This window comes from Planctomycetaceae bacterium (assembly GCA_041398785.1).
GTDB lineage: Bacteria > Planctomycetota > Planctomycetia > Planctomycetales > Planctomycetaceae > JAWKUA01.
Genome location: JAWKUA010000004.1, coordinates 230686 through 288356, shown reverse-complemented (window position 1 = coordinate 288356; position 57671 = coordinate 230686). Strand labels below are relative to the sequence as shown.

The following is a 57671-nucleotide window of genomic DNA, read 5'->3' as shown; positions in this document are numbered from 1 at the left end:
AAGGTCGTCGAAAACAAGGTTCACGTCCACGCACTCCAGGCAGGCCACAATCATGCACTCCGCTGGGCTTCACCACGAACGCTCAACTTCCGGTCGCAGGAAGAGACTACCGCCTCCGACCGACGTCCACGGTCAGGTCGTACAGGACGCTGGCGTAGAATGCCCGCTGCGGCGACCGTGTCCGTCCTGGGTGCGCTGCACCGCGGATGGGCCAGATGAATTTTGTGCCACTGACCGTGCCATTGTTTTCAAACGTGGAGGGCACTGGCACAGCCAGTGGCACACATCAAAATATGGCAGGAATGGCACCAGCGTGAGTTCTTCTCGACCCTCGTTTCCATAAGTACGGACAGGCCATGAAGCGTCGTCGATTTCTGCAGTCGGGAATGGCTGCCTGGATGTGTTCCGGGTGCGGTGTTGCTCGGTTGCTGAGCGAAATTATCGCAGTCGGTTCCTGAAGCTGCGCAGGTGGTGTTAACCGATGCGAAGGAATCAGGGCAGGTCACCAGCAGCAGCGTATGTCGCTCAGAACGAACGAACATTTGCGGGTAAACATCGGCACGGCTCAGTCCGGTGACGCCATGTTTCTTGCTCGATCGATTTCGAAACCCGTCTGCGTGACGGGCGCTGATGACGCTGTTCGACAAGGGCGAATCTTGTGGCTCGGACGACCGGTTGAAGAAGTTCATTCCGGAATTCACCGCGATGGACGCGACGACGTCACGATGCAGCATCTGCTGTCGCACGTTTCGGGGTTGCCGGATCAGCGTCCCGACAATAACGCGCTGCGAGCCCGCCACGCTCCGCTGTCCGACTTCGTCCACGGAGCGATTCGCACGCCGCTGCATTTTGCTCCGGGAACGCAGTACCAGTATTCGAGCATGGGAATTCTGCTGGCGACTCACGTGGCGGAAATCATCACAGGCGAAACAATCCATGAACTCGTCGACCGCACCGTGTTTCGCAAGCTGGACCTGCAACACTCGGCGCAGGGCCTGGGGAAGTTCGAACTCCGCGATATGGTTCCCGTCCAGACGGAACACGCCGCGCCGGAATCCGGAGCCGGCGACCCTTCCGCAAAGAACTGGGACTGGAACAGCGACTACTGGCGAAGGCTGGGCGCGCCATGGGGAACGACGCACATGTCGGCTCCGACATCGGCCGGTTCCTGGACGGCGAATTCCTGCCGCGAGGCCGCGTCGTGAAACCGGAAACAGCGGCGCTGATGACTCGCAATCACAACAAGCCGGATCAGACATCGCGCGGTCTGGGCTTCAACGTCGGTGTGGCAGGCCGGCAGTACGGGCTGTTCCGAATCGCACGTTCGGCCACACCGGTTCGATACCGCATGGCCAATCCTGCCACACAGATAACCTGCGTCGTCCTGACATCGCTCCCCGGCCGAGCCGTCGCCACACCCGAGACAACTCGCCGGCGAACAAGTCGCGGCGGCTGCACAGTAGTGTCTCGTACGCAAGAAGGACTCCCTGATCTACGAATAGCGGAACCCCACGATGCAGATAACCATCGAAAGTCACTGATCCCCGAATTCGATATGGAATATGGGGACTCGCAGGGTGTTGAACGCGTTCCGACGACAAGTTCGACTGGAAGATTCACGGACAAGTCCAACACGATCGGCTATTGGTCGCCAATCATCTGGCTGACATTCCGGCGCGGGATCGAAATGACGATCAAACACGATTCACTGGACGTGCATCCTCCCGGCGGCGAGCCTTTTCAGTCGCCAAAGGAAACAAAGTCGACGGCTGCTATCCTGCGGCTATTTGACACGAACGTCGCCGAAGGACGCCGGCTGCTTTTGACAGCGTCGACGACGAAACACTGTTTCAGCCGTGGGCTTTGCTGAAGCAGGGTGAAACTGATGGAAATGCCGCGGCTTATCGTTGCGAACGTGGGTACTGAACCACACGATTCACCACCGGGCTCATTTGTGTGTTTATCTGCGAGGCAAACGACGTCCCTGTTCCCGGACTCTATGGCCCATCGGCAGACGAACCGGAAGCGGCTGAGCGGGCGTCGCCCTGAACTGTCCTCCGGCCGAAGGCCAGAGGCTGAACGAGCGGAGCAAGTTCTGGGGAGGGAACGCTGTGCAGCGACGGCACTGCCTCGACTTCTGCGCTCGAACCTCCTCTCGCATCGCTCCGCTTTTGCTCGACCTCTCCCGGACGGCTTCGCCTGGGAGGTGCCGGGACGGCGACCGGCACACCCGCCAGGTGGTGCCGCAGCGGTCCGCATATTGAGAATGCCGTGTCTTTCGGCCACCGACTTTCTTCATTCGTTTGAAAGCCGGACTCAGTGCCGATAGCGTGCGCGCGGCACGTGGGCGTCAGATTCCGCTGCCCGACGAAAAACAGGCGAGAACTGTTTTCGACCCGTGATCCGGCCGGATCTCCGGCCTCGCTGACCCGACGGTACCATGCCCGACATTGATTACGAAGACTCGCTTGGATTCATTCCTTCCCGAACCGCCAAAGAACGTGAGAAGTTTCGCGAAGACATCATTCGCTACATCCTGATGAAGCTGATTGCCAACGGGCAACCGGTTCCGGCAGACCGTCTGGCCAGCGAACCGCTCGGCCCGGAACGTCTGCTGGCAACCTATCATCAGCGGCTGAAACGACTCGACGCGGTCCACTGCCCGGCCGATGCAAGAATCGAAGGGTTTCTGCAGAGACATCTGGCGGGAATCGCCGGCGCGGAATCGCTTTCGCTGCCGGATTCCACGTTGGTGCTGGATCGGCACGGGATTGCCCGCGAACTGTCCCTGCCCGTCGGCGGTGACCATTTCAGCAACGATCTGGTCTCGTCGTACCGGGTTCACAATGGTGTGCTGCACAATCCTGTCCACGATCGCAGAACGACGAAGGGCACGTTTCACGTCGCGGAAGGGGGACTGCCGATTCCGCAGGACAAGAAGTCGGTTCCGCGTCAGACGTTTGCGGCGATGTTCCATCACGCCGTCAATCCGCCGGACGCCATGCTGGAACTGCCGTTTACGGCGGCTGAATCCGCGAAGGCTCGCACGTTCGTTTCGCTGCTGCTGCGTCCGCTGTTGTGCCCGGAAGTTCCCGGCTTCTGCAGTGAGCAGACGATGGAAATCCGGTTCTTTGCCCCGGGTTCCCTGGTCAGCAACCTGGACTTTGTGGAATCCATTTTCGGCAACGCGGGAGACCCCTTTCTTCCCGCCAACGACGCCGGCCTGGACGTCGAACACTGGAGCGGTCATACCGGCTGTGTAATCCTGGCTCCGCATCTGACCGGACTCACAAAGAAGGAAGTCGGTCTGCCGCATCACGACGAAGCCACAGACCGCCAGCGCGCGGACGAAATGTGCTGGAAGGATGAAAACGAACTCTACAACGGCGGCACGCCATTCAAACTGACGTGCCGCGATGAAGAAGGCGTTATTGTCACGCTGATCGCTGACAACTACTTCGGATATTGCAAGAAGGAAGTTAAGACGCAGCTTAGCTACGCCGCCAATCTTGCGGGCAACTACGAAGAGGAACACGCCGGCGGAGCAATAGCCTATGCCAGCTATAACATGGGCGATGAGTTCATTGCTGACAGCCGGCGATACAACAATCGTTCATTCGACGATGTGGCTCGCGACTATTCGGATTCCATCGACGTGCATCCGGACGGACACGGTGTCGACCGTCGGTTTCCGGAACTGATCTATGTGCCGGAAAACTGCCGGGCTACCGTTCACGACCAGCGAGTCACCTGGCACCGCGATGGGTCAGACCGATCCATTCCGCTGACACCCGGCAATGTCTACATGACACCGTCCGGCTACAAGTTCCGGCTGGAAAAGCACCCGGCGGCCCCGTCCTGGCGTCTGGTGGGATCGCTTTCCGAAGGCGTATTCTGCCACAAACCATGTACAGTCAGCGGCGGCGGGAAGAGCGAAATCAGCAAGTCCATTGCCGACTACCTTTTGCACGGTCCGATCTTTGTCGCCAATGCGGCAGAAGATCTGCAGAGAGTTCAGGAGATCTTTGATCGCGACTATTCTGATCGGTGGAATCCTGCGGGAAGTGTTAAGCCGGACTACAGCGCCCGGCCCAGCCGTCGACTACTCGACCCAGGTCGTTCGCTGGGCAGCGTGATCAAGCTTCTGACACCCTCCGTCGATTACACGGATGAATACAATCACTGGCTGGAGTCGATCCCCAACTATATCTATGCAATTGTGTTCATTATCAAACGGACACACCGCGTTGACGCCGACAGCGACTGGCGCAGGGACTTCACCGTTGATATTGTCAATGGTCATCCAGGTCACGAACTGAAGTATGGCGACCGAAAGCTGGTCGGCACCTATCTGCGGGTCGGCCTGCTGAATCAAAACGTCTGGCGAACCTATAAACTCCGTCAGGATTTCGCGCCGGCTCAGAAAGTGCAGACGGAAGACGACATCACCGCGTCGGTCGTGGTCCCGGCCGGTTGCCTGGATCATCTCGGACAATACACACAGCAGGCTGTCAGCTACAAGTTTTCGCAGAACTGCGAATACCGGCTGTTCCAGCGTCCGGACGATGCGATCCACCGCGGACTGGACAGGCAGACCGAAGCGGACCTGGCGCGGGACGACAACTTCATCGTGAATTTTGAACCGCTGTCACGCGAACAGGTTCAGGGAATTCGTGAACGGGCTGTGGAGTTCAGTCAGTTCACATCGCCGATGCAGGAACTGCTGACCGAAGCCGATGAAGCACAGCACGGCTACGTCGTGTGCTCGGCAACTCCCCGCATGATTGACGGAGAACCCAGCCGGAATCCCCGCTACCTGCAGACTCGGCCCGACGTCATGTCGCCGTTCAATCGCTACGTCGCGGAGATGGGTACCCGGCTTTTTCGCGGTGTACCACCGGATAAGCCCGTTCGTCAGCCGGTCAACGCGGTGCTGCTGGGACGGCGCAACAACCCCGCCGACAATCAAAACGGCATACGTCCGCTGGCGGTCTACAATCCGATTCACTACCAGGAACTGCCCGAGCTGTTCATGGACTTCGTTAGCGCGCTGACGGGCAAGAGTCCTTCGACAACGGGAGCCGGCAGTGAGGGCGCTCTGACAAAGGGACCGTTCAATGCGTTGCTGCCGGTCACGGATTTGAACGCGGCGCTGGTCAGCTACCTGTTGACCGGACTGCAGGGCTTTTCGACTCCCGCCGGACACATCGGGACCAGCGTTCGTGTGGATCACGACATCAGCCTGCTGATTCCCGAGATCTGGTGCCGGCTGAGTCCTGAAGAACGCGACGCGTCGTTTCTGCTGCAGGAGGGACTGCTGGAGAAACTTGCCGACTTTGAATCGGGGGGCAGGCAGATTCCGGCCAGTCGGCTTGGCTATCGCATCACGTCTCGCTTCATTCGCCGATTTGCGGGCCGCGTGTTCGACAATCCCGGCAAGGTGTTTGACGAAGCCATCCTGCGCCCGGAAACTCAGGATCCAGCGGCGTTCGCGGATGGAATCCTGCATATCGCCGAGGCTCAGGAGCGAGTTGCGAAGAACTATTTCATGGACGGCTGCATCGATCTGGCGTGCCCGCCGCTGCGAGCACTGCTGCACATCATGGTGGAGGGGCAGTACAAGGGAAAGGGCATCAACGATCCGGAGATTCGGCAACTGTTCACGCTGGAATCCATGCTCGATTCCGATTGGTACGTCGAACGGCTGAAGACTCGCCGCCAGAAAGACCAGCACCTGTGGCAGAGACACGTCAGCTACCTGCAAAGCAGCCTGAAACAACCCGAACTGGCGGCCGATGCACAACGCATGAACCTGCCGGCCCGATTGCAGTACGCTCAGTCCCAGTTGGATCGTGTGTCTTCAAGCCGCTATCTCAGGGAACTGCACGGAACTCTGGGAGCGGACCGGCTGAGGTAAACAGGGCATTCGGAACCACCGCTCCGGCGAGATCGTTGAACGCTTATGAACGTCGGCGCAAGCGTGAGACGGCTGACAAGGACGGCTTGATCCCATGACCAGTTGGCAGTTCTGGATTGATGTCGGCGGCACATTCACCGACTGCATCGGCGTGTCGCCGGACGGACGCGTCGTGCCGTTTAAGACGCTGAGTTCCGGCCTGGTGAAGGGGCAGGGCCGCGTCGATGCGGGCGGCACGCGGCTGATTGATGAAGATCGTCGGGCCGATCCGGCAGGTTTCTGGAACGGTTCCCGCATGCGGATAGTCAGCGGCGACGGGCGAGTCGTCAGCGAATCACGGATCACGGAATTCGCCCCGGCGTCTGGATCGTTCAAACTCAGCGAACCGGTCACGGCGGTCGGCGAAATCCGCTACGAGCTGGATTGTGGCCTTCCTGCGCCGGTGCTGGCGGTTCGCTGGCTGCTGAATCTGCGACCGGACGACGATTGTCCTCCCGTCAGCGTGCGATTCGGAACAACTCGCGGAACGAATGCACTGCTGACGCGCACCGGCGCGAAAACAGCGCTAATCACAACGCGCGGGTTCGCCGACGTCCCTCTGATCGGCAATCAGACGCGGCCGGACCTGTTTGATCTCAACATTCGCAAGCCGCGGCCGCTGTTCGCACAGGTGTTCGAAGTGGACGAACGCATCGACGCGAACGGTCAGGTACTGCGATCGCTCGATGAACAAACGGAATCCAATCGACTTCCAGCGGCGGGGTTGTCGAGTCACCGGTTCGATTCCGTCGCCATCTGTCTGATGAACGCGTATCGCAACCCGCTTCATGAGGAACAACTGGAAGCCATCGTTCGTGCGATGGGATTCACCGAAGTCAGCCGCTCGACCGAAGTGTCGCCGCTGATCCGATTCGTTCCGCGGTGCGACACGACAACTCTGGATGCCTATTTGAATCCAGTCCTGCGAACGTATCTGCAACAGATTCAGGGACATTTGCGAGGAAGCCGCATTCAGGTCATGACATCTGCCGGAGGGCTGGTTGACGCGACGGCGTTTCGCGGCCGCGACTGCATTCTGTCGGGTCCGGCCGGAGGCATTGTCGGGTTCGCAAAGGTGGCTCAGGCGGAGGGCTTTGATCGTTCGATCGGATTCGACATGGGAGGCACCAGCACGGATGTCGCTCGGTTCGACGGACAGTTCGAGTACGAACACGAAACCATGAAAGCCGCGGTTCGCATCATGACTCCGGTGCTGGCGATCGAAACGGTTGCGGCAGGCGGCGGCAGCATCTGCGGATTCGACGGCGTGCGGCTGTTTGTCGGGCCGGACAGCGCCGGCGCGAAGCCAGGTCCGGCGTGCTACGGTTCCGGCGGTCCGCTGACCGTCACGGACCTGAACGTGCTGCTGGGGCGAATTCCCGTGCAGCATTTTCCGTTTCCGCTGCATGTTGCCGCGATTGAAGAACGGCTGGAAGAGTTGCTGGCGTCGATGAATCACAGCCGCGCGATGACGGCGATGACTCGCGAAGAACTGGCCGAAGGATTGCTGCGAATCGCCAACGACAACATGGCTCACGCAATTCGAAAAGTCTCGGTCACGAAGGGCTATCACCCGTCCGACTACGTTTTGGTGGCGTTCGGCGGAGCGGGAGGCCAGCACGCGTGCAGTGTGGCTCGCCGACTGGGGATTCGCCGAGTGCTGATTCATTCGTTCGCGGGAATTCTGAGCGCCTGGGGAATGGGCCAGGCGGATGTTCGCCGCATTCGACAGTGCAGCGTCTTGAAGACGCTAAGCGGCGGTCTGCTGAGTGAGCTGCAACCGCTGTTTGAACAGCTTGAAGCTGAAGGTCGCGCCGAAGTTGCCGAGCAGGGCATTGCCGCCGGTCAGATCGTGAAACCTCAGCGACGCTGCAATCTTCGATATTCCGGCACCGATTCAACGCTCACAGTGGCAGTTGAGCACTCGGCCACGGACGCTGATATCCGTGAGGAATTCGAGGGAACACCGGCGGCTATTCGGATATCTCAGGAAGGAACGGTCGATTGAAGTGGCGGCCGTGGAAGTGGAAGTTGTCCGGGAACGGCGCGAAAGGACGACGTCCGGCACACCGCACACATTCCTCAACAACCCGTCATTCCCGCGCAGGCGGGAATCCAGTTCCTCTCGCGAGAAAAGGCGGGAACCCAGTCCGTCATTCCCGCGCAGGCGGGAACCCAGTCCGTCTTGCGAGGAAAGACGGGCACCCGGTATTCGCAACCGGCTTCCCGGCAGCGCGCGCATGACGAAGGGCGATGGAATGTAGTGCGCTCCGTCGCGCCCGCGCATTTTGACGGACGCACTGTCGACGCGGCCATCGTGACTCGCGACGAACTGCAGCCCGGCGACGTGCTCACCGGCCCGGCCATCATCTGCGAAGCGACATCCGCGATTGTTGTGGAGCCGGGATGTTCGGCGGAAATCACTTCGACCGGCGTAATACTGGTCATGGTTGCCGGCGAGCGGATGGACGAAAGTCCGTACGATGGCCCTCCGAGGCCGTCGAAAAGCAGCGGTCGCGATGAAGCGACGGCTTCGGAGGGCCATCGTACGGTGAGCGATCCGATTCTGCTGGAAGTTTTTCAACAACCAGTTCGCTTCGATCGCGGAGCAGATGGGCGAGATGCTGCGGCGAACTTCCGTCTCGACGAATGTTCGTGAACGGCTGGACTGGTTGTGCACATGTTCGATGCCGCGGGGGCAACTGGTCGTGAATGCTCCTCACGTGCCCGTGCATCTGGGAGCAATGGGCGAGACGGTTTGCGCGATCATGGCCGACCATCCCGAGATGAAGCCCGGCGATGTGTTTGTCACCAATGATCCCGTATCGAGGTGGTTCTCATCTGCCCGATGTGACGGTGGTGACGCCGGTGTTCGCGGAGCAGCTTGCCAAGTTGAGCGTCGAAAGACCGGGGCCGGATTTCTTCGTGGCGAATCGTGCTCACCACGCGGAAATCGGCGGAATTGTCCCCGGAAGCATGCCGCCGTTTTCGAAGAATCTCTCCGAAGAAGGTGTCCTGATTCGCAGCCGGAAACTGGTCGACGCCGGACAGTCGCGGGAAGAAGGGATATCCGTGAGCTGCTTGCGTCCGGTCCGTTTCCCAGCCGTGCGGTCAGCGACAATCTGGCGGACACGGCGGCTCCAGGTGGCGGCCAACGCCTGTGGAGTGCGGCTGCTGCAACAGCTTTGCGAGCGACACGAGGTCGACGCCGTCCAAAGCTACATGCCATATTCAGCACGCGGCGACCAGGAAGATGCGGCTGGCAACTCAACCGGCTTGACGACCGAGCGTACACGTTCGCCGATTCGCTGGACGATGGCACTCGAATCGCCGTCACGATCACCGTACGCGGCGATGAAGCGACGGTGGATTTTTCCGGCACGGCAGAAGTTCATCCCGGCAACCTGAATGCCAACCGCGCGATCACAACAGCGGCGGTGCTGTATTCGTTTCGCTGTTTTCTGAACGAAGACGTGCCGCTGAACGCCGGAGTGCTGGAACCGCTGACAATGATTATTCCGGCAGGCTTGCTGAATCCAGCCGCCGGCCCGTGTCCCGATAGTTCGCCCGCGATGGTTGGCGGCAATGTCGAAACTTCGCAGCGAATTGTTGACGTGCTGCTGGGCGCACTCGACCTGGCTGCTGCCAGCCAGGGCACGATGAACAACCTGACGTTCGGTAGCGAGTCGTTCGGGTACTACGAAACCATCTGCGGCGGTGCCGGCGCGACCGGAACCGCCGACGGAGCCGACGCGGTGCATACTCATATGACGAATACGCGGTTGACTGACCCGGAGATTCTGGAACACCGATATCCGGTGCGGCTGCGACAATTCGGCATACGGCAGAACTCCGGCGGAGCAGGGCAGCATCGTGGCGGAAATGGAATTGTCCGCGAGATCGAGTTCCTGAAGTCTCTGCACGTGTCAATGCTGTCGCAGCGACGGGACACCAACCAACCGTATGGGCTGCACGGAGGCGCGGCGGGCGCTGCCGGGGCCAATAGCCTTCAGCGTTGCGGAACGACGCAGTTTCAGAACCTCGGCGGAAGCTTTGCGGTCACCGTCGCCGCCGGTGATGTCCTGCGGATCGAAACACCCGGCGGCGGCGGCTTCGGGAAGTAGCGATTCCCAGCTCCGAAGAACCCCGACCAACTCGCCCACTTCAGGCTGGTCAGTCGCGTGCTCCGGTGTTGAGCAGGATCAACTGGCCGCGTTCGAGCCGCATGGCAAGCTTCCCGCTCGGCGTACAGAACGCCAGCCGAAACACACGGTTCGTTTCGCGGCGTTCAAGGTCGCACAGAAACTCTCCCGTTTCGACGTGCCAGACTTTGACGAAGCCGTCTTGCGATGCGCTCACCAGCGACCGACCGTCCGGACTGAATACCAGATCCTCAATCCAGTCGCTGTGACCCAGCAGTCGCTGCAATTCGGTGCCTGTTTCAGTGTCCCACAGGCGGACAGACCTGTCGTGAGAACCCGTCGCAACAACACGACTGTCCGGCGAAACCGCAGCAATCACCGTCGTGGAGGAATGACCACTGAGCCGGCACAGCTTCTGCCAGGTGGCGCAGTCCCAAACGTCCGCGCCGTCCAGCGAAGTCACTATGAGCCGATGATTGTCCGGCGAAAAAACGGCGCAGTGAGGCTGTTCGGCGGGCAGTTGACGAACGACGGCCCCGGTCTCCGGCGCCACCAGCAGCACGGTGTCGTGCTGAAAATCAACAACAGCCACCAGTCGGCTGTCAGGGGAAAACGCCATGCCGCTACACCGCTGAATGTTCAGCCGCTGCATCGGAGTAAACCGGACGGCATTTGAAGCAACCTGCGACTCGCGGGCGTCCGCACCGGAAGAGCCCGTGCCGGTCGCGTGCGTCGGCCGGCCTGGTCCGGCGGATTCGCTTCTCGACCAGATCTCAACAAATGGCTCCTCCAGCATTTTGGAGGTGGCCACGAAGCGACCGTCCGGCGAAACGGCGATCCGATCGCGGACCCGGCCGTTGGGTTCAGTCCGGCCCATCACGTCACCGGATATCAGATCCCATTCCGTCAGTTCCCCGGTCCCAACGGCAAGGACCCGGTCCCTTCCCGGCAACATGGCGATCCCCGGTGCAGAGACCCTTGGCGCGAGTCCTTCGGACAGCACACGCACACCGGAATCCGGAGCCGGCTGCCAGGCGCGTACCAGATCGTCGCGGCTGCCCGTCAGAACGCTGCCGTCGATGGGTGAAACAGCGACCGCGTTGATGCGGTCGACGTGACCCTGCCAGCCCATGATGCCCTTCGCCGGCACGATGGCCGCCGATTCACGGGCACCCGGATTCGACACAAACACAGCCCCCGTACCGCAACCGGCGTACAGACGGCCCTCGACGGAAAACGCCATACTGCGGACTTCATCGAGCAATTGATACGACGCGACGGACTGAGGGCCGCCGGAATCTTCAACGCTGAGCACATCGATGACGCCACCCTCATCGGACAACGCCAGAAGCCGACCGTCGATCGACCAGGCAGCCGAAGGGCCACCCTTCCGCGGCCACACAAACTGCAGCTCCAACTGCAGTTCTGAGTTCGCATCTGCAGCAATTCGCCCGACATGGACGGCTTTCCAACCGACAAACGCACAGCGGCGCGACGGTGGATGCACGGCGATGTCGATCAGGTCAGACTCGGCCACACTGGTCAGAGGTCGTATGGCTGGAGGCTCAGTCAGTTGGATGACGGCCGGCGTCCGACGGCGACCACTGACCACCAGGTGATGATCATCCAGGAAAGCGGCGCGGCAGGAGTATTCTCCGGCACCAATTTCCACAGTCATCCGCAGTGTGCCCGTCTCGGCAGACCAGACTCTGATCATGGAATCATGACCGGCCGTGGCGAGTGTTTCACCGGAAGGAGCGTAGAGGTCATTTCAAAACCACCTCAAGCATAGAATCATGCAGGCGAGGTGAGCAAATCCTTCGAACAGGTGAGCGTGTCTTTCGTGGCGAACGAGGAGTCGCCGTTGGTACTGCAACCAACTGATGGTACGTTCGATTTTCCATCGATGACGATAACGTCGCAGTGCACGCCCATCCTGCCGACTATCTCTCTTTCGCCCGCTTCGATGCGGTGTGATCTGTTCGATTCCCCGCTTCTGAAGTGTATCACGGAGCCAGTCGGCATCGGCCGCCTTATCGTAGAGGAGACGCCTGGGGCACTTCTTCAGCATTCGCACGTCAACAAGAGTCTCGATAGTATTCACTTCCGCATCCTGTGCCGATGTCGTCATTGCAGACATCGGGACCCCCTGACCGTCGGTCATCAACATCAGCTTGGTTCCCTTTCCCTTCTTGGTCTTGCCGACCTCAAGACCCCCTTTTTTGCGGGCGAAAAGGTGCCGTCGACAACCTGCTTCGGCAACAGTTTCGGACACCGATCCAGAAGCTGTTCAGGTTCCGCCAGCGGCTCCCGACCCAGCGTCAACTGCCATTCACGACGCAACTGAAACGGGTCAACAGCAGACGTGAGATCGAACGCTAAATCCACGAACGTGCGCCTCGTAAAAAGGATCAACGCGGCATCCTCATCTCCTGCCGAACAAAAATCGCTGCCTCGAAGGTCCATTCCTGCACGAGCATGAGTGCGGGCCACGATTTCCGTGCGCGCCATGCCGAACAGATCACAGCCGGTCGTTTCGGCCTGGCCAGCGGCGAGGTGATATGTCCATGTCACCCGCGGTCACCTCGCTGTGAGATCGGGGCGTTCGAGATTCCACCGATTCGCGCGCGTGCTGTGTCGTCTAATCGCACCTTGTTGTCTTCGCCGCCACCGTGGCCCGCCGCCGCCAGCGACAGACGCCAAACGCCGCCGTCGAACACAGCAGCAATCCCCACGTCGACGGTTCCGGGACGGCGGAAATCGTGAACGACTGCGACAGTGGGTTCAGCATCAGAGGAACGTTGTCGTAAACGCCGTTCACTTCACCGAAGGCTTCTGTTGGGAAAGCACTCGCGAAGTCGTCAAATGTGACGTCGTAGGTCCCCGGCGCCAGGCCGACTGTGTTCACAGACAGCGTTCCCAGCGTGACGTTGTCCCCGTCACCGGATCGGCGAAAAACCACCAACGGCCGGCGGAGGCGGGGGTGTGACCATCCAGACAAATCCGGAAGGGTCAAACACGCCGCCGTTGAATTCACCCCAATCCGCCAGCGTCGTATTGAAGCTGAATCGTGAGAAATCCGTTCCCGCAGCCGTCAGCGACGCAGAACTGTTGACGACGCTGAGCTGTATGGAATCGACGAAGTCTGCGACGGTATCTCCGGTGAAACTCGCTGAGACATCGAATACCGAGCTGTCGGCGAAAGCGTCGGGTTGCTGAGTGAAATCGAAATCACGGCAGCGTCGGCAGGCGGCAGTCCCAGTACGGCAACGGCCAGAGCGGTGACGAATATGGTCTTTCGAATCATGATTCTGGGCTTTCCGGAAATTGTGTCCGCCCGGCGTCCATCGGCGTCGTGTGCGCTGGTCGCGGCGGGATGTTGGAGTGGTTGTTACAGCGACAGTCCGATCCGCCGACGAAGCCACAGGTAGTCGCGGCTATTGATGATGCCGTCGCCGTCAAGGTCGAAGGCCAGGTCATAGTTCAACTGACCGAGTCTGCTGCCGTAGTGACTGAACAGCAGATCCCGGTCGGCGTACGTCACGGCCCCGTCGCCGTTGAAGTCTGAATCGAACCGATGGAAGCTCAGGTTCACGAAGCCGTCCGGTGTGGCGTCGTCCTGCAGCAGTCGCGCCGGGTTGCCGGCGAAGTGGATCAAAGTGGTGTCCAGCCGCAGTTCGTATCGGCCGTCGGCCAGCATGGTGCGGGCACTGCCGCCCAACCCGTCCAGTGTCAGATCAACCGTTAGTGTGCGAGCGGCTGCCGTGTACGCGAACCGCGCCCCCGTGAGACTGACGGACGCGCCGGTCGACGTAACCAGCGTGACCGCCTGATCGATCGTTCCGGCCGTGATCAGGTCCGGGATGTTCGTTGCTCCGGTGAAGCGTACGTCGATCGTTTCCAGATTCGACCGCTGTGCCGCTCCGCTGTTGATCGTGACACTGGCAACGGCCAGGTTGTCGTCGTCACGAATCGTTCCGGTCGCGTTCCCCACCACGATGTCAGCGTTGACGGCATTGAACAGCCGCAGCGAGAAGACTTCGTTCGGTTCGATCGTGACGTCGCCGACGACTGACACCGTGATGACCTTCGTCGTTTCGCCGGGATTGAATGTCAGCGTTCCGCTGGCGGCCGTGTAGTCGTTGTCGGCCGTAGTGGCGCTGCCGTCGAGCGTCTCATAGTCAACGGTGACTGTCTGAGTGCTCGGCGACAGCAGCGTCACGGTGAACTGGAAGTTCGTGCTCCCGCTGTCGCCTTCGTCTGCGGTCACACTGTTGACGGACAATCCAATGGAACGCACGGCAAAGATGTCCGGCGTGACGATCGGATCTGAGATTCCGGCCACCAGGTTGTTGCCGTTGCTCACGAAGGAAATCGTTGTTCCGTCTTCGCTGATACTCGGTGAATACGACAGGCGGTTTCCGGTCGAGGTTCCGGTACTGCGACGACTGGCCGTTTCCGTCACGGGACTCGCGGCTCGCCAGTTGCGGACAAAGACGTCGCGATCGCTGTTGCTGTCGCTGACACCTGTCTGCAGATTCGTGGCGTAACTTTCAAAAGCGACGACGGAACCGTCGCGACTGATTTGAGGCAGGTCGCTTGTGTCATTGCCGCCAGCCGTACCGAGGCGATTGACTGAAACCAGCGTCGTAGTCCCGGCAGCCCGGTCGCGAGCGTAGATCTGCGGGGAAAAGTCCGTCGAAAGCGGCGAAAGGTTGGACGCCTGACTTACGAACGCAACAAATCGTCCGTCGCCACTGATACTGGGACGCTGCGAAGACGAGTTCGCTTTCACTTCATTCGAATCGACGCTCACCAGTTCCAACGCTGTACTCGACAGGTCGTGCACAAAGACGTCGGACGCTCCGTTCAAGTCACCCGCGATCAGATTTGTGGCATTGCTGGAAAACGCAACCGTCTGGCCGTTGTCGGACACGTCGAAGAGATCCACTCCCGCATCACCCGTCGTGGCAGTCGCTGACCGGCGTGAAACCGTCTTGTTGGTGCCCGCGGAATAATCAAAGGCGAACAGGTCTTCTGCCGAATTAGTATCCGTGACACCGGTCTCAAGATTCGACGCGGAACTCAGGAAGACTACAGTCGACCCATCGCGGCTGATTCGCGGCGAACGAGAAGCTTCGTTGCCCGTCGTTGTGGCACTGAGTCGGTTGCGGCTCGCCAGTTTCGTGGTTCCGGCAGCGACGTCTCGAACGTAGACATCCTGCACGAAGTAGACGTTGGCATCCGTCAGGCCGGTGACCAGATCGTCGGCGTAGGATTCGAACGCAATTCGGCTGCCGTCAGCACTGATCGACGGGTTGTCGGAATTCCAAACGGCCATAGACCGGTGGCATTGGAAGCACCGTCGGTTCCCGTCGCGTTGATGCTGACCAGCAGCGTTTCGCCCGTCAGGCGGTCCCAGCGGTAAATCTGTGTCGGGAGAGTCGAATTCACCGCTCCGGCGGTGACGTTCAGGTCTGTCGCGTCGCTGTAAAACGCCACGTACCGGCCGTCCGCACTGATGACGCCGTGGTACGACAAGCCGTTGCCGGCCGTTCCAGCCGCCGTGCGACTGACGAGCGTTGTCGTTCCCGTCTGCAGATCCCGCAGAAAGACGTCAAAAGTGCCATTCGTATCGCCAGCCACCAGATTGGACGAGGTGTCACTGAAGACCAGGTAGCGGCCGTCCGCGGACAGGCTCTGCTGGTCGTCGGGGCTTCCGTTCCCTGCGGCCGCTCCTGCGGAATTGACGCTGACCAGCGACGGCAGGCCGACCGTCAGCAGTTTTCGACTTTCGAGTGACTCGATTGCTGCCGCCCGAACTTTTCCGCGGCGGCGCACTTCCCTGGACAGCATTCGACGCAACGACTTCCGCATTTCGACTGGCCCCTGACGATGGAAGGTGACTGAAAGGCAGCCAGGGCGGCTCAGACGGTCGCCCGTCCGCTGGCCCGCCAGCCGCGCTTCGCAACCAGTCGTGAATGCACGGCGGATCGCAACAGCCAGCGCAGACTGCCGGTGCCTGATTGCCAATGCGGGTCAAACCGGACAAAAAGTTCGGCGATTCCGGAAAAGAGAAGGGACCGGCACCCGGTACGACGCGGTCGGCGGTTATGTCGATGCCGGGCTGCGACCGGAATCGTCGGTGAGTTCTTCCTGAATCTCGTCCAGTGCCCGCTGGTGGCGCTTGCGGACGGCGTCGGGGCCGGATTCACCCAGTTCCGCCGCGATGTCGGCCCAACTGAGTCCCTGGTCGCGCCACATCAGGATCTGCCGGTCGCGTTTTGTCAGTCGATGATTGACCAGTTCGACAAGTTCGTTGAAAACCAGGGTTTCGACGGGTTCTGAAACCGTTGCGGCGAGCGATGCGGGCATGTTGCCGTCGATACTGACGTTGCGATTCAGGTCTCGCTTTCGTGTGTGCCAGTATCTGACCAGTTCGGAAACGCGGTTGCGCGCGATCCCCTTCAGCAGACGCAGCACGTCGTCCGGCGAATGCAGCTCGAAATCGCCTTCCTTCAGCCCCAGCAGCAGACGGACGACCACGGATTGGCAGATGTCACTGTCCGATACAATCTGCCGCAATTGGGCGTCCAGCAGAGTAAACCGAACCTCCCGCCGCAGAGCGTCGCCGAAGTCGGCCACCAGTTCTTCGAACGAGGCAGGATCGCCGCCGCGGATTCGTTCTATCAGCTCACGAAAGCGAGTTTCAGAAGTCACTTGGGGCGGCCCGTTCTGGTGCGAAATACCGGCGGCCATCGTATCGCAGACTCAGCCCGAAACAACAGGCTGGTACCCGAAACGCAGCGCTCGGCGGCCGCGCGCCGGTCAGACGCTGGCGATTCGCCTTGCGATTCCGTAGGGTTCCTGAAACCCGACCATTTCACCCGCAGCCCCCCGCAGCGAAACCATGACCAAAAACTTTCAGCCCGAGGTGACAGAAGTCATCAAGGCCATCGACTTCGACGCTAATGATTATCAGATCGAACTGAACACCAGCCACGGCAGAATTCTGCTGGATCTGCTGCCGGACGTGGCGCCGGGACACTGCGGCAATATGATCGGGCTGACCAGCATCGGATTCTACGACGGCCTGATTTTCCATCGCGTGATCAATGGATTCATGATCCAGGGCGGTTGTCCGAACGGCAGCGGGATGGGAGGCCCCGGCTATCAGATCAAACAGGAATTCAACTCCACGCCGCATGTCGCAGGCGTTCTGTCGATGGCGCGGTCCAGCGATCCGAATTCCGCCGGTTCTCAGTTCTTCATCTGCCTGGGAACTCACACGCATCTGGACAACCAGTACACCGCGTTCGGTCGCACGGCCGACGACGACAGTCTGGCCGTGGTGAAAAAGATCGGATCACTTCCCGTCGATGGCAGCGACCGGCCGAAGACCGAGGCGAAGATCCAGTCGGCGAAAGTACTGACGACGGCGAAGGGCTGAGCGGTCGGTGACCGCGATTGGCACTCAGTGCAGCCTCACGTCTGCGATGCGAAGACCCGTTGGAATCAATGATTCGCGGCGTTATCGTGGTATCGCACGCCAGGGACACCTTGCAGCCGGAACACGTTGCGCTGCGGGTTCCGCGGAAGGCGATTATCGTGGCTGGCAGAATCCCGTGTCATTCATTGCCTCTGGCGGCCGCATCAGGAGATTCGAACAATGCCTTCGCCATTTCCCGGTATGGATCCATTTCTGGAAGCTCCGGACGTTTTCCCGGATTTCCATGATGCCTTCATTGCCTATCTGAGAGAAGCGATTCAGCCGACGCTGCCGGTGCCCTACTACGCCGCTTTGGGCCGACGTGCCTGGGTTGAAGTGACGGAACGGTTTATCGGTCCGGATGTACAGGTGCTGTCTGACGCAAGGGAGCCTCGTCGTCCCGGTGGCAGCCAGGCCGCGACTCTGGAAGTGACTCGGCCGGTAATCGTCAAGGTTCCTCACGATGAACGCGTCGAAACACTCGTCGAGATCTACATCGGACGCGGACAGGAAAAGCGGCTGGTGACGGCTATTGAGTTGCTCAGCCCTTCCAACAAGACGCCCGGCGAAAAAGGACGTGATCTCTACCTCAGGAAGCAGGCCGAGCTGCTGGATTCCAGGAGCCATATCGTCGAAATCGATCTGCTGCGCGGCGGGCATCACACGACAGCCGTCCCGGAAAAACGCAAGCAGCGTTTCGTCGCTCCCACGGAGTACCACGTGTGTGCCCATCGATTCGATCAGTTCGAAGACTATCTGATCTACCCGATACCACTCCGCGGACCGCTGCCGACAGTCAACATTCCGCTGCTGCCGGGCGATGACGATGTCTCGATCAGCCTGCAGGATGTGTTTCTTCGAACGTACGCCGCCGGACCCTATCACCGTGAAATCGACTACAGCCAGCCGGTTCCGGAACCGCCTTTACCTGACGACGTTTTGAAGTGGGTGCGCGAGCAACTCCAGGCACGGCGCGAATCCTGACTGCCGGCACTACGTCGATTTTCCGTTATACAGCGACTCGATGACGCTTCCCTGGTTCAGGTGGACCGGGCGGTTCAGTCGGTCACGGACAACGGACTGCGGTTCGATTCCCAGAGCACTGTAGACGGTGGCTCCGACGTCATCCGGGGAATAGAGCGTCGTGGCCGGATACGAACCGGTCTCATCCGATTCCCCGATCACGTGTCCGCCCTGAACGCCGGCTCCCGCAAACAGGCCGAAGAAACACGGACCCCAGTGGTCTCGCCCGGCGTCCTTGTTGATCTTCGGAGTGCGTCCGAATTCACCCAGCATCATCACCATCGTGTCGTGCAGCAACCCGAGTGAATCCAGATCATTCAGCAGCGCGGAAACTCCCTGATCGATCGGCGGCAGCAGACGGTCACGCAGCGTGGAGAAGATGGCGGCGTGATTGTCCCAGTTCTGCACCGGTCCCATGTTTGCCTGAACGATGGGAACTCCCGCCTGCACGAGTCGTCGAGCCAGCAGCAGCGACTGACCGTAGCTGTTTCGTCCGTAGAGGTCTCGAACGCTGTCCGGTTCGCGATTCAGTTCGAACGCCGTCGACAGTTTGCTGGAAGACAGCATCGTGAAGGCGAGTTCCTGATCGTCGCTCATGCTGACGGCGGAAGGCTGCGTTGAGACACGGAGCTGCTGCCCGTCGACCGCTGCCAGCAGATTCCGTCGCTGCTGTAGTCTTCGATCGTCGAGGCCAGCCGACAACGTCAGCGTGTCGACTTTGAATCCGGCGTCCTGAGGATTGCCGACAATCTGCCACGGATCGTATCGAGGCCCCAGAAATCCCGCGTGCTGGCCCGGCCATGTCAGCGGCGACGACATCAGATACGTGGGGAGATTAACGCCGCTGGGAATCCCGTCGCTGCGCGGGCGCAGGAATTCGCAGCCGGCCGCATAGCACGGCCAGTCGTCGCGAGACGCCACCTTGTCGAAGAATCCGCCAGGCTGCAGATGACCGGTCAGAACATGGTGCGTCGACATCAGATGGTTGTTGTCACCATGCGACAGCGTGCGCACCAGAGCATATTTATGAGCCAGCGCTGCCATATTCGGCAGATGTTCACAGATCTGCAGACCAGGCACCGTCGTTGAGATTGGCTTGAATTCTCCCCGAATCTCCGCCGGCGCGTTCGGCTTCATGTCGAACGTGTCGTGATGGCTGACAGCACCGGTCAGAAAAACAATGATCAGCGACTTTGCACGCGGCTCGATCGATGAAGCCTCATTGCCTTCGGCAGCCACCGCTGAGCGTCCCGGTGTATTCGCGCCCGACGTGAGCCCGGCACTCAGTCCCAGCAGACCGGAGTAGCCAACCTGCAGAAAACGTCGACGATCGTGTTCGAGCGATTTTCCGCGCGTGGCGCCTGCCTGTTTCGAAGCTACCCGTCCAGCCATCTCACGCCACCCTTATGTCTGCCCGTTCCTGTTCGCCGGTCATGATCTTACAGCAAGCCAGAAGCAGGAGACACCGTGAATTGTGCTCGGCGACTTCCGAGAGTCAGCGCTGTGATTGCGGCACACTCGTTCCAGGGCTCCAGCCCTGGAACGAGGTGGCGAATCGCCGTGACCAGAATTCCCGCGGCCGTCGCCGATCGTCAGACGAGAATTTGCAAGCGCAGAGCGGCAATCGCTTCACGCTCCCGTGTCAACGGGAGGGTCGCCGATCGAATGCCGTTCAGGCGTTTGATCGCGGGGAGGGTGACGTACGGGAAACTTCCGTTGCGCGGCCGACCTCCCCTCGTTTGATCGTCTGAACGGCGATTAAACTTCGACCCTCCCGTTGAAACGGGAGGGTCTATGCTCATCTGCTGCAGGCCTACGGCAGATTCGTGGATGTGTCCAGCAGCAGGATCTGTCCCCGTTCAAGCCGCACCGCAAGCTTCGCGTCCGGAGGACAGAATGTCAGCCGAAAGGGGCGATTGACAGGGGAGGTGAACAGGTCGCACAGGAACTCACCGGTGGAAACCTGCCAGACTTTGATCGTGCCGTCACGCGACGCACTCACCAGCGATCGACCGTCAGGACTAAAGGCAAGGTCTTCGATCCAGTCTCGATGGCCAAACAGTCTCAGCAATTCGGCTCCCGTGCGCTGAGTCATAGAGCCGGACAGATCGGTCATTGCCTCCGGTGGCAATATGAGTTCCGTCAGGCGAGTAGGCAAGAGTCTTCACCGAGGTTGACGTGTCCCGTTAACTGATGGTGGTCTGCCACGTTCGACAGTCGAATAACCGGGCGCGTCCAGGTCACGGCCAGTTGTGAAGCAAAACCGTGCTGCCCAGGTGACTCGACCGGCAATTCCTGGATGTGTCCCCGTTCACGGTGTTGTCATGAGAATTCGGTCGTTCAAACTGTCCACGGACTGACAATAATTTCGCATCCGGTGAAAAACGTCGGGCTCCCGCACCCCTGCAAACTGCTGCCACTTCAGGACCGATTCTATCGCTGCCGGTGATGTTCCAAAAAGTTGACGCGGGATACGTCACCTTTCTTCGCGAGCCAGCCAGTTCCCCCTCAATGCAAGCGAGATCGTCACGTCACTAATACGTCGGAAGCAAACGTTTCAGCCACAGAAGATTGGCCCATGTTCCAACGTTGAACTCCGGTGTGCGTGGCGGCGAACAATTGCGAGCCATCGTCGGAAACAGCGATGTCAACTGGATACCAGAGATGTCAGGAAGTGGAGTCTGACTGAGATATCGAATGAGACGCTGAAACTTGGTCGCCAGACGCAGGAGGTTGTCACGGCTGAGTGTGACGAGCTCTTTCCCGGATGGCGAAAACGCAACCGCGTTGATCCGGTCTTGGTGAGCCTGCCATTTGGCCGGCAAGTCATCTTGCTGATCAAAATATCCGCGGACGCATTTATGGAACGAACGAAGGCCGATCCAATATTGCTGCAGGCCAACACCTGCGATCCGTCCGGCGAGACATCGAATTCCCGAACGTCGTCAGGAAAGTCGATCCAAAATTCCATTGATTGGGCCGTCCCCGCGCTGTCCGTGGACATATATGCTTCGGCCGCCATCGGAATGCTGCACGTTTGCCATCTTCGAAAGCACCAGCGATTTGCAGTTTGCATTTCTACCGATTGCGCATGGACACCTCTTGCAGCGATTCGGAGTTGAATCGCTGCAAACCAGTTCGGCCCAGAACTGCCAGCAGTTTTCGCGGATGCCATACGGCCACATCTCTCACCTCGTCGACATTGGTCGCTAACTCTGTCTGGCTTGTCGGGTCCGACATGTCAAGGATCATCACTTTGTCGCGACGGCTCCACGCGACAAGTCGCTGGTCATCAATGAAGCTGGCCTTCCAGGAGAATTGCTCCACAGTCATGGTCATGGATTGCAGAAGTAGATTCGTCTTGACGTCCCAGACTGCCACCAGGTCATCGCCAGCCGTCGCCAGCAATTCGGATGACGGCGAAAACGACACCGATTCGACCATGTCATGCGGCGTGGTCCACGACCTGACGATTTCCATCGTGTCTGCGTTCAGCAAAAAGCAGTCGCCTTCGCTGTCGCCAACCGCCAGCCAGCGCTGATCCGGTGAATACTGCAGACAGCGAGGGTTGGAAAACGCCACTTCGTGCAGTGGCTTGCCGATGGAACACTGCTTTCTCAGCCAGTACCACTCCAGACCCCGCAGGTCGCTGTCGTCCGCTGCCGGAAGCTGCCGGTTCAGAAAATCATCGGCGTGGCGCATGTCACCGGCCGCAAGAGCGTCGGCGACCTCCCGAATGTGAGCCGCGTACAGCAATTCGCGGTGGTCGCGGCGAGCGGTCAGAGCTTCGTCGCGGATTTCTTCGGCTTCGACAGCAAGCCTTGTGGCCGCTTTTCTGGAAACTTCCGCTTCGTTGGTCTTGTCCTTCAATGAACCCGTCAATCGAGCCTGCTGCACCGTGTAGTACGTTCCCATTCCGAGCAGCATGACCGACGCCAGCGCCAGCGTGCCGACAATGGCTGCCACGACCGGGTGGCGCTTGATCCGGCGTGCCCACTGAGCGTACTGAGGCAGTGGTCGCGCATTGACGGGCTCACCGCGAAGGTATCGTTCCAGGTCTTCCGCCAGCAGTTCCGCCGTCGCATAGCGGCGCGACGGATCGCGATCCATTGCCGTCAGACAGATCATTTCGAGATCGCGATTGACGGAAGGGTCCACCTGACGAGGAGGCACCAGTCGGCCGTCACAAACTCTGGTCAGTGTGTCGAGCAGCCCTTCGCCGTCGAACGGAGCACGCCCGGTCAGCAGGAAGTACAGAATCGCTCCAAGGCCGTAGACGTCCACGGCAGTCGTCGCAGCGCCGGGCTTGGGGACGGCTCGTTCCGGTGCCATCCAGGCGGCAGTACCGACAAATTCTCCCGTCCGAGTCAACTCATTGGATCCCTGCAGCAACTGCGCCAGCCCGAAGTCCGCGATCAGCGGCTGATTGTTCTCGTCGATCAGAATGTTTGACGGTTTCAGGTCACGATGCAGAACCCCTCGCTGATGAGCATGATGAACGGCTCTGGCCATCGCCGCCGCGAGCGTTGCGATGGTCTTCGGCTGATGTCGAAACTGCTGATGGTTGTCGGCCAGCGATCCGCGTTCGAGCAACCGCGTGGTGAAAAAGGGTGTGCCGTCGCATTCGCCGACTTCGAAGATCGGCAGAATGTTGGAATGATTAAACAGCGCGACTGCCTGAATTTCGTTTTGAAATCGCTGAAACTCCTCGTTGCTGTTCAGGCGATCGAAGGACAGCATCTTGATGGCAACGGTCTGTCCCAGCACGCGATGCTGAGCTCGATAGATGACCCCCATACCACCACGGCCGATGCGTTCGATCAGACGGTACTCACCGAAATCTGTCTGACCGTCCGGCAGATCCGGCGATTCTCGGTCTGCTGCCGATGGCATCGACGGCTGTCGCACTCCGGCAATGGTGTCCGCCATCTCTTCCCGGCCACAACGGTCATCCAGCCACCCGGCAACTTCCAGTTGAGTCAGCAAGTCGTCGGCTACCTGGGGAAACCTTTCCGCCAATTGGTCAGGCCGGACAGTAAACCCAAGCTTCCGCCGGGCTCGAACTTCGCCGTACAGCAGATCAAGCAGCGTGTCATCGTCTTCCGCAAGCTGAGGAAACCGCTGCAGGTATTCTTCCACCCGAGGCCCCGGCTCCGATTGCCACTTCGCGCGCTGGTCTATCAGCACCACATCGAGGATCTCACGAACACTCGCTTCCGGATGCGCCGCCAGAAACGTGCCCGGGTCGGCGAGCAGTGACTCGGAAAGGCAACGCTGCCAATGCCCGGTCAGACTGAGTTGGTTCTGCGGAACGCTGAAATCGCCGTTCGACCCCACAGGCAGCCCCTCTGCAAGTCGCGTTTCCGATCAGTGTATCGTTGGGGGATCAGCGGGCGGCGGAAGGACCTGTGGATGCGGTCAGGCCTGCGGAAGATGTGAATACACCCTCGCGTTACAACGGGAGGGTCAAAGTTTGATCGCCGTTCAGGCAATGAAACGAGGAGGACTTCCGAGCAACGGGGCTCCCTGCGCGCTCTCCCGCGATCGAACGCCTGGACGGCATTCGATCGGCGACCACTCCCGTTCAAACGGGAGGAGTGAAACAGCAGCTCAGCACTGGTAAACTCTCATCTGCCGATCGCCTTGCTCCGGCTCATCCGGGGAATGGGAGTGTTTGCTCGAATGCGGCTCAGGCCCGGCGGGCCGACATCGCGTCGGCCGTGGTGTGAGCCACCGGATTGGCAGCACGTCGTCAGACCAGCCCCGGTGGAGAGACACATCATCATGCAGAATCATGCGGACGTCATGTGTCGGCCCTTCAGGCCTGCTGATGCGGAATTGCCAGCAACCAGAGCACGGCGACTCCGGCTGCCGCTGTGCCTGCCCTCCGGGCATCAACGTCCGAACACGGCACGGAAGTCCGCGCGACGAATGACCAGACTTCGAATTCCCGGAGGAAACTCTGGTTTGCCGAGCACGATGCGAAACACCACCACACGAAGGTCCGCAAAGCCGTTTCCAACTCTTCCCGCGTCTTCCGAGCGTCAGGGAGCCGCTGCCGAACCAGCGGTAGCGGATCGGCCTGGCGGGATCATCCAGGTATTAGCCGAGATCCCGTGGTCGGGTCGATGCGAAACGGGTCTGAGATTGCCAGCATCAGAAAGCTGCCGTCCCGGAGTCAGGCAGACCGACCAGTGCATTCGTCCAAAGCCGGGTGAACTCCGCCAGGAACACCGCAAAGAAAACCCCGTTGGCGGCGTCGACCGGATACAGTTGCACAAAGCGGGGTTCCTCGGCGGAATCTCCACGTCGGTGCGGCCATGTGACACGCCAGTGTGCTGCCGTCCGCGATCGACGTGAAATGCTGGCCGGCCTTCGAACAGCGCAGTATCGGCACTCCAGATTCTGGACGCTCGAAACGTCCCGTCCCCTCAGTAAAACCCAACCGACGAGGCAACACCGGCCGCCCATGCGGCCTTCACCAGCCTCCGGAACCAGCGGCAGCCCCGAATGTCACCGGAACCCGCAACAAAAAACGGAACCGTCTGCGCACTGACATCAGCCTGAGCAAGACTGAACACCACGACAGCCACGGCCGTTCGGACGAAAACGGAAAGCAGACCATTTGCGATCTCCCCTTCGGGTGAGCTACTTTCAACCGAGGCGAGCAGATCTAGCCACGGCGTACGGAAACCTCGCGGATTCATCAACTTGAATTCACTTAACACTCATATAGTCGAACGGCGGTACCGCTCGTATCGTGCCCACACTCGGGAAAATCACACATTTCAACTCCGAAACTGGTTGCGTCACACAACTGCACTGAAATAGACCACTCAACCGACACGGAATACACTGGACAAGCGGTTGCCACGACCGTATCAACGACAGGTCACGACTTCAGACACTCCTGAAAGGTTCCACAAGGCCACACGTAAACTGCGTCTCGAAGAAAAGCGTTGTCAGCCATCAAGTCAGAACTGTTTTCGTCGGACCAATAGATTTCACACCGAATCACCGACCCGGAGCAACAATTTTAGACGACCAATTTCGACCCGACTCCAATTTGCAGTCACCACCAGATCTTTGCTCGAATTTACAGGCGCCCCCATCCTCAAGCTCCCCATATCGCCAGCGTAGCGCGCGCCCGAGAAATTTCCTGCATTCCGAAGTTGCACACTAAACATTAGCTGCGTGCCGCTAGGAATTCCTGTGAGCATCCTGAAAGACGCCTGGCTGCGAAGCGCGGCTCGTCGATGACATGCAAGACTGCACGTGGAGTCCCCGCATCGTAAACAAAGTAGTTTTTACAGCGAAACGTCCACCCCGCAGTTCCATCATAGAAATATCCATTTGACAACAGGTTGCCGTACTCGGCAAGTCCCCATTTTCTGAAATGACTTGCCGATACTGAACGCTTGCGGCATCAAGTTCATTGGCGGCCCGAAGAATCAGACCAGCCGCACTTCCACCCCCATGTACAATGCACCACCAATTCGATTAAACTCATTTCCTCCATGTTTCACATCCCACGACACTTCCAGCCTGCTGTGGCTCGCCTGTACCCTACTGTAGGTTTCCAGAAAGTACTCCCTCATTTCTTCAAGCCGTTCATGATATTTGTCGTCTTTCCCTTGTTCTTTAGCATATTCGCCGAGTTCATGAAGTTTCTCATTGATCTTGTGTTGCGTGATGTAATCTGACAGAGCCAGGTCTTTGATATGCTATACCCACTGCGGCCATATTTATTCCATACGACGTCGCGGTGACCATGATGTACCAACCGGCGGGCGACTCATAATGGTCAACGCCGTGCTTTGAGCCGGGGTACAGAAGCCGCTCTGATTGACGATACTGACTGTCTCTGTTCGTTCTTCCCCGATGTCGTGAATCTACCATAGTGTCACCTCTCAATTGCCCTTAGAATGTGTTGTTGCCAATAGAAACAGGCGAGCCGCAGAGACGTTCCCATTCAATAACCGTAGCTACGGAGCATCGATGGTCGCGCTCGGCAGGTGTGTAACCCCTAGATTGCCGTTCACCTCAGATTCGGACAGAAATTTCGCAAAAAGCTTGTCTGGACGTGTTCGCTCGCGCAGCGTCGCTGAATCTGCCCTCGATCGAAATATCCGAATCAACCTGCATCGCCGCAGCTGAGCTCCAGTGATAGATCCATGCCAGTCAGCTGGGTCCGCTTACGGCCAACGGTGAGGCCGGCCACCCAGCAACAAACAAATGAAGCGGACCCAATTAACGAACAGCACCGTCGCAGGTTCAAACACTTACTGCGGGCGTCGACGCATGATGCCGCAGCACATATCGCCGCATTGACTGCGCAGGCGTCCACGCCACTTTGGGTACTGTTGTGCCTTCAATAAACGACCTCAACAGACCGCGCCCGGGTTTTTTTCCGCAGCGTGCGGTGCGGCTTTCGAGTTGCTCAGCCGATTGGCGACGGCAGCAGCGGCGAATCGTGCGGCGACGGTACTTCGAAAACGTCCGAAGGAAACGTGAGGTCATTCCTGGTCGTCCTGCAGCGGCATTGTTTCAAAAACAGCAGCACCGCCAGCTCGGACGGCGTCGTCCGCATGGCCCACTGGCGGGTTCCTGAGCAAACGACATTGGTCGTCTCACAGGGCTGCCCCACATTGATTGCATACGGCCGGAAGTCCGGACGGGAATTCTTCCGCGAATTCTGAGCGGTTGAGTAATCATCGTTCCCGGCGGCAAGGCATCAGGGCCGACAGAACATTGGCGAATGCAGCGTGTCAGCGAACGGGGCGACGCTGCAGGTGCCGACGTTTGCTTTCGGCAACGTGGCAGCTTAAGGCAAGCGGCAGATGAGAATTCACCCTCCCGTTGCAACGGCTCACTGTACCACACAAGTATATGGGTCGAAAAAAGGGGGCGGGGGTGTCCCAGGCGAGGGAGAAGCAGTGGAGGCGTTGCAGTCCGGTCCAGAGGGTTTGCGTGCCCGGGTGGGTTTTTGGGCGATCGACGTAGCCGCCGAGGGTGGCGATCATGCGGATCAGTTCGTTCAGGCGCGGAGGCTGTGACGGAAGCTTTCGACGATGGACGATGGTATAGAACCGGACTTCCATTTCGCTGGGGGAAAATACAATTTCGCAGTCCAGGTCAGGGCATTCGCGGCCGAGGTGGCACAGGTACATCACTCGCCACGCGATGATGGAATACACGGCCACGCAGTTGAGTGTGCGGGGCAGCTTTTCGAACAGTCGCTGTTCGACCCGGCAGCCTGTCTTCAGAGTTCTGAAATAGACTTCGATTTGCCATCTGCGGGCATAGTATTCGACAACGCGAAGCACGTCTTCCGGACTGTCGATCGGCAGCGTTGTGACCAGCAGCCAGCGAATGGGTTCGCAGCCTTCCGGAGGATTGGGTTCTTCCCACAAGCACCACGTTGACCGTCAGTGCCGGCAGGTTTCTGTCGAAGCGATGAGGTGGCTGCAACGTCACGGTTGTGGCGCACGAATTTCCACGTCGGCGTGGCGAGCACGTGACTGTTGTTCCGCTTGTGGTCGTGACGGGAACCTTCGCCACGCGAGAACTCACGTGCAGTTGACTGCGACTCAGGCAGGCGGTTGCGCGAACGTCGTCGAGCAGTGTTCCATTCTCCGTGCAGCGTTCCTGAGCGGCTCTGATCAGAAGTGAACCTCCGGAGCATCGTCCGCGGATCGCGGTTCGCTGGGCTGGATTCATAGATGTCGGACTCACTATCGCTGATGCACACGCAGGTGGTCTTCGGACAGGCGGCGGCGAACGTCGCCGAGGCGGCTCTCAAACCTTCAATCCAGCGAACACTTTCCTTGTCTTCGATCGAGTCCTGTCGCGTTTCTCCTTTCCGTTCGGCCTTCGACAGATGCGTGGCGGTGCTCGCGAGCTACGTCTTCTGCCACACCGTTCCCAGCGGAACGCCGTCCGAACGAAGGCGATCCAGCGGATGCGAAAGAGCGCCTCGTCGCGTCTCGCAGTCCATCGGCCCGGCTCCGGCAACCTGCTGGTCAGGGACGCGTGAGATCCAGTTCCGTGGTGTCCTGCACCCAGCAGCACCACATCGCATTGCGAGATTCTTTCGTAAGTCGCCTCGATGTGCGGCCTGCAGGTTTCTCCGGCGTGACCGTTGTCGTTGTCGAAGAATCGGTAGGCCGCTTCCATCTCGGCACGCCTGCTGGTGGCCGCGGGAATACTGAGATTCGGGTTGGCCCCAACTCTTCCACAATCCGCACCAGTCGAGCGTTCAGCCTCACATCACCAAGTCTGCCCCACGAACTTCCTCTGTCAAAGTGCCCGAAGGGGAGATGGCAATGCGGGAGATGGCAATGCGGGGAAGGCAATACCAGGGAAAGGCAATACCAGGGATAGCTTATTACCGGGGATGGCAATACCGGGGATGGCAATACCGGGGAAGGCAATACCGGGGATGGCAATACCGGGAAGGCAATACCGGGAAGGCAAAAGCTGAGTCGTCATGCGCGGAACTCCCTGCGAAGCTGACCGCAATCGACGTCCCACTGTCGACCGGCCGCCAAAGTCACCACATCATCCTGGCATGACACCCCTCATCGTTCGCCGCACCCGACACTCCGACCAGCCCCAAACAAGTCAAATCCTCCATCCCACAATTCAGTCCCCCATAAAGAAAACCTCAGATGACAAGAACTGCCGGTCAATTACTTGTGTGGTGGTGAGGTTGCAACGGGAGGTCGGAGTTTGATCGTCGTTCAGGCGACCAAACGACGGGGAGAACCGGCCGCGCAACCGGAGTTCCCGTGCATCGCCCTCTCCCGCCCGATCGAACCGCCTGCGGCGTTCGATCGGCGACCCTCCAGGTACTACGGGAGGGGTGAAGCAACCTGGCCGTGCTGAGTCAGTTCTCTCCGGCGGCTCGCCTAAGGTCGACGAATCTCGCGGCTGAACAGCCGCGAGCGAACGTTCGTGGCGTTTGCGGACGGATTCAGGGCTGGATTCGCCCAGAACAACGGCAATCTCCGGCCAGCCAGGCCTCCGGTTCGCCACTGCAGAATCTCCTGGTCTCGGCGCTCAGGGGAGTCGGCCCGTTGATGGTAGCCAGTAGTTCGCGACGTTCCATGACATCAGCAGTCCGGGAACATCGGCGGCGATCTCACGGGCTTTGTCCGCGTTGAGTTCCGCGTTGCGGTTCAGATCGCGTTTCTGGGCGTGCCGAAGCGAACCAGTTCGGCGATCCGTGTCCGAGCGATGCCTCGCAGCGGTGCGAGCAGGTCGTCCGGCGATTCGACGACAAAACCGCCGTCCTTCATGCCGGCATAGAATCGGTAGACGACGGACTGATATACATCGCTGTCGCTGACCAACTGCCTGACTCGCGCGTCCAGCAGGTGTGAACCGGATTTCCCGGCGAATCGCGTTGCCATACCGATCAGCAACTCTGCCAGAGCCGCCGGATCTTCGCTGCGAACCCGTTCGGCAAGTGCGGTAAACGGCATGACATGGCCCCTGCTGGCTGACTCAAGGAGTGTCCTCAGCCTGCCGATACTATCGCCGAAATTCTGCCGCACAACCGTCAAATGATGCAAAAACGTTGACGTCTCACGACCTTCTCGCATCTTCCGGATAGCCATTGCGATTGCGTTTTGTCCGGCCGCATTCCGGAAGCTTCGCGTTGAGCAATCCTACCCAAGCAAGTCCGCGAGGTCTGCGAAGACGCCGTCGAGCAGGCGGTGAGTGCCGGAATCGAGACGCTGGCTGCTGCTGCCGCTGCGTGTGGAAATCGTCGTCGATGCAGGATGCACGAACAGGTTCAGGTTCAGAAAGAAGCTGCTCGACAGGCGAGCAACCTCGGTGCCCTGCAGTCCGCCGCCGGCGCCGCCGGTGCCGGTTTGGTAGCGGTACAGCATTCCCTGCGGAACGATGAAGTACCACGCCGAACCATTGCGGATCCAGCGTTCGTGGCGTCCTCCCCAGTTGTAGAAGTCGGTGTTCAGAAGCTCGAACGGCTGCTGCTGAGCCATCTGAGCGATTGTCGCCGCGTCATTTGCCGCGGCCAGGTTTGTCTGCAGCCATCCGGCGGGTTCGACAAAGTTCACCGTATAGTTGCCGGGAGCGAGACCGGCGAAGGAATACCAGCCGCGTTCGGTTTCGATGTCCGTAACGCCGTCCTGGTTGGCGTCGACATCGCCGGTGACGGTGGAACTGACCACGTAGCCGTTTTCATCGAGCAGTTCAACGGTCCAGCCGTTCAGCCAGGGTTCCGCGTCCACGCTGGCGGTGTTGTCGAAGACGGTGCTGCCGGGGTCGTTCGTCCCGCCGGGGCCATCGGGCGAAGGAGGAGTTCCGTCCCAGAGTTCAACAACGCCGTCCGCCGTGACGATGTACCATTCGTCAGCGCCCTCGTTGTAGAACCACGAGCCGCCGGAACCGGAAAGGTCATACGGACCGGAAATTGTGGCGATCAGGCCCCCGCCGGAAGGCGTGCCCGGGTCACGCTCACCGTCGGGATGAAACTCAAACCACTTCCGTCCCCGCACGTCAACGGGCTGATAATCGCCCCAGTCGACTCGCAGCAGCACATGTTCTTCGACCGCCGAAACCTGAACCGTTGCCGAATTCGGATCGAACAGCAGTGACGGATTTCGGTAGTACTCGACTCCCAGGCCGGCAACCAGGGTTCCGGAAAGTGGCACGCTGGTTGTAAACCGCTGGCGGTCCCATTCATACAACGATCCGTTCGGCGTCAGGTAGTACCAGCCGGTATTGCCCCGAACCCAGCGCTCCCCGAGCCCTCCAACGTTTTCGTACAGTGAATTCGAAAACCTCAGACCGAGTGACTGCTGCAGTTCCACGACCAGGTCGCCAACCGGTCCGTTCCATTCGCCGGTGATCTTCCAGCCTTCCGGCGGGACGTGGCGAACGCGGTATTCGCCATCGGCAAGGTTCTCGAAGCGATACCAGCCGTCTTCGTTTTCCGGATCGATGATGCCGTTGCCGTCGATGTCGATCGAGTGCGTCAGATCTGTAGCGATCACCGCGCCGCTGCTGTCGAGCAGTTCCACAGTGAAGCCGTTAATCCACGGCTCGGCATCGCCCGGTCGAATCAGCAGCCTGATGGAATAGTAGACTCGCGGATCAAGCTGCGCGACCGTTTCGCCGGACAGGCTGCGAGGCTGCCCCGACCATTTGGTCAGATGTCCGTTCTCCCGAAAGAAATACCACTGATGGGTGTCGGCGGACTGCATCCAGTATTCGCCGCCGCCGTAGAGGTTGAAAAACGTCCTGCCGCCGGAGAACTTCAGTCCCAGATCCGCGAGCGCGGACGGGACACGGGTGCCGTCCGCATTCAGGTCGTGCCAGATCCGGCCATGGACGATTCCGGGCAACTGAGCTTCTTCGTAGGTGATCTCCAGAATGGGGTGAAGTGCTGCGTTGTCGCCGTCTTTGCTGGTAAACGACTTCAGATTGTCCTTGCCGGGTCCGATGACTGCCCAGCCATGATTGGACTCCGGATCGTCCAGCCATTGCTGCACGTCGGCGATCAGTCCGCTGTCCGTCCATTGGTAGATGCCCGGCTGATCGACGTCGGTGGTCGCCGACGGCGCGCCGACGTAATCGCCGCCGGGACTGTTCCAAAGTGCCCCGTCGAAGAAAGCGTAGATCCATGTGGCGTCAAACTGCTGTGCGGCCGCGCCGAGGATCTCACTGCCGGGCGCGTCCGAACCCGCTTCGCCCCAGGCCGTCGTCACCAGATGGACGGAAACGGCTACCGACGGACCAAGCGATTCCGCAAGATTCAGCGTCAGCACGGCGTCGACGATTGTGGCCCCGCTGGGAATGTTCAGTGATTCCAGGTCGAATTCCACCAGCGCGTGCTTGCCCGGATCACCATCGCCGGCGGTTCCTGTCAGAAGAAACTGACCAGCTCCGTTGGCGTCTTCCGGCTGGTCGTTGTAGAGAGTCGTATCCTGCGATGCCGGTACCTGCACCGTCACGGCGCTCAGCATCTGCCGGGACTCCAGCACTTCGACGGATACGGACTTCGACCCGCGCGAGGTTCGGCGACGCTGGCCGACGGCCCAGGTCAGCGGAATTCGTGATCGATGCGGAGTCCGATTCATTGACGGCCACTTCAGTCGTCTGCCGTGCAGCAGACCAGGACACCCTGCGTTTCGAAAGCCGTTCCAGTGTCCGTACCAAACCGGCAACACACTCACAAGCAACGACTCTTCCAGGTCGCTTCACTCCGCAATCCGCACCGCTCGCACGCAGATACGACGAAATTGAACGATTTGTGCGTCAGATTACGCCGCGCCGGAGGTGTTTTCCGGCACAGCTGATCGGCAATTTGCCCACCAGCGCGACGGAAGCGCTGCCAAAATCTAACGCGGATAGACCACAGCATTCCGCAAACTTTCCCGCTGGGACCAGCAGAAAACGGCAATGCCTGTACGTCTGACCAGATTATTCAGGTGAAATGCGGCTGACAGCATCGCCGACGCGGAATGTCCCCGCGATGACCACGATCGCCGTAATTCCGCCGTGTCCAATCATCGCCGCGTAGCCGCCTGGGCCAAGGTTTTCTTCCATGAGTGAGCACGGGACACACGGGCCTGTTGCTTCCAGGACGGCTGTTCCGATTCGAAACCTCTGCTTTTTCAGCGACGCAAGATTGATGCCGGAAACGACCACGTTGCGCCGGAGCAATTCGGGAGGCACGCGGTCGCGATTCAGGAGTCGTGCCACGGTGTCGAGATGTTCGTGCTGGATCAGCGTGACCTGCCGTTTCGACGTACCGGCGGCGTTGAAGTGGTGTTCGCCGAGAATCCCCGCATTTTCCGCGACCGTCACTTGCTGCTGCGGAACGATTCTTCCCCGACGTTCGGCCGCCAGGCCAATCCATTCCACCTTCCCGACGGCGGTGCTGCGGTCCAGCATGTCATTGAGAAGCTGCATGAGGGCTCGCCTTCCTTACCGAAGCGAAACGATTTGCTAAGCTGTGTCGGATGCGCGAAACTGAATCGGATCACACCCGTGGCACACTTCCAGCTTAACTCGCGAGCCGCCCGCGTGGCAGCGTCTGCTGTCGCCGACGCGAAGGAATTGCGCATCGGTGTCAGTGAGACTCACGGCGCCACTTTGCTGGATTTTGGAGTCGACGAAGAAGGTGGACTGGAGGCGGGCGTGGTGCTGGCCCGCATTTGCCTTTCTGACCTGGCCGACGTGTCGCTCGTGCCCGGCGGCAACTCGGTTGGCTTGCCGGAGGTTTTCGTGCGAACGGATCATCCGGTCGAAGCGTGCCTGCTTAGCCAATACGCCGGGTGGAAGATCGCCACGAGTGACTTTTTTGCGATGGGATCCGGTTCAATGCGATCGCTGGCTCGTCGCGAGCTGCTGTTCGACGATTTTGAAACGCACGAAGACCGCCGATGCTGCGTCGGCGTGCTGGAAGCGTCCAGACTGCCCACTCATTCAGCGATCGACTTCATTCGCGACGCCGTGGGACACGCAGGCGAACTGACCCTGGTGACAGCTCCCACGTCTTCTCAAGCCGGAACGCTGCAGGTGGTCGCGAGATCGGTCGAAACCGCCATGCACAAGCTGCATGACGTGAAGTTTCCGGTAACGCTGGTTATCAGCGCAGCGGGAACCGCGCCTTTGCCGCCGGTCGCCAAAAACGACCTTGAAGGAATCGGCCGCACAAATGATGCGATTCTGTATGGCAGCACGGTCAGCCTTTGGGTGCGCTGCGACGACAGCCTGATTGAAACGGTGGGGCCGTCGGTACCGTCGTCGGCCTCGAAGTCTCACGGCCAGCCGTTTCTGAAACTGTTCGAAGCGGCAAATTACGATTTCTACGCACTCGACCCGGCCCTGTTCAGCCCGGCGGTCGTCGTGTTCCACAACCTTCGCAGCGGTCGAAGTTTTCGGTTCGGCGACACGAACGAGGGACTTCTGCGGGAATCCTTTGGCATTTCGAATTAGCAAGCGAAATGCAAACGCAACATCGCTCAGCGCTGCGAATCGGCGTCATTGGAAGCCACGGAAGCTGGTACGTCGATCGTCTGTGCCGTGACGGTCGCCGTCGCGGGCATGAGATGCTTCCGCTGTCGTTTGATGCGATGACGGCTGCGACGGTACGCGGAAGACTGCAGCTTCGGTTCGGCGATGTGTCTGTCGAATCGCTCGACGCCGTGCTGGTTCGCACGATGCCGCCCGGGTCGCTGGAACAGGTCGTTTCACGTATGGACATGCTCAGCGGCGCGGCGGAACTCGGCGTCCGCATCGTGAATCCGCCGAAGGCCATCGAGTGCGCCGTCGACAAGTACCTGACGACTCAACGATTGGCTCTCGCAGGCGTTGCGGTTCCGGACACAATTGTTTGCGAATCATCGGAGCAAGCGATGGTCGCATTTGAAGAACTAGGCGGCGACGTCGTTCTGAAACCGCTGTTCGGTGCCGAAGGCCGAGGCATCATCCGTCTGACTGACAGGGAAACCGCCTGGCGGGTGTTCCGCACACTGGAACGCATCGGCGCGGTTCTGTACGTGCAGCGATTCATCAGGCCCGCAAACGGACGACCGCCCGAGGACGTCCGCATTCTGCTGCTGGACGGCAGGGTGCTTGGCAGCATGAAACGCCAGCCGGCGACCGGAGACTTTCGAGCCAACGCGGCTCAGGCAGGAACGTGTTCGGCGTGGATTCCAACCGAGGAGGAACTTGCTCTGGCTCGCAAAGCGGCCGAAGTCACCGGCTGCGTTTTCTGCGGTGTGGATCTGATGTACGACGAGTGCGGCTGTCCAAACCTCATCGAAGTCAACGCCGTGCCTGGCTGGAAGGCGCTCGAACGCACCTGCGGCATGTCCGTCACGGACGACTTGTTCGCATGGCTGGAAGCGGAACTCAGCTGACCGCTTCGGCTACTGCCGATGACCCGCTTCGCGCAGTCGGGCAGTGAGCCATGCGGCGTCGGCAGCGTCGAATCTGCCGGACAACTCACGTTCATACACACTGCGGCTGTAACGGCCATCGTGATAGCAGGCATCGATCAGTGGTTGCAACTGCAGCACCACGTCGCGATCGTCGGGCCGCAGCGGGATCGCGATGTTTGGCAGGGGTTCCTGAAGCTTCACCGGGTAAATCGCGTACTGATCCGGTGTGATGTCCCGATAGACGCAGATCATGTAGGGAGTCCGCCGATCTTCCGGGATATCTGCCAATGGCGGAGCCAGCACGTAGTCTCCCTGCCGCACCAGATCAATCTCGACCAGATTGACACCCGCTTCCATGAACTCCAGCTGCTTCCGGGTGTACTGTTGCTGGCCGCGCTTGCCGACCTTGTTCCACGGGCTGAGAAACTCGATGGCCGTGATCACGCGACCCGATGAATCAGCAATTTCCACGTGCCGGTATCGGCCGGGATCGCGGGTGACAACCACGGGGTCCGCCACCGCCACACCGGACTGAGCAGACTGAAACGATCCAAACTCGGAAACTTCCGACACATGCACGTCCGGACGAACAGAACGATCGGCGGCATCATTCGCGAAGACGGAAAGCGTCCGTTCGATCTTTGCCCGCAGATCGCCGGGCAGCTGATCGTTGATCTGGTTCCTCGCGTATACGATCAGGCTTGCATGAACTTCCGGCCATACATCTTCGAGAAACGGGTCCATTCCGGGAAACGGGCTGGTTGCCATGCTTTACTCCTGAGGCGTATCGGTACGCGACTGCTACCGATCCATTCTATCGTCATTGCCGACCGATCGTCACTGCCGGACCGCGTGAATTCGGACGACGACCACAGTACATTTTGCGAAACAGCGAAGGCCCGCGAACACCGACTATTTCAATATCACGCAGTGCATCACAACAGTACGACGGGACTCCGATCCCGTCGCCGCGATTCGACGGGACCGGAGTCCCATCGTACGAATACCACGAGCAATCCTGGATAATCGACCGAAGACCATCACGCCATGCCCGACACCCAACACATCATCCAGTCGCTTGCGAATTCGCTGCCGTCCGTCATGCGATGGAGCGGGGCGGTTGCGAAACGTCTTCGGCAGTTCAACATCGCCGTCGAAGGCAAGTCCTCCGGAAGCGCCAACACGGACGCTCTGACGCTGGCGGATTTATCGGTGCAGGAATTGCTCGTCGCGGCTTTGCGAGACGCTGATCCGGCGCTGCGAAGGTGCCGCGTGGAAGGCGAAGAGTCCACCGGCGACATGGCTCTTCGCCCAGGACTCCGACCTGGCAATCGCCATCGACCCCATCGACGGTACCAAACAATTTCGTGATCGCACCGGCAACGGCTATTCCGTCATCGTCCATCTGCACACGCCGGAAACGCCGCTGTATTCGCTGGTCTACGCTCCGGAAATGGGGGAGCAGGGCACATGGGTCGAAGTCACCGCCAACCGGATCGTTTGCGGTCCCGATGACACAACACGAGCCGGCTCGTCGAGTACTGGATGATCTCCCGGACCTGCGTCACAACCGTCCTTACGATTCCACCGGCATCTACGTCATCGGCTTCCAGCAGCACGACCCTAGCGAGCCCGTGACATCGACAGCATCGGCCTGACAGGCCGCACGTCGGACGAAATGCCGGGCAGCATCTACCCGTTCATGGCAACCGGCGAGTATGCCGGGTCGCTCATTCATTCGCCCAACATCTACGACTTCCCGGTGTCCATGCACATCGCTCGCGTGCTGGGAGGCGACGCAGTCTGGGTCCACAATCGCGAATCGGTCCACTATCGCGAGCTGTGGCTGGATGACCGAGCCGACATGCTTCGGTTCCCCGCCATCGTCGCCTGCAGCGAACACCACGAAGTGCTCGATCGATTGTGCGACCTGGCCGCGGATTGGAATCCCGTGAGATATGCGGAAGCCGGCATCTGAGCGCGATGTACGCAGGCAGCAGTTGAATTGGCCGGCCGCGCGCGGCGTCAGACCGGGTCCTTGACCAGCTTCACAAGGATTCCGCCGAGTCGCAGCATTTCGTGGACTCGGGTAAACCACAACTCTTCCCGCCACGCCAGACCCACTTCGTCACAGGCGGTTTTCAGTTCGAAGCGTGAAAACGTGCGGCATTTCCACGTGCGGCTTGTCAGCAGACCGGAAAAGGAATCCTCGGTTGCCAGCAACAACACGGTTCCGCCTGGTTTCAGCACACGGGCGAATTCCGTCAGACCGGGCAATGGGTCGGGAAGGTGCTCCAGAACGTAGCCGCAGGTAATGCAGTCAAAGGAGTTGTCTCGAAAGGGCATCTGCATCATGTCCGCCGCCACAAACAGCGGCCGATCCGTCTTCAGCCGTTCCCGCGCCCGGCGAAGCATTTCCGCGGACAGGTCGAACCCGATGATTTCCGCCTTCGAATGGCACGTGTCCAGGAGATGCCGAATGATCTGGCCGGCGCCGGAACCGACGTCCAGGATGCGATCGAATTGTGCCGCATCGAATCTGCGTCGGCGAAACAACTGCCCCATCAGCGGCTCGTGAAGGGACAGCAGGCTGCTGAATTTCAGCACGGCCCCGCGCGGGCCGTCATAGAGCTGCCTGACGGAAGACTGATATTGTCCGAGCGTCTGCCTTCGAATGCCGCGGAATTCCGCGGCATTGCGGACCCGTTGTCGGGCTGATTCTCTCCAGTTCGTGACGACATTCTTCACAGGAATTTGACCTTGGCGTACGCAGCGGCACAGATGGTCCGGCACGGGGTGACTCTGGTTGCAACCCCGCAGTCGTCAGTCACCGGAGGCGGACTCCCGCGAAGCCACGGGAAGTGTAGGCGATCGGTTCCGCTGCTGTCATCCGCACCGGAGAGAATCACAGTTGGCAGGCAAATTCCGATCGACGACCGGCTGACTGAACTGCCAGGATTCCCTCAATTCGCCACAACGTGTTTCAAAAGCGATTGTTACCGTCGTCGGTTCGGCTGATTCCGCACGGATTGACCTGCCGCGTGGCGATTGATCCACTGTTGAACAATCGCTTGCGGCTTGAGATTTCGATTCCGTCCCGTCATCATGGTGCTTTCAAATACCACGGAAGGCGATGACGCAATGAGGGCAGTTGTGCCGCCGCTGAGTCGCCCGCCAGGGGAGCCACTCGCGGCCGGGAACAGTCTGTTCAATTTCAGAGCGGGCATGGATTGGCAGCCGCGGATCGACTGAGCGGCGGGACTTCGCAGCCCGGCATTGCAGGGACAGGCCTTTGAGAGTTCTTTTCGTTTGTACCGGAAACACCTGCCGCAGTCCGATGGCGGAGGCAATTTTTCGGAATCTCGCAAGCCGCCACCTGCAATGCGCTGAGGACGAGCTTCGAAGTCACGGAGTCGACTCGCTGTCAGCCGGAATCGCAGCGGGCGACAGCTTTCCGGCATCTCCGGAAGCGATTGCACTTCTCCGTGAACGGGGGATTGACCTGTCTCAACACCTGAGTCAGCAGCTTTCCGGCGAAATGCTGTCGGAGTCAGATCTGATCTTCGTCATGACGGACGCGCATCGGAACGCTCTGGTTTCGGCCCGCCCGGACCTTGCGGGACGAATTCAGTTACTTCGGCGCGATGGTGGAAGTGTGTCTGACCCGATTGGCGGCGGCCTTGAATGTTATCTGGCGTGTGCCGACCAGCTGACGACCGCTGTTCAGGAAATCGTCGAGCAGATTTTTGAGAAAGACACCGACACGAAATGAAAATCGGGATCGCAAGCGACCATCGTGGATATCACATGAAGTGTCGGCTGGTGCAGTTGACCGAAAGCCTTGGTCATTCCGTCAGTGACTTCGGGCCGGATTCCGGCGAAAGTGTCGATTACCCGGACTTTGCGGCACGCGTCGCTGCCGCTGTTGCCTCAGGAGACGTTGATCGCGGCGTCCTGATCTGCGGTACAGGGATCGGAATGTGCATCACCGCCAACAAATTCGGCGGAGTCCGGGCAGCTCCGTGCCACGATACCGTCACAGCGGAATACAGCCGGCTGCACAATGACGCGAACGTTATCTGCCTGTCAGCGGATCAGCTCAGCGACCAGCTTGCCGAACAGGTCATTCAGATCTGGCTCACGACGGAATTCGAACATGGGCGGCATTCCCGTCGCCTGCAGAAAATCGCCGACATCGAAAAAGGCGTTCGCAATCCTCTGACACCGGGTGCTCCGGGCTGAGAATGGACAAGAATTACACGGCACTGCTGCGGGAATCCGGCAACGACACGCTTTCGTTCCCGCTCTGCGACCTGATCATTGAACCGAAACCGCTCGATGGGTTCCGGAATATGGCAGCTGACGCGGAATTGCTGGACCACGTTTCCAGACACGGGGACCGTTCCGTCGTGCGCATCTATGGCTGGTCGGAACCGACTTTGACGCTTGGCTACTTCCAGAAGGATGCCTCCGACAGCGTACCCGTTCATCTGCAGCAATGCCCCCAGGTAAGGCGTCTGACCGGTGGCGGCGCGATCCTTCATGACCAGGAAATCACATACTCCTGCGTGATTCCAGCGGGTCACCCCGTGAGTTCGAATCCCATTCGCCTGTATGAACTTGTCCATTACGCCATTATTGACAGTCTGGCAGCGTCGGGGGTGACCGCAGCGATGCGCGGACGGCTGTTCGAACAGAGCGGCACTCAGAGTCGCCGACAGCCGTTCCTGTGCTTCCAGCGCGGCGATGAACGCGATGTTGTCTGCCGGGGATTCAAAATCGCTGGAAGCGCCCAGCGCCGCCGCCGAGGCACCGTGCTGCAGCACGGAAGTATCCTGCTGCGCGCGTCGCACCTGACACCGGAAGTGCCGGGCCTGCTCGATTTACAGACCGGATTCGACGTCAGGAAGTTCCACGAGGAGCTTCCCGGATCGATCGTGTCTCGAATTTCCCGTTTGTAGAGCCTGGTTGTCAAAAACGCACGGATGGCAACAGTTGCCGCTCGTTAAATAAGTGAATCACTCCGGAACGAAGTTCGATTGAAGGGTCGGAACGGAAGGAGCTGCCAGTGGCGACGCTTTCTGTACCTGACTGTCAGTCTATGAGGGAGGTTTTCTGACAAGTGTAATCGTTGCCGCCGCTTCAACGGGAGTTGTCGCGGGAATTCGCATGCGTCCAGTTGCAAACAGTTTGAACGCGCTGGCATGATGTCATGCGGATCGCTATTCTTGTGAGCCGGTGTCCAGAGTGGCGAGCAGGGCAGGAAGACCTTGACGGAAGATGCGCAGAAGGACGTGTCCGGAAGCCTTGGCACCAGCGGCATCCCTGCAGAAGCCGGCGATCGCGAAGTTCCTGACTGCCTTTCAAAACAGATGCAGGAACAAAACTGTCAGCCAGCGTCTCAACCCTGTGGAGCAACCTGAAGAATGATTGGCGCAGAATTGCACGTGATCGGCGGAAAGCATTCAGGGCAGGTAATTCCGTTGAATCGCAAGAAGTTCCTGATCGGACGGGAACAGGATTGCCAGTTGCGTCCCAACAGCGAATTGGTCAGTCGCCACCATTGCGTCTTTAGTGTGGACGATTTCTCGGTCAGGCTGCGAGATCTGGGGAGCACCAACGGGACACGAGTGAATGGGGAACGAATCCTGAAGGAAGTTGTCCTTTCCGCCGGTGATCGCATCATCGTTGGTAGCTTGGAATTCACTCTGAAGTTGAACGAGGCAGTCGACTCCGATGTTGTAACAACTTCCCAGGCCGCCAACGAAGACACGGTTGTCGCCTCCGGGGGGACACTACTGGAAATGGACGCCCTGCAGCCGGCGACTCCGGAGCAGGCTGAGACTCCCGCAGGAACACCCTCCCCTGCGGCCACTCCGCCGGCATCAGGAAGCGACCAGACGCTGGGTGCTGGTGACACAACCGTCATTTCGCAGCCCGCGATGCTGCCGGGCCAGCAGCCTTATCAGCCAATGATGCCTCAAATGGGTTATGGCTACCCGGCTCCGATGTACGGTGGCTATCCGTTTCAGCCGCAGATGCCGATGTATCCGGGTTACCCGCAGCCCATGATGCCTCCGGGAATGCCGGGGTATCCGCAGCAGCAGCCTGCGATGCAGCAGACGGGAACAGCAGCCGCTACCGAGTCTGCTCCACAGATATCACTTCCGGATCCCTCTGAAACGGGAGCCAAAGATGACGCCCCGGTCAAGGGCAGTGCCGGCGCGCAAAAGGGCAACATGCAGCAGTCCACAGGAGCTGCTGATGCCATCATCAGGAAACACCAGCAGCGGCGTCCAGGCTAGGCCGGAAGCCTCACCGGATTCTATCCGTGAGAGATCTCCGGCGCATCGCTGACAATGTCGCCCGATTCGGCAGTTGCTCAATCGAAGTCACCCTGATCAGCAACGCGGCCTTCTTAACCGTAAGGTCTTCGAAAGGAATCATTTCTCATGGCGGATCCGTCGGATCAGCAGAGACGGTACCGAGAGTTTCTGGATCTTCTGCCCCTGACCCTGGCGCTCGCAGGGCTTCCTCCCAGTGAGCCGGGCCGATACTTTACGGCCGAGCAGATCGAGTCTCGTGTCTTCACGATAAAGCACGCCTACAAGTCCGCGCGACATCTGGCCAGAGAGTGCATTCAGCCCTGATGTGCCGGCTTCCGCACCGGCGAAGGCAACGACCCGAAGGCTGAAGTCCGCGTTGAGATGGCCCGCTCGTCCCGGAAGGCGCGCGGTCTGCCGGATGGCCTGTACCAGCCTTGCGGCCTGCTTGACAGTCGCGTTTTGCACGGCTATGGTTCCGTTCGATTGAGAGTGGCGATATGTACCCAGTCGCCCCGGCGGTGCCGATCCAAACCTCCGTACTGTTCAGTGGCGGTCACGTGAAGTCGTCGCTGCACAGAGGATGTGAACATGGATAGCATGTGATTAGTCACCAATTGCCAGTGTCAGCAGGCTGAACGACCTTGTCCGGAGGTGTCAGTTTGTTCTGTCACAGGATGGTTTCTACCGACCCACGTGAGTGGAATCGGTACTGAAAAGTGGGACTTTGCTCCCGCTTTTTTTGTTATAGGCTCATAGCTGAATGGTTTTGCGACCATGAATGGAAACGAAATCCTGCGAATCGTCGACGCAATCCATCGCGACAAGGCGATTGATACTGAGATTGTGTTCGAAGGAATTGAGCAGGCAATTCTGTCTGCCGCACGAAAGCACTTTTCCGAGGAAGAGCAGCTTGAAGTGCGCATTGACCGCGCGAATGGCGAACCGTCGCTCACGTGTGACGGTGCGATGCTTGAGGCAGATCTGTTGGGTGACCTGCTCGGTCGCATTTCCGCTCAGACTGCCAAGCAGGTCATGATTCAAAAAATCCGCGAGGCCGAGAGAGACGCACACTACGAAGAGTACCTGGATCTGAAGAGCCAGATCGTTTCCGGAACGGTAACACGCGTCGACCGCGGCACGGTCATCGTCAATCTGGGCAAAGTTGAGGCGATACTTCCTCGCAGCGAGCAGATTCAGAAGGAAACGTATCGCGTCGGGGATCGTGTCCGCGCCAATGTGCTGGATGTGCGCAAGGCCGGATCGAGAATTCGCGTGATTCTGACGAGAACTCACGCGGACTTCGTACGTCGTCTATTTGAGATGGAGATTCCGGAAGTTGCCGATCGCGTGATTGAAGTCCGCTCGATTGCAAGGGAAGCCGGACATCGTTCCAAGGTTGCGGTATCGTCCCTCGATTCCACCATTGACTGTGTCGGTGCCTGTGTCGGCGTTCGCGGTGCCCGCATTCGCGGGATCGTCGAGGAACTTAACGGCGAACGGATCGACATTGTTCGCTGGAACGATTCGCTGCAGATCCTGGTGCCAAACGCTCTGCAACCTGCTGAGGTGGAGGACGTAATCCTGTGCCCCATGCTGGGAAAAGTTATCGTACTCGTCCGGGAAGACCAGTTGTCGCTGGCCATCGGCAGGCGCGGCCAGAATGTTCGCCTGGCATCGAAACTGGTCGGGTGGGACATTAATGTGATGACTCAGGAATCTCTCGACCAGCAACTGGATGTCTCCATTGATGCGTTCAGCGTCGTCCCGGAAATGGCCCCGGAGCTTGTGGAGAGCCTGGTCGTGCAGGGTTTCTTTACGTTCGATGACCTCTCCGTGATTGAGCCGGATCAGCTTGCCGAACTCGGCGGCCTGACCACCGAACAGTGTGATACGATTATTGAGTTCGCGGATGCGGAGAGCCTGCGAATCGAAGAGGAGGAACGGCTGGCTGCCGAGGCGCGGCGACTGAACCCGATCGTTTCCGAAGACAGCGAGTCGGAGTCTGATTCGGATGCGGACACGCCTGCCGCAGCCGACGAAACGTCGGAATCGCCCTCGGCAGTCGCATTGCCGGAGCCGGAATCTGATGTTCGCGCCGACGAAGAGTCAGGCGGAGAACCTGATGCGAATGCAGTGGCGTCGCAGGAGTCGGCGGCCGGTGTTTCATCGGACGATTCGGCTGTTGAAGGAACAACGCCGGCTGCGAGCACGGAAGAGGAGTCGTCGAACGCAGAGCAGCCAGTCCTGTCAAAGACTGCTGCCGAATCGGATGATGAAAAATAAGTCACGTCCTGGTCGCAGTCCGTTCCTCCGGCGACCGGATTCTTAAGGGGCGGTTCAGGTTCATTCGGAACGTTTGTCATCCTCGTGGTTTTTACAAAGCTTGTTGAGATGCGATGTTGTGTCAGTTGGACACAGCAGGTCGCAATAGACCGCGCGATCATGTAGCAATCAATCGCGAGGTGCCAGCCGTGTCAAAGGGGTAGTTGTTTTGAAGATCCGTCTCTTTGCCTTGGCCAGAGAGCTTGGCCTCGACAGCAAGGTATTACTTGAACTTTGCGATGAGGCAGGGGTTCCCCTTCGCAATGCGCTGGCGACAATCACGCCGGAAGAGCGCGAGAAGATCGTTGCTCACGTTCGCAATCGGGATTCGGCGACGAGCGGCGATGCTCCGTCAGCCGCCATGGCACCGGTCAGAGACACCGCCGTCGATAAGGGCCGCGTCCGCGAAATCAAGACGATGGCGCCGCGGTCTGTGCAAAGCCATACCGGGGCTGAGTCCGCAGATTCCGACTCGACGGCACGTGACGAAGACACTCCGTCGGAAACCGCTGCCACATTGGTGGAATCCGGGAAGCCGGCAGACGCTGGGCAGGATACTTCCAGTGCGGAATCGTCCGTAACCGCGTCGCCGGTTCCTGAAGGTGCGCCTACCGCACACGATGCTCCCGAAGGTCAGCCGGCGAAGTCCGATGACGCTGCCGAAGTCGCCGCTGACGGGAGAACGCCGGAAGTCGACGCCGCGCCACCTGTGCAGCCGAGTCGCCGCCCCGCGATGAATCCAATGCGGGAGATGAAACCGATCGGTTCCGTCAAGGATCGCGATCAAGCCGGTGGCAAGGGCGGTCAGAAGCCACGCGGGGCGCGACCGCTGGTGGCGGCGCCTCCCACCTACACGCCTCCCGCCATCAAGGCGAAACAGAAACCCAGGGACGAGCGGGTGCAAAAGCCCGACATGGCCCTGTCCGATATCGTCGATCGGCAAAGTCCTCTGGCGGACCAGCTTCAACAGTTGAAGAGAGCTCAGGCCAGCACAGAAGCCGAGGGCGACGCGCGCCAGAAGGGACGAGGTCGGGCCGCTACACCCAAAGGCGCCCTGCTGAAAGCGCTGCGAGAATCACGGCAGGCGGAACGGCAGGCCAAGCGTATCAAGAGGAAGCGACGCTCCGCCGCCGCTGATCTGAAGACTGAGGCTCAGATTTCGTTTCCGATCAATATCCGCAACCTTTCGGAAGCAATCGGTCGACCGGCGAAGTCCATTATGAGCATCCTGTTTAAGGAAGGCAGGATGGTCACGATCAACGATGAACTTACCGAGGACGAAGCGATCGAGATCGCCATGGAACTCGGCGTTGACCTGAACGTCAAGCGCGGACGCGATGTCGAAGCGGAATTACTGGCGTCGCTGGATCACGACGACCCGGATGAAAAACTCCGGTCTCGCCCGCCGATCATCACGATCCTCGGTCACGTCGATCACGGTAAGACGACGCTGATCGATCGACTCAGGCATTCCAATGTTACAGCCGGTGAGGCGGGTGGCATTACTCAGCATATCGCCGCGTATCAGGTCGTGCATGACGGTCGGCCGCTGACGTTTGTGGACACGCCTGGTCACGCCGCGTTTGGTGAAATGCGTTCACGCGGAGCGAACGTGACTGACATCATCGTCCTGGTTGTGGCCGCTGACGACGGAGTGATGCCGCAGACGGAAGAGTGCATCAGTCACGCCAGAAACGCCGGCGTCCCGATTGTCGTGGCACTGAACAAGATGGACCTGCCTGGCGTCGACGAGCAGCGGACGCTGCAGCAACTGGCTCAGCATGACCTGCTGCCGGCCGAATGGGGGGGCGAATACGAAGTGGTACGAACCTCCGGCCAGACGGGAGCGGGCGTCGACAACCTGCTCGAAACCCTGCTGCTGACGGCGGAACTTCATGAATACAAGGCCGACCCGGACCGCGAGGCAATCGGTGTCTGTCTTGAAGCGTTCCGCGACGAAGGCCGCGGTGTTCTGGCATGGCTGATTGTGCAAAAAGGGACATTGCGAGTCGGTGACAATGTGCTGTGCGGAACGTCACACGGTCGCATCCGGGCAATGTACAATGATCGTGACGAGGAGGTTTCAGAAGCAGGACCATCCACCCCGGTTCGCGTCGCGGGACTGAACGAAGTACCGGGAGCCGGCGTCCATTTCTTTGTCATGAAGGACATCGAAGAGGCGCGGGAAGTCGCTGAGAATCGGCGGCACGAAGGCCGGTCTGAAACGCTGTCCAAACGCGGTCAGCCGCGGACTCTGGAAGACATTCTGAGTGCCGCACGGGAAGGGGAGGGCGTTCAGGAACTACCCCTGATCATCAAGGCCGACACGCCGGGTTCTCTTGAAGCCCTGCGGGGTGAAATTGGGAAATTTGACCATCCGGAAGTCAAAGTCACACTGATCCACGAGGCTGTCGGGGGCGTCAACGAAAGCGACGTGTACCTGGCAAGCGCTGCGGAGGCGATCATTATCGCATTTCATGTCATCGCGGAAGAACGAGCCGAACAGCTCGCCGAACGCGAAGGCGTCGAAATCCGGCGGTACAACATCATCTATGAGGTCACCGAGCAGATCCGGCAGGCTCTGGAAGGTCTGCTGCGACCGGAGCGTGTGGAAGTCGCCACCGGACGTGCCATCGTGTTGCGGACATTTCAGATCAGCCGGTTCGGAACAATCGCGGGCTGCCGTGTCATCAACGGAACCATCAACCGTGACAATCGCGTACACGTGATTCGCGATCAAAAGGTGCTCAACGACTACCGCATCAGTTCACTGAAGCGAGAAAAAGACGACGCAAGGGAAGTTCGGGACGGAATGGAATGCGGAATCCGCCTGGAGGGCTTCAACGACGTCAAGGACGGTGACCTGCTGGAAGCATTCCGCATCGATGAAATCCAGCGAACGCTGTCCTGACGACGGTCAACCGGGGAACCGTTCCCCGGGGTTTCCGGCGTCAGATCATTCCCCCTGCGGTCAGAAAAGAGTTCCATGCCGTCGCGAAGAACCGCACGTGTTGCTTCCGTGATTCGTGAAGTTGTCAGCACCACGATTCTGAATGAGCTTCGAGATCCACGCATCAAATACGTCACGGTGCTGGGTGCGGACGTCAGCCCGGATCTGCGGTACGCGAAAATCCGTATTTCCGTGATGGGCACCGAAAAAGACGCAGCATTGACGCTGCACGGTCTGGAATCTGCCAGGGGATATCTGCAGTCGAAAGTCGCTGAACGCGTTAAGACGCGATATACTCCGGAACTTCGTTTCGAAATCGACGACGGGGTCCGCAAATCGATCGAAGCGACGCGTATTCTGCGCGAGGTCCTTCCCGATCGCGAAGACGAGGCTGCTTCAGTTACTGAATCCGCATCACGGGATGAATCGGCTTCAGAATCGCCGAATGACGCAGCCTCCGGGGGTCCCGAATACCAGCGTCTCTCCGGTGCCGAAAATGCCGGGTCCTGAAAGGTTCCCGGATTCATGCAGATATTGGCGACTGGATCAGGGAACGCCATCCACCCCGAAGTCCGGGGACAAATTGATCGCTAGATAGCTCCGAACAGGATGAAGACATGCCATCGGCGTCGGCCACTAAAGCAAGTGACAAGCAACAGGCGTGCAGGAAACTGACCTCCCTGCTGCAGAAGGATTACGGCAGATCGGTTCCAAAGCTGGATCTGCCGGTTCTGGAAACCATGCTGTTTGCCACGTGCCTGGAAGACAACGGCTGGGAACAGGCACGTGCGGGCTACGACAAACTGCTCCGGTCGTTCTTTGATCTGAATGAGATTCGGGTCAGCTCAGTCGCGGAGATTGAAGCTGCACTTTCGGAGCTCAATCGCGCGGACTGGAAGGGACTTCGGATCCGGGCACTGCTGCGATTTGTGTTTGAGGCAAACTACAGCTTCGAATACGAAAAGCTGCGGAGGCTCACGCTGGATTCCGCTCAGAAGCGGCTGAAAAAGATCGACGCGCTGTCGCCGTTCATCCGTAATTTCACGCTGCAGCAGGTGCTGGGATGTCACCTGGTCTGCCTGGATGATGTCAGCCTTCGGGCCGCAATTTGTCTGGGGATCGTTCCCGTCGGCAGCGACGAAGAATCCGGAGGCGAATTCCTGAAGGCCGGCATCAAGAAATCCGACGCTCCCGGCTTTGCCTATCTGCTGCGATGTCTGGCGACTGACCCAAAGTACGCGGGGCGGTTCGCGGAACCGCCGCAGGAGGAATTCGACGTTTCCAGCGTGGAATCAAGGCTGAAGGAACTGAAGAATCCGCCCCGGAAAAAGGCAGCGGCGAAGTCCGAGGCGAAGCCAAAGAAGAAGACGACCACGACCAGAAAGAAGCCCCCGGCAAGCGCCGCTGCCAGCAAGTCGGCGGCCCGTAAGTCCGCCAAAACGTCGTCCGCTCCCAGGAAGAAGACAGCCAGAAAGCCGACACCGGGGACAAAGAAGAAGTCCCCTGCCCGAAAGAAGTAGTGGTCCGAAATTGCCGTCGAAATGACCGATTGAGCAAGACCGCAGCGTGAGCGTACAATGGCTGCCCGTACCTCCATGTTGCCTTCCGCTGGACATTCCCATGATGGATTTTTGCCTGTCTTCAGTGCGGACTTTTCTTGCCTGCACAGCGATTGTCACCCTGATTGCGGCCGCCTCTGACGCTCAGGTTCCGACAGCACCGGAAAGCTCCGCAGGCGAACTTCCGGGGCTTCAGCAACCGGGTGACGACATTCTGACTCCGTTGCCGGAAACCGCCCGAAAACCGGATAAGCAGCGCGAGGAAGCTCTGGCGTGGTACATGGATGCACTGGCCGCTCAGAAGGAAGGTGATTTTCCGGCAGCTCTGAAATCACTCGAAAAGGCCATCGCGGCTGACCCAACAGCGTCGGAACCCGTCAAGTCCCAGGCATTATTGTTGATGGGGCTGGGGCGAATGGAGCAGGCCGAAGAAGCAGCGTCCAGGGCGATTCAGCTTGATGCCGACGATTTCGAAACGCGCCTTCGCCTGGCAATCGTGCTGCTTTCCAGGGGTGAAGCCGGACGGTCCGTCCAGCTCCTGGAAGAAGCACTGGCCTCAAAGCGGATCAGGCAGCATTCTCCCGAACTCATCCAACTGCACAGCATACGCGGACGACTTGCGCTGGAATTGAAGGACACCGCCAAAGCAGCGGAAAGCTACGGCGTTCTGCTGAATGCACTGGAACGCCCGGAAGACTTTGGACTGGATTTTCGCCAGCACAACGCCCTGATGACTGACCGAAATACCGGCTACCAGGCCATCGGAACGGTCATGCTGCAACTGGGGCGAAATGACGACGCCATAGCCGCCTTCAAAGCGCTGGCTCGCGTCAACAACGACGCTCCCGGCGACTATCACCTGGCACTCGCACAGGCGTACTTTCGTGCCGACAGGAACGAAGAAGCTGAAGCGTCACTGTACAGCTACTTCGAAACGAAACACCGAAGTCGTCAGGCGCTGGAGCTGCTCCGCGACCTGTATGCCGCGACAAATCGAACTGAGCAACTCGTGGAACGACTGCGGCTGCTGTCCGAGGACACACGCGACGTCGGTACTGTCAATTTGTTTCTTGGAGAACAGTTCCTTGCCCGTGGTGAGATCGAGGCAGCGACCGGGCTGTACGAGCAGGTCATCAATGAAACCGGTGACGCAGACGCATATCTGGGACTGCTGCGAGTCGACGTTCTGAAACGCGACACGGACTCCCTGCTGACAACAATGCAGAAGGCGCTGCGAGCGCGGATTCAGATCCAGGAACTGGTCCCGCTGGCCAGCGAAATCGCCTCAGACAAGACTCTCGCGGAATCTGTCGTCGATGCGTGCCTGAAGCGGTCCGACGATCCGGGCAGCGAGCTGTTTCCTGAAATCAGCTATCTGTGCAGCACGATCGCCAGAGAAATCAAAGTTACGGAAAAGGAAGCCCGGCTTCTGCAGGTCACCCTCGATCGCAATCCCGGGCCGGCCCTGGGTATCCAGGCGCTTGAACAGCTCGGCATCAACCAGTTGGCAATGGACAACTACGCCGATGCCGCTGGCAGCTTTCGAAGACTGCTGGCGGTCCCGGCGCTGCCGCAGGACCGTCGCGTCATGGCATTGTACCGCCTGTCGTTTGCGGAAACCTTCAACGCAAACCATGCGGAAGCGATTGCCGCAGTCAAAGCGGCCCTGGACATCAGCCCTCAGAACCCCGAACTGACCTATCAGCTCGGCTGGGTTCAGGTGCAGGCCGACGAATATCAGGATGCAGAGACCACGCTCAAACTGGCCATTCGATTGTCCTCAGGCGATCCCGGAACGGAACACCGCGCGCGGCTGCTGCTCGGGGGACTCTACGCTCAGCAGGAACGGTGGCCGGAAAGCATTGAGGTCTATTCAGCCCTGGTTGCCAGTTCATCAATCGACGCGGACCTCCTTCGTCGAACACGATTGGCGCTTTCCAACGCCTACGTCCAGCAGGGAGACACCGCCACCGGGGAACGCGTGCTGGAAGAAGTCTACAAGACCAACCCCGATGACCCGGGAGTCAACAACGACCTTGGATATCTCTACGCCGACCAGGGAAAGAACCTGGAACAGGCGGAGAAGATGATTCGGCTGGCAGTCGCCGCGGAACCTGATAATCCTGCATATCTCGACAGCCTTGGCTGGGTCCTTTTCCGACTCGATCGAAACGAAGAAGCTTTGCAGGCCCTGCAAAAAGCCAACGGTGATCCCGGATTCCGCGACTCGACGATCATGGAACACCTCGGTGACGTACTGAATGCTCTGAATCGCGGCGAAGACGCGGTCAAAACATGGAAGGAAGCCCTGACCATTGAAGAACAGTCGGAGCACCCGGACCCCGCCGTCATGAATCGGATAAAGTCCAAACTGCCTGAAACCGGAACGGAAACGGAAGAGAAGGAAGAGTAGCGTTTTGCCAAATGCGACGTGCCGGCGCGTCCCGGGACTGTATCACCTCCGCTTCCGGCAAATGGGTTGTGTCGGCAGAAATCGGGACTTGACTGCTGGAATGGTCGCCCTCGTTTCTTGCCCGGTCAGTTCGATCAGGAACAACAGGAACGGCACCGGATCCGCACAAGCCCGCAGCAAAGCCAATAGTTGTCGTAACGCAGCCGGTTTTACATTCCCGTAACTCAGGGTTTCATTCGATCAGATGCAGCATGTCGTGAAACGCGGTTTCCATTCGTTTACCCAGGGTCGGCGGCGGTGCAGTGCGGCCATGCGTCGCGCGATCGCTGTGCCGCTGGGTTCGCTCAATCAACTCGTCACGATGCCTGACACGTGGCCGCGTGCCGCGCACGCCGACGGTCGCGGATCAAAATGGACGGAACGAGAGTGACTTTGTCCTGACCTGCGACCAGGATCGGTTCACTCACCACAGACGAACCTCCCTCACACCACTTGCTTTTTGAGACACATGGCTGGTCATTCTCACTGGGCGAACATCGCCGCGAAAAAATCCCGGATCGACAAGAAGAAGGGAAAGCTGTTCGGAAAACTCAGCCGCGCGATTATCGTCGCTGCACAGCATGGCGGCGGCGATCCGTCCGCCAACCTGGCATTGCGGTATGCGATCGACAAGGCTCGCAAAAACAGCATGCCGATGGACAACATCGACCGCGCGATCAAGAAGGGTTGCGGCGAAAACTCCGGCGAGAACTACGAAGAAATTCTGTATGAAGGTTACGGCCCTTCGGGAGTCGCTGTGATGTGCGAAATCCTGACGGAAAACAGAAATCGCACGGCCGGGGAAGTGCGCAAGATCTTTGAAGTCAACGGCGGAAATCTTGGTGCAACCGGCTGCGTCGCATGGATGTTTGCCCGGAAAGCAGTGTTCAACATCAGCCCCGCCGTAACCGATGAAGAGACTCTGTTCCATGTTGCCCTGGACGCGGGAGCCGAAGACGTTTCGCTGGCGGGCGATGTCTTCGAAGTCACGGGGCCTCCCGATCAGTTCCAGGCGATTGCAGACGCACTGGAAACAGCCGGTATCCAACCCGAATCGTCCGAGATCTTGCGAGTACCGCAGAATACTGTCGACCTGGATGCCGAAAACGCGCGTCGCGTCCTCAAACTGCTCGACGCTCTGGAAGACAACGATGACGTGCAAAACGTGACTGCCAATTTCAATCTGCCTGACAGTGTCATGCAGGAAGTTCTGGCCGAAAGCTGACGGCCATGGGGCGAGAAACCACTATCCGGCACGACGACGACTACGATCCGGATCACGATCGCTCACGCCGCGCACGAGCTGACAACCGGCCGCCGCGACCTGTGTCTGCGGGTGGCGGTGATTCGGCATTTGCGGATGACGATTTCGATGACGAACTGCGTCCGTCGCGTCTGCAGGATGTCGTGGGACAATCGGCCGTCGTCGAACGGATTCGCATTCTTCTGGAAGCGGCCAGAAAGCGAAATGAACCGCTGGGTCATTTGCTGATGGTGGGTCCGCCGGGGCTGGGCAAGACCACGCTGGCCAGCGTGATCCCCCGCGAATTGGGGACTGATTTTCAACAAACGGTCGGGCCGTCCCTGAGTGCTCCGAAGGATCTGCTGCCCTACCTGACGAATGCCGGCGAAGGGTCCGTGCTGTTTATTGACGAAATCCACCGGATGCCGCCGTCCGTCGAGGAGTTCATGTATCCGGCGATGGAGGATTTCCGGGTCGACATTACGTTGGGTGACGGCCTGAATGCGCGGACGATCAACATGAAATTGCAGCCGTTCACCATCATTGGAGCCACAACCCGAAGCGGAATGCTGACCGCGCCTCTGCGAGACCGGTTCGTCAACCGCGAGCAACTGAATTTCTATTCACTCGACGAACTGACAACGATCATTCAGCGCAATTCGCGCAAGCTGCGGACGGAAATCGACGATGCCGCCGCTCAGGAAATTGCGCTGCGGTCACGAGGAACTCCTCGAAAAGCCAACAACTGGCTGCGATGGACGCGCGACTACGCGGACGCCCGCGCCGACGGCCGTATCAGCCTGGATGTTGCCAGAGCTGCTCTGAAAATGAAGGGTGTTGATGATCGCGGTCTGGAGGAGCTGGATTGCCGCTACCTGGAAACCATTATCACGGTGTTCAGCGGCGGTCCGGCCGGAGTTCAGTCGATTGCACATACAATGAACGTGCCGGCCGACACGCTGGAAGATGAAATCGAACCGTATCTGCTGCGGGAAGGTCTGATTTTGCGCACTCCGCGCGGTCGCATGGTGACTGCGGCAGCATGGCAGCATCTCGGCAAGGCTCCGCCGTGCGATCCAACGGACGAAAGCGGCGACGAGGACCGCGACACACACCAAAAGCGGCTGTTTCGCTGATTCGAGACGCTGCAAACGTGGTCTCACGCCGTCAACACATCGCGCACGGCATCTACCAGACCCGGCGCGCATGACACGCCGTCGCCGCCGAAAATGTTCTCTTCAAAATTCCAGTCGGTGCAGCTTCCACCGGCTTCCCGAACAATGGGAATCAAAGCCGCGATGTCCCAGGCGGACATCTGCGGATCGACGGCGATGTCCGCTCGACCGGTTGCCACCAGCATGTGACCGTAGCAGTCTCCCCAGCCGCGAGCAATTCGAACCTGTTGAAGGAACTTCGGCAACACCCAGCCTCTGCCAGCTCGAATGTCGGACGTCGGTTCCGTAAACATCAGCCGAGCGTTTGCCAGGTTCGCTTCATTCGAAACGCGGGCGGGGCGAGCCGGCTGGTCGCCGATCTGCCACCAGGCACCGCTGCCTTCGGCGGCGTAAACGACTTCGTGCAGCGCAGGAAACCGGCAGACGCCTCCCACCATGCGCCCGTCGCGCTCAATGCCAATCAGCGTCCCGAAGAGTGGCACTCCATAAATAAACGGCTTTGTTCCGTCGATCGGGTCAACGATCCATCGAAATCCGCTGGTGCCGGTGACGTCATCAAATTCCTCGCCCAGGATTCCATCATCGGGAAACGACGCGGCAATTTGACCACGAATCGACTGCTCCGCTCCCCTATCGGCAATGGTCACCGGCGAATCATCCGCCTTCGACTCGACCCCCAGCGTCTGAGACTGGTAATGCTGCAGGATGAGTGTTGCGGCGTCGCGACTCGCCGCATTCGCAAGTTCCAGTCGTGCGGAGATCTCTGACATGACGTTCTCGGAAAGTTGACAGGCAACTCGTCGGGCGATCCATTCTGCGATGCCCGCGTGGTTTGCGAAGTCCCGCAACAAGATTCGCCGCGGCAGCAGTTTTTGTTGGAAGCACTTATGATGCAACCGAATCAGAACGAAGGCAGCATAGCGGGGCCGTGTCGAGCCGCAACGGTGACGCTGGCGTGCTCCCGGAAACCTGATCCATACAGTATGAGAGGTTCAGCGACCGAGTTGGTCAGAGAGACTTTCGATGACGAAGCGACAAAAGATCCAGAGAGCGGAGCAGATTTTGAATTAGCTGTGGAACGCGCCACAGGGTCACTTTACCGACGATTCACGACGTTCAGTGAAAAGGAGAGCTAAATGCCCACAGTCAGCGACATCATGCAGCAACTCGAAAAACTGGGAACGGCACAAACGCGAAAGACGTTCGCTCGGCACGGTGCGCCGGTCGACCGGATGTTCGGAGTCAAAGTGGGTGACCTGAAGCCCATTCTGAAGAAGCTTCGAGGCCAGCAGGAACTGGCCATGCAGCTTTACGCGACCGGAAACAGCGACGCGATGTATCTGGCCGGACTCGTGGCTGATGGTTCACAGATGACGAAGAAGCAGCTCAATGACTGGGCGAAGCAGGCGTCATGGTACATGATCGGAGAATACACGGTCCCCGGTGTCGCTTCAGAAAGCAGAGTCGCGTGCGAATTGGCCCGAAAGTGGATTGATGCGAAGCAGCCGAGCATCGCTTCGTGCGGCTGGGCGACCTGGTCCGCGATCGTGGCCACGAAACCGGATGAGGAACTTGACCTGCGGGAGATTCAATCGCTGCTGGACCGGGTCGTGAAGCAGATTGAATCAGCCCCCAACCGAGTACGATACACAATGAACGCATTTGTCATTTCGGTGGGCACGTACGTCGCTCCGCTGCTGGACAGGGCGAAAGAAGCTGCCCGGAAGATCGGCAAGGTTCAGGTCGACGTGGGAAACACCGCGTGCAGGGTTCCGCTGGCTTCGGACTACATCGCGAAGGTCGAATCAATGAACCGCGTCGGCAGGAAACGCAAAACGATGAAGTGCTAGTTTCGGAACACGTTGAAGTTGACGTACTCCCAGTGGCGGTAGAGTTCGGACGTTCGTACCAGGTCGTCATGTCGACCGTCCACAGCGACTCTGCCGTCACTCAGCATTACAACACGATCGCATTTCTTGACGGTGGACAGTCGCGTCGGCAGAAAGATCACTGTGCGGTTCGCGGAAATACGCTGGTAGGCGTCGTCGAGCATCGCCTTGGTTTCCGCATCCAGTGCCGCTGTGGGTTCTTCGATGATCAGCAGCGCAGGGTTCCGGGCAACGGCTCGTGCCAGGCTAAGGCGATAAACCTGCCCCACTTCCAGTTGATGGCCATGTTCCCCGATAACAGCTTCATAGCCGTGCGGTAACTGCCGAATGAAGCTTTCCGCGTGAACGAGCTTGCTGGCTTCAATCGCGTCCTGCCGGGAAATATCCGCCTGGCCGCAGGTAATGTTTTCCAGAACGGTGGCGTTAAATACGGCGTTTTCGGCCGTCGCGATCATGACTTCGGCACGGAGTGACTCCAGTGTTGCCTGCTGAATATTCTGTCCGTCGATCAGCACTTGTCCCGCTTTGGGAATACTGAACCGCGGGATCAGACTCACCAGGGCCGACACTTCCGCCGGTTTCATTGACAGCAATGCAACACGTTCGCCGGAGCTGATTCGCAGATCAAGGTTCTTCAGCAGCTCCCGATGGTCGTCAGATTCGAAAGTGATCTGGTCAAACTGCAGTGTCCGAGCCATAGGTTCCAGAAACCTGGCTCCGACCACCTGACCCACGGCGGGAACCTGCCGCAGATATTCGTGAACGTCATTCGAAGCAACCGTCGCGGAAACCTGCAGTGATCGAGCGGGCTGCAGAGTCTTCAGTGACAGAAACACGGCTGCACCCGCAGCCAGCAATACGGTCGCGGCAGCAACACCAAACGCTCCGTCCACCAGCAGGTGCCGGACAAGAATGAACAGCAGGATTGCTGCGCAGCCGGTCAGCAGGATCCGCATCGTCCAGCGTGATCGCAGACGCTGCTTTCGAAGGTGAGCACAGCGGTCCCCATACTGCTGCAGGTTGGTTTCAAACTGCTGTTGTTCGAAGGATTCCATGCCGTAGCCGGAAACGGTCCGCGTTTTGCGCAATCCCACAGCCAGACGTTCGAGTCCTCGATCGACCTGTTCGGAAAGCAGTCGCTGCGACGCGTCGTGACGGCTGCTTTCCAGCCTCAGCACGTACCAGCAAACGACGATGGGAATCAGGCATTCCGCACCGACTCGCAGGTTAACAAGTCCGATCAGCACCAGCAGCACAGCCAGATCCGCACCGCCACACAACACGCGCCAGCCCCAGTCCTGACTGTCTCGCTCAAGCTGACTCGCGCTGTTTTGAAAGAGGTTGGTGGTCGCAGCGTTCCGAGCGCCGGTCAGGTCGCCGGTGTCCAGACGCAGCGAATGACGATGAATATGCTCGCGCAAACGGCGAACAGCCGCTGACACGTGGCTGCTGACGAAATTCTCTGCAATGCCCTGAAGCGCCCATCGCACGGCCAGCAATGCACTGCCAAACAGAATCAGCACGACCAGAGCGGACGAGTTCGTGTGCAGCAGTCGGACGCCAACGATCAATGGTCGAAACAATCGACCGAGGGCGTGGCCGTGTAGTTCCGCGGCTACAGGCAGCAATCCTGAGTTCGCCTGATTAACCTGGCCACGGTCCAGAGAGTCCGGAAGCGCTGATAAATCGGCGTCCGATAGCTGCCCCTGCGTATTGATCAGGGCAACCAGTCCACCCAGCGTCAGCAGCAGACCCGCCAGGCAGAGGGCCGAAACAGCGGCGGCCAGCGTTGCCGGCAGCAGTACCGGGGTGACAAATTGGCGCCGCGAAATGATGCGACTCAGCGAATCTGTCGAAGCTTCCGACACAGTCATTGCCTTCCACAGCCGGATTGCATGTCCTGCGATGTCTGCAGCAACGGTCACGGTCGCCGGACATCGCGCCCTGTTGACAACCTACACAGCCGGCATGGCTGTCACAATGTTCGCGGTACCGGTGGCGACAATTTCTCGGCGGTCCGTTCGACACAACCGGAACCATCTGACTACGCCAAAATTCGTTCGGCCGCGAACTGCGGAAGCGCTGCGGCGGCCTTCGGTCTGGTGTAAGAGTCCGGCGGGATTCCAACTCGCGGATTCTCCCGCAGCGGTGCCGGGATGACGTCGCCCGTACCGAACAACAGCCCCGGTAAGCGGCCCAGTGGGAAAGCCGTACGCCGGTCGC

Annotated in this window: 46 protein-coding genes and 1 pseudogene (1 of these 47 running past the window's edge); 27 read left to right on the top strand and 20 right to left on the bottom strand. The window is 59.4% G+C overall.

From position 1 onward, the window contains the following. The 9 genes and pseudogenes from R3C19_06715 to R3C19_06675 form a co-directional block, all read left to right on the top strand. Positions 1-158, top strand: partial view of a hypothetical protein gene (locus R3C19_06715; protein MEZ6060035.1) — the 3' portion only. 97 nt of this gene lie to the left of the window's left edge; 158 of the gene's 255 nt are visible here — the last part of the coding sequence; its start codon lies off the left edge, out of view; the stop codon is at positions 156-158. A 360-nt stretch (positions 159-518) separates the two neighbouring features. After that, positions 519-1205 (top strand): serine hydrolase domain-containing protein, encoded by a 687-nt coding sequence (locus R3C19_06710; GenBank protein MEZ6060034.1) that lies wholly within the window; start codon positions 519-521, stop codon positions 1203-1205. Further along, entirely contained in the window at positions 1127-1870 is a 744-nt protein-coding gene (locus tag R3C19_06705; GenBank protein MEZ6060033.1) for a hypothetical protein, read from the top strand. The genes R3C19_06710 and R3C19_06705 overlap by 79 nt, the downstream gene beginning before the upstream one ends. A gap of 570 nt (positions 1871-2440) precedes the next feature. Then, a complete protein-coding gene (locus R3C19_06700) occupies positions 2441-5917 on the top strand; it encodes a hypothetical protein (GenBank protein ID MEZ6060032.1) in 3477 nt (1158 codons plus the stop codon). A gap of 94 nt (positions 5918-6011) precedes the next feature. Then, positions 6012-7964 (top strand): hydantoinase/oxoprolinase family protein, encoded by a 1953-nt coding sequence (locus tag R3C19_06695; protein ID MEZ6060031.1) that lies wholly within the window; start codon positions 6012-6014, stop codon positions 7962-7964. A gap of 255 nt (positions 7965-8219) precedes the next feature. After that, on the top strand, positions 8220-8615 hold the full coding sequence (locus R3C19_06690) for a hypothetical protein (GenBank protein MEZ6060030.1): 396 nt from the start codon (positions 8220-8222) through the stop codon (positions 8613-8615). Next, a pseudogene (locus R3C19_06685) lies at positions 8569-8721 on the top strand (hydantoinase B/oxoprolinase family protein). The gene R3C19_06690 and the pseudogene R3C19_06685 overlap by 47 nt, the downstream one beginning before the upstream one ends. Positions 8722-8770: 49 nt before the next feature. Next, on the top strand, positions 8771-9364 hold the full coding sequence (locus tag R3C19_06680; protein ID MEZ6060029.1) for a hydantoinase B/oxoprolinase family protein: 594 nt from the start codon (positions 8771-8773) through the stop codon (positions 9362-9364). After that, the gene (locus R3C19_06675) at positions 9265-10080 is read left to right on the top strand and encodes a hydantoinase B/oxoprolinase family protein (protein MEZ6060028.1); all 816 of its coding nucleotides are present in this window, start codon (positions 9265-9267) and stop codon (positions 10078-10080) included. Before R3C19_06680 ends, R3C19_06675 begins: the two co-directional genes overlap by 100 nt. Positions 10081-10129: 49 nt before the next feature. On the opposite strand, the gene R3C19_06670 is transcribed toward R3C19_06675, so the two are convergent. The 7 genes from R3C19_06670 to R3C19_06640 all read right to left on the bottom strand — a co-directional run bounded on the left by R3C19_06670 (position 10130) and on the right by R3C19_06640 (position 16818). Then, positions 10130-11776: a hypothetical protein gene (locus R3C19_06670; GenBank protein ID MEZ6060027.1), complete on the bottom strand. Its 1647-nt coding sequence runs from the start codon at positions 11774-11776 to the stop codon at positions 10130-10132. A gap of 93 nt (positions 11777-11869) precedes the next feature. Beyond that, positions 11870-12373: an IS5 family transposase gene (locus tag R3C19_06665; protein ID MEZ6060026.1), complete on the bottom strand. Its 504-nt coding sequence runs from the start codon at positions 12371-12373 to the stop codon at positions 11870-11872. A gap of 366 nt (positions 12374-12739) precedes the next feature. Further along, positions 12740-13006: a PEP-CTERM sorting domain-containing protein gene (locus R3C19_06660; protein MEZ6060025.1), complete on the bottom strand. Its 267-nt coding sequence runs from the start codon at positions 13004-13006 to the stop codon at positions 12740-12742. Positions 13007-13192: 186 nt separating this feature from the next. Beyond that, entirely contained in the window at positions 13193-13405 is a 213-nt protein-coding gene (locus R3C19_06655; protein MEZ6060024.1) for a hypothetical protein, read from the bottom strand. A gap of 84 nt (positions 13406-13489) precedes the next feature. Then, positions 13490-15439: a Calx-beta domain-containing protein gene (locus tag R3C19_06650; GenBank protein ID MEZ6060023.1), complete on the bottom strand. Its 1950-nt coding sequence runs from the start codon at positions 15437-15439 to the stop codon at positions 13490-13492. Next, positions 15346-15954 (bottom strand): hypothetical protein, encoded by a 609-nt coding sequence (locus R3C19_06645; GenBank protein MEZ6060022.1) that lies wholly within the window; start codon positions 15952-15954, stop codon positions 15346-15348. The genes R3C19_06650 and R3C19_06645 overlap by 94 nt, the downstream gene beginning before the upstream one ends. A gap of 255 nt (positions 15955-16209) precedes the next feature. Further along, complete coding sequence (locus R3C19_06640) at positions 16210-16818, bottom strand: sigma-70 family RNA polymerase sigma factor (GenBank protein ID MEZ6060021.1); 609 nt, start codon at positions 16816-16818, stop codon at positions 16210-16212. Between the two features lie 190 nt (positions 16819-17008). On the opposite strand from R3C19_06640, the gene R3C19_06635 reads away from it, so the two are divergent. Then, entirely contained in the window at positions 17009-17548 is a 540-nt protein-coding gene (locus tag R3C19_06635; GenBank protein ID MEZ6060020.1) for a peptidylprolyl isomerase, read from the top strand. A gap of 219 nt (positions 17549-17767) precedes the next feature. Beyond that, positions 17768-18571, top strand: coding sequence for a DUF4058 family protein (locus R3C19_06630; GenBank protein MEZ6060019.1), 804 nt, complete (start codon positions 17768-17770; stop codon positions 18569-18571). A gap of 9 nt (positions 18572-18580) precedes the next feature. Here the strand turns inward: R3C19_06630 and R3C19_06625 are convergent, their stop codons facing one another. The 8 genes from R3C19_06625 to R3C19_06590 form a co-directional block, all read right to left on the bottom strand. Then, positions 18581-20002, bottom strand: coding sequence for a DUF1501 domain-containing protein (locus R3C19_06625; GenBank protein ID MEZ6060018.1), 1422 nt, complete (start codon positions 20000-20002; stop codon positions 18581-18583). A gap of 421 nt (positions 20003-20423) precedes the next feature. Next, positions 20424-20768, bottom strand: coding sequence for a hypothetical protein (locus R3C19_06620; protein ID MEZ6060017.1), 345 nt, complete (start codon positions 20766-20768; stop codon positions 20424-20426). A 920-nt stretch (positions 20769-21688) separates the two neighbouring features. Next, positions 21689-23947, bottom strand: coding sequence for a serine/threonine-protein kinase (locus tag R3C19_06615; GenBank protein MEZ6060016.1), 2259 nt, complete (start codon positions 23945-23947; stop codon positions 21689-21691). A gap of 3431 nt (positions 23948-27378) precedes the next feature. After that, the gene (locus R3C19_06610; protein ID MEZ6060015.1) at positions 27379-28023 is read right to left on the bottom strand and encodes an IS4 family transposase; all 645 of its coding nucleotides are present in this window, start codon (positions 28021-28023) and stop codon (positions 27379-27381) included. Positions 28024-28909: 886 nt separating this feature from the next. Continuing rightward, on the bottom strand, positions 28910-29101 hold the full coding sequence (locus R3C19_06605) for a hypothetical protein (GenBank protein MEZ6060014.1): 192 nt from the start codon (positions 29099-29101) through the stop codon (positions 28910-28912). Positions 29102-29790: 689 nt separating this feature from the next. After that, positions 29791-30096: a hypothetical protein gene (locus tag R3C19_06600; GenBank protein ID MEZ6060013.1), complete on the bottom strand. Its 306-nt coding sequence runs from the start codon at positions 30094-30096 to the stop codon at positions 29791-29793. Positions 30097-30282: 186 nt separating this feature from the next. Then, positions 30283-32721 (bottom strand): SdrD B-like domain-containing protein, encoded by a 2439-nt coding sequence (locus R3C19_06595; protein ID MEZ6060012.1) that lies wholly within the window; start codon positions 32719-32721, stop codon positions 30283-30285. A gap of 343 nt (positions 32722-33064) precedes the next feature. Beyond that, the gene (locus R3C19_06590; protein MEZ6060011.1) at positions 33065-33556 is read right to left on the bottom strand and encodes an MOSC domain-containing protein; all 492 of its coding nucleotides are present in this window, start codon (positions 33554-33556) and stop codon (positions 33065-33067) included. 78 nt (positions 33557-33634) lie between these two features. On the opposite strand from R3C19_06590, the gene mch reads away from it, so the two are divergent. After that, complete coding sequence (gene mch, locus R3C19_06585; protein MEZ6060010.1) at positions 33635-34585, top strand: methenyltetrahydromethanopterin cyclohydrolase; 951 nt, start codon at positions 33635-33637, stop codon at positions 34583-34585. A gap of 8 nt (positions 34586-34593) precedes the next feature. Further along, on the top strand, positions 34594-35511 hold the full coding sequence (locus R3C19_06580) for a RimK family alpha-L-glutamate ligase (protein MEZ6060009.1): 918 nt from the start codon (positions 34594-34596) through the stop codon (positions 35509-35511). Between the two features lie 9 nt (positions 35512-35520). Here the strand turns inward: R3C19_06580 and R3C19_06575 are convergent, their stop codons facing one another. After that, a complete protein-coding gene (locus R3C19_06575) occupies positions 35521-36300 on the bottom strand; it encodes a DUF4058 family protein (GenBank protein ID MEZ6060008.1) in 780 nt (259 codons plus the stop codon). Between the two features lie 279 nt (positions 36301-36579). Between R3C19_06575 and R3C19_06570 the strand changes: the two genes are divergently transcribed. Further along, positions 36580-36903: a hypothetical protein gene (locus R3C19_06570; protein MEZ6060007.1), complete on the top strand. Its 324-nt coding sequence runs from the start codon at positions 36580-36582 to the stop codon at positions 36901-36903. A gap of 307 nt (positions 36904-37210) precedes the next feature. Further along, positions 37211-37510 (top strand): hypothetical protein, encoded by a 300-nt coding sequence (locus R3C19_06565; GenBank protein MEZ6060006.1) that lies wholly within the window; start codon positions 37211-37213, stop codon positions 37508-37510. A gap of 47 nt (positions 37511-37557) precedes the next feature. Here the strand turns inward: R3C19_06565 and R3C19_06560 are convergent, their stop codons facing one another. Next, positions 37558-38280, bottom strand: coding sequence for a class I SAM-dependent methyltransferase (locus tag R3C19_06560; protein ID MEZ6060005.1), 723 nt, complete (start codon positions 38278-38280; stop codon positions 37558-37560). 544 nt (positions 38281-38824) lie between these two features. Here R3C19_06560 and R3C19_06555 point away from each other — a divergent pair. The 4 genes from R3C19_06555 (at position 38825) to R3C19_06540 (ending at position 41837) form a co-directional block, all read left to right on the top strand. Then, positions 38825-39304 carry a low molecular weight protein arginine phosphatase gene (locus R3C19_06555; protein MEZ6060004.1) on the top strand — a complete coding sequence of 160 codons (480 nt, stop codon included), beginning with the start codon at positions 38825-38827 and terminating at the stop codon, positions 39302-39304. Continuing rightward, entirely contained in the window at positions 39301-39774 is a 474-nt protein-coding gene (gene rpiB / locus R3C19_06550; protein MEZ6060003.1) for a ribose 5-phosphate isomerase B, read from the top strand. Before R3C19_06555 ends, rpiB begins: the two co-directional genes overlap by 4 nt. Before the next feature lie 2 nt (positions 39775-39776). After that, positions 39777-40493, top strand: a complete 717-nt coding sequence (locus tag R3C19_06545) for a biotin/lipoate A/B protein ligase family protein (GenBank protein ID MEZ6060002.1) — start codon at positions 39777-39779, stop codon at positions 40491-40493. Between the two features lie 465 nt (positions 40494-40958). Further along, the gene (locus R3C19_06540; GenBank protein ID MEZ6060001.1) at positions 40959-41837 is read left to right on the top strand and encodes an FHA domain-containing protein; all 879 of its coding nucleotides are present in this window, start codon (positions 40959-40961) and stop codon (positions 41835-41837) included. A 138-nt stretch (positions 41838-41975) separates the two neighbouring features. Here R3C19_06540 and R3C19_06535 read toward each other — a convergent pair whose 3' ends face one another. Next, positions 41976-42323, bottom strand: coding sequence for a hypothetical protein (locus R3C19_06535; protein MEZ6060000.1), 348 nt, complete (start codon positions 42321-42323; stop codon positions 41976-41978). A gap of 309 nt (positions 42324-42632) precedes the next feature. On the opposite strand from R3C19_06535, the gene nusA reads away from it, so the two are divergent. The 7 genes from nusA to ruvB all read left to right on the top strand — a co-directional run bounded on the left by nusA (position 42633) and on the right by ruvB (position 53520). Beyond that, on the top strand, positions 42633-44141 hold the full coding sequence (gene nusA, locus R3C19_06530) for a transcription termination factor NusA (protein MEZ6059999.1): 1509 nt from the start codon (positions 42633-42635) through the stop codon (positions 44139-44141). Between the two features lie 208 nt (positions 44142-44349). Beyond that, positions 44350-47091 (top strand): translation initiation factor IF-2, encoded by a 2742-nt coding sequence (gene infB / locus R3C19_06525; GenBank protein ID MEZ6059998.1) that lies wholly within the window; start codon positions 44350-44352, stop codon positions 47089-47091. A gap of 75 nt (positions 47092-47166) precedes the next feature. After that, positions 47167-47640: a 30S ribosome-binding factor RbfA gene (gene rbfA, locus R3C19_06520; protein MEZ6059997.1), complete on the top strand. Its 474-nt coding sequence runs from the start codon at positions 47167-47169 to the stop codon at positions 47638-47640. Between the two features lie 107 nt (positions 47641-47747). Beyond that, on the top strand, positions 47748-48650 hold the full coding sequence (locus tag R3C19_06515; GenBank protein MEZ6059996.1) for a hypothetical protein: 903 nt from the start codon (positions 47748-47750) through the stop codon (positions 48648-48650). 100 nt (positions 48651-48750) lie between these two features. Then, on the top strand, positions 48751-51102 hold the full coding sequence (locus R3C19_06510; protein MEZ6059995.1) for a tetratricopeptide repeat protein: 2352 nt from the start codon (positions 48751-48753) through the stop codon (positions 51100-51102). 508 nt (positions 51103-51610) lie between these two features. After that, a complete protein-coding gene (locus R3C19_06505; protein ID MEZ6059994.1) occupies positions 51611-52366 on the top strand; it encodes a YebC/PmpR family DNA-binding transcriptional regulator in 756 nt (251 codons plus the stop codon). Positions 52367-52371: 5 nt separating this feature from the next. After that, positions 52372-53520: a Holliday junction branch migration DNA helicase RuvB gene (ruvB, locus tag R3C19_06500; GenBank protein ID MEZ6059993.1), complete on the top strand. Its 1149-nt coding sequence runs from the start codon at positions 52372-52374 to the stop codon at positions 53518-53520. 23 nt (positions 53521-53543) lie between these two features. Here the strand turns inward: ruvB and R3C19_06495 are convergent, their stop codons facing one another. After that, positions 53544-54329: an inositol monophosphatase family protein gene (locus R3C19_06495; protein MEZ6059992.1), complete on the bottom strand. Its 786-nt coding sequence runs from the start codon at positions 54327-54329 to the stop codon at positions 53544-53546. A 366-nt stretch (positions 54330-54695) separates the two neighbouring features. Here R3C19_06495 and R3C19_06490 point away from each other — a divergent pair, with 366 nt between their 5' ends. Then, positions 54696-55409, top strand: coding sequence for a DNA alkylation repair protein (locus R3C19_06490; protein ID MEZ6059991.1), 714 nt, complete (start codon positions 54696-54698; stop codon positions 55407-55409). Here R3C19_06490 and R3C19_06485 read toward each other — a convergent pair. Then, the gene (locus R3C19_06485) at positions 55406-57316 is read right to left on the bottom strand and encodes an ABC transporter ATP-binding protein (GenBank protein ID MEZ6059990.1); all 1911 of its coding nucleotides are present in this window, start codon (positions 57314-57316) and stop codon (positions 55406-55408) included. The genes R3C19_06490 and R3C19_06485 overlap by 4 nt on opposite strands. Positions 57317-57671: the final 355 nt, after the last annotated feature.

What these genes read in the sequence shown, in the direction of transcription:
- R3C19_06710 (MEZ6060034.1), top strand. Translation starts at nt 519, where the DNA reads ATGTCGCTCAGAACGAACGAACATTTGCGGGTAAACATCGGCACGGCT.
- R3C19_06705 (MEZ6060033.1), top strand. Translation starts at nt 1,127, where the DNA reads ATGGGGAACGACGCACATGTCGGCTCCGACATCGGCCGGTTCCTGGAC.
- R3C19_06700 (MEZ6060032.1), top strand. Translation starts at nt 2,441, where the DNA reads ATGCCCGACATTGATTACGAAGACTCGCTTGGATTCATTCCTTCCCGA.
- R3C19_06695 (MEZ6060031.1), top strand. Translation starts at nt 6,012, where the DNA reads ATGACCAGTTGGCAGTTCTGGATTGATGTCGGCGGCACATTCACCGAC.
- R3C19_06680 (MEZ6060029.1), top strand. Translation starts at nt 8,771, where the DNA reads ATGATCCCGTATCGAGGTGGTTCTCATCTGCCCGATGTGACGGTGGTG.
- R3C19_06670 (MEZ6060027.1), bottom strand. Translation starts at nt 11,776, where the DNA reads ATGACTGTGGAAATTGGTGCCGGAGAATACTCCTGCCGCGCCGCTTTC.
- R3C19_06655 (MEZ6060024.1), bottom strand. Translation starts at nt 13,405, where the DNA reads ATGATTCGAAAGACCATATTCGTCACCGCTCTGGCCGTTGCCGTACTG.
- R3C19_06650 (MEZ6060023.1), bottom strand. Translation starts at nt 15,439, where the DNA reads ATGGCCGTTTGGAATTCCGACAACCCGTCGATCAGTGCTGACGGCAGC.
- R3C19_06645 (MEZ6060022.1), bottom strand. Translation starts at nt 15,954, where the DNA reads ATGCTGTCCAGGGAAGTGCGCCGCCGCGGAAAAGTTCGGGCGGCAGCA.
- R3C19_06635 (MEZ6060020.1), top strand. Translation starts at nt 17,009, where the DNA reads ATGACCAAAAACTTTCAGCCCGAGGTGACAGAAGTCATCAAGGCCATC.
- R3C19_06630 (MEZ6060019.1), top strand. Translation starts at nt 17,768, where the DNA reads ATGCCTTCGCCATTTCCCGGTATGGATCCATTTCTGGAAGCTCCGGAC.
- R3C19_06625 (MEZ6060018.1), bottom strand. Translation starts at nt 20,002, where the DNA reads ATGGCTGGACGGGTAGCTTCGAAACAGGCAGGCGCCACGCGCGGAAAA.
- R3C19_06605 (MEZ6060014.1), bottom strand. Translation starts at nt 29,101, where the DNA reads ATGACGACTCAGCTTTTGCCTTCCCGGTATTGCCTTCCCGGTATTGCC.
- R3C19_06600 (MEZ6060013.1), bottom strand. Translation starts at nt 30,096, where the DNA reads ATGCCGTTTACCGCACTTGCCGAACGGGTTCGCAGCGAAGATCCGGCG.
- R3C19_06595 (MEZ6060012.1), bottom strand. Translation starts at nt 32,721, where the DNA reads ATGAATCGGACTCCGCATCGATCACGAATTCCGCTGACCTGGGCCGTC.
- R3C19_06590 (MEZ6060011.1), bottom strand. Translation starts at nt 33,556, where the DNA reads ATGCAGCTTCTCAATGACATGCTGGACCGCAGCACCGCCGTCGGGAAG.
- R3C19_06580 (MEZ6060009.1), top strand. Translation starts at nt 34,594, where the DNA reads ATGCAAACGCAACATCGCTCAGCGCTGCGAATCGGCGTCATTGGAAGC.
- R3C19_06575 (MEZ6060008.1), bottom strand. Translation starts at nt 36,300, where the DNA reads ATGGCAACCAGCCCGTTTCCCGGAATGGACCCGTTTCTCGAAGATGTA.
- R3C19_06570 (MEZ6060007.1), top strand. Translation starts at nt 36,580, where the DNA reads ATGCCCGACACCCAACACATCATCCAGTCGCTTGCGAATTCGCTGCCG.
- R3C19_06565 (MEZ6060006.1), top strand. Translation starts at nt 37,211, where the DNA reads ATGCCGGGCAGCATCTACCCGTTCATGGCAACCGGCGAGTATGCCGGG.
- rpiB (MEZ6060003.1), top strand. Translation starts at nt 39,301, where the DNA reads ATGAAAATCGGGATCGCAAGCGACCATCGTGGATATCACATGAAGTGT.
- R3C19_06545 (MEZ6060002.1), top strand. Translation starts at nt 39,777, where the DNA reads ATGGACAAGAATTACACGGCACTGCTGCGGGAATCCGGCAACGACACG.
- R3C19_06540 (MEZ6060001.1), top strand. Translation starts at nt 40,959, where the DNA reads ATGATTGGCGCAGAATTGCACGTGATCGGCGGAAAGCATTCAGGGCAG.
- nusA (MEZ6059999.1), top strand. Translation starts at nt 42,633, where the DNA reads ATGAATGGAAACGAAATCCTGCGAATCGTCGACGCAATCCATCGCGAC.
- rbfA (MEZ6059997.1), top strand. Translation starts at nt 47,167, where the DNA reads ATGCCGTCGCGAAGAACCGCACGTGTTGCTTCCGTGATTCGTGAAGTT.
- R3C19_06515 (MEZ6059996.1), top strand. Translation starts at nt 47,748, where the DNA reads ATGCCATCGGCGTCGGCCACTAAAGCAAGTGACAAGCAACAGGCGTGC.
- R3C19_06510 (MEZ6059995.1), top strand. Translation starts at nt 48,751, where the DNA reads ATGATGGATTTTTGCCTGTCTTCAGTGCGGACTTTTCTTGCCTGCACA.
- R3C19_06505 (MEZ6059994.1), top strand. Translation starts at nt 51,611, where the DNA reads ATGGCTGGTCATTCTCACTGGGCGAACATCGCCGCGAAAAAATCCCGG.
- ruvB (MEZ6059993.1), top strand. Translation starts at nt 52,372, where the DNA reads ATGGGGCGAGAAACCACTATCCGGCACGACGACGACTACGATCCGGAT.
- R3C19_06495 (MEZ6059992.1), bottom strand. Translation starts at nt 54,329, where the DNA reads ATGTCAGAGATCTCCGCACGACTGGAACTTGCGAATGCGGCGAGTCGC.
- R3C19_06490 (MEZ6059991.1), top strand. Translation starts at nt 54,696, where the DNA reads ATGCCCACAGTCAGCGACATCATGCAGCAACTCGAAAAACTGGGAACG.